We start from the raw sequence: 55,269 nt of genomic DNA, 5'->3' as shown, positions 1-55,269 counted from the left end.
AAGGCTCTTCCGGTGGTTCCGCCGCGGACCTCCAGTGCTGCCAGGTCCGTGCGCTTCAACGCCGTGCCGATCACGATGCGGGCCGTGTTGTCCGGGACCGCCTTCCACGTCGCCAGCTGGGTCTCGGTGCCCGAGTGCGAGATCGCCACCAGGACGTACTCGCCGCTGCTGCGGTCGCCCGTGTAGCTGCACGACATGTCCACCTGCGTGCCCCAGTCGAAGGCCGCCAGGCTGGCGTCCGCGCGGACCGGGAACTCGCCCAGCGCCGTCATCGCCGTGTAAGGCGGCCCGGGAGGCGGAGCCGGCGAAGGTGCCGAAGCCACCACAGCCAGCGCCACGCACGCCGAGACGGCCAGGGCCGCCGAGACGGACGTCACCGTGGTGCGCACCCGGCGGCCGCGGCGGACGCGCCTGAGCACCGTCGGGAGCAGGTCCGGCGGGGGCGGCCCGGCGTCGGGGAGCGCGGGCGGGGCGTCCACCCGGGCCAGCAGCCCCGGCAGCCCCGCCATGTCGCGCACCGAAGCCGCGCACCGGTCGCACGTCCTCAGGTGCGCCTCGAACCGCTGGCGGTCTTCGGGGGACAGCGCCCCGAGCACGTACGCCGCGTCGAACGTCGCGAACGGGTCCTCGCTCACTGGGTCACCCCCCTCTCCTCGAGCACCAGGCGGAGCGCGCGCAACGCGTAGTGCGTGCGCGACTTGACCGTTCCTTCGGCCACGCCCAGCCGCTGTGCCGCGTCCGCTACGGAATAGCCCTGGAAGTAACACAGCACGAGCACCTCGCGGTGCCGTTCCGAAAGCTCCGCCAGCGCCTCGGCGACCAGCCAGCCCTGGACCGCGCGGTCCGTGCCGTCCGCGACCGCGCGCTCCGGCGGCTGGTCGGTCACCACTTCCGAGCGGGCCGACGCCGAGCGCCAGCCGTCGATCGCGATGCGCCGCGCCACCGTGAACAGCCACGCCCGCGCCGAGCCCGTCGACTGGTCCAGCACCGCCGTCGACCGCCAGGCGCGCAGCAGCGTCTCCTGGACGACGTCCTCGGCCCGGATCCGGTCGCCCGAGGTCAGGTGGAGCGCGTACGACCACAGGGCCGCGGCGTGCTCCTCGTGGAGCGCGCGCATCAGCGCGTCTTCGGCGACTTCTCCCACGGACTCAGGCCGCGACGCGGCGCCGGTCCTTCACGAACATCAGCGCGAGACCGCCGAGGATGCACACCGACTCGGTGATCACGCCCCAGTACTCCGGCTGGCTGTTGAACTGGTCGTGGTTCCCGGCGAACCCGACGGTCGCGGCGAGCACGTACGCGCCGAGCGTCAGCACGCCGAAACCGACCGCGCCCAGCGCCGGCAGCCAGTGCCGCCAGGCCAGGACCGCGATCGCGAGGACGAGGCCGCCGATCGCGTCGAGCAGGAACAACGGCCCGACGATGCCCGGGTAGTCCTCGGTCCACAGCAAGTAGTGCACCCCCGCCGAGCCCAGCAACGCGGCCGCCACGACGATGCGCAGAACCCATCCCACCATGATCGTTCCTCCATCCACACCCACTCGGGTACATACACGGAACAGAGGCCGGTCGGGTTCACCGCGGATTGAACCGATGCGGTGTCGATCTCGTTGATAAGGGCATGACTGCCGAACTGCACTCCCGCCGCACCGTCCTGACCACGGGTGCCGCCGTCGCCGGTGCCGCCGTCGGCGCCGTCGCGCTCTCCGCCTGCTCTTCGTCCGGCTCGGGGCCGGGCACCGCGCAGGCGCCGATCGCCGCCGGAACGCCACTGGTCGCCCTCGCCGACGTCCCGGTGGGCCAGGCCAAGGCCGCCAAGGCCCCGGACGGTTCCGACGTCATCGTGTCCCGGCCGTCGGAGTCGGCCTGCGCCGCGTTCAGCGCGATCTGCACGCACCAGGGCTGCACCGTCGCCCCGAAGGGCGCCGACCTGGTCTGCCCGTGCCACGGCTCGGTGTTCAACGCGCTCACCGGCGAGGTCAAGCAGGGCCCGGCGAACAAGCCGCTGCCGAGCGTGCCGGTCAAGGTCGAGAACGGGAAGGTCGTCACCGGCTGACGAGCCGGGCGACACGATGGGCCCTTGTGGACGGTCGTCCACAAGGGCCCATCGCGTGACAGGAAGAACTCAGGCGTCCCAGCCGAACAGCCGGTCGCCCGCGGCGACGTCGCGTTCGGTGTCCAAACCGGACAGCACGTCCGCCGACGCGTCCAGCGCGACGACCGGGACGATCGCCGAGTAACCCGCCGCCGTCACCGCTTCCGGGTCCCAGCTGACGATCGGCTGGCCGGCGCGGACCTGCTCGCCCTTGACGACGTGCAGCGTGAAGCCCTCGCCCTTCTCCTTGACCGTGTCGATCCCGAGGTGCACCAGGACGGCCTTGCCGTCCTCGGTCGCGACGACGTAGGCGTGCGGGTGCAGCGTCGCGACGGTGCCGTCGACCGGGGCGACCGCGTCCGACCGCCCGCCCGCCGGCTGCACCGCGACGCCCGGACCCACCATGGCCTCCGCGAATACCGGGTCCGGGACCTCGGTGATCGGCACCACGCGCCCGGCGACCGGGCTGAGGATCTCCAGGCTCACAGCAGGTCCTCGATGTCGCTGGCGATCGTGTCCGCCTCCGGGCCGACGATGACCTGCAGGGCCGTCGACCCCATCTTGACGACGCCCATGGCGCCGGCCTTCTTCAGCGCCGCTTCGTCGACGAGGCTCATGTCCTCGACCTCGCAGCGCAGCCGCGTGATGCACCCCTCGACCTCGGTCAGATTGCCCGCGCCGCCGAGTGCCGCGAGGATCTTTTCCGGCCTGTCATCCGCCATCGCGGTCTCCTTGATCGCTGTTTGTTCCCAACCTGACGGGAACCGCGTGTCCACCTGTACTACGCCGTTCGTCGGCATGCACCCCGCCGCGGGCCACGAACGGATAACGGTGGTTGACACCCGTCCACACGGCGGAGCATCCTGCCCCATCAGATCATTGGTCTAGACCGGAACGTACCAATGTTCCGGGCCGGACGCGAGCACCGGTCCCCCGGTGCGAGAGAACGAGGAGGGTGACGCCGATGAGCGCGGCCGCGCACGTCCCGCCACCCGACCGGGTCGTCAACGGGCCCACGCCCAAGCACGCCCAGCTGCGGGAGATCCTCCGCCGCACGGTGGAACGGGAGCTCCCGCCCGGCGCGCCGATCCCGTCGGAACGCGAGCTCGCCCAGCGCTACGGCGTGTCGCGGCTCACGGTCAGATCGGCGATCGGCAAGCTGGTCGAGGAGGGCCTGCTCGCCCGGGTGCGCGGCAAGGGCACCTTCACCGCCGCCCGGCGGATGGAGCTGCAGCTCTACCTGATGTCGTTCACCGACGACATGCGGCGGCGGGGGCTGACCCCGACGACCGAGGTGGTCTCCGCGGCCACCGAGGTCCCGCCGACCGCTTCGGCGCACGCCCTCGGCCTGTCCGAGGGCGCTTCCGCACACCACCTCGTGCGGTTGCGCCACGCCGACGGCGTACCCCTGGCCGTCGAGCGCGGCTGGTACCACGCGGGCCGGGCTCCCGGCCTGCTCGAGCTCGACCTGACCCAGTCCATCTACGCGCAGCTGGCCGAGACGTACGGTGTGCGTCCCGACCGGGCGTGGCAGACGGTCTGGGCCGAAGGAGCGGACCGCGAGACGGCCCGGCTGCTCGGCATGCGCGCCGGCAGTCCCCTGCTCGTGTTCCGCCGGGTCTCCAGCGCAGGCGGCGACCCGATCGAAGACATCACGTCCTGGTACCGGGGAGATCACTACCAGGTGACCATGCAGTTGGACCGGAACACCCCGGAACCCGGTCAACCACCCCACTATGGAGGTTCCAGATGAGCACCACCACCGCGGAGGGGGCGAAGAAGGGCGGCGGCGGCCTCGCCGGTCTTCAGCGCTTCGGCCGCAGCCTCATGCTGCCGATCGCCACCCTCCCGGCCGCCGGCCTGCTCAGCCGGCTGGGCCAGCCGGACGTCCTCGGTTCGGACGGCCTGGGCTGGGACAAGGTCGCCGACGTCGTCGGCGCGGCAGGCGGCGGCCTGTTCGACTGGCTCCCGCTGCTGTTCGCGATCGGTATCGCGGTCGGCTTCGCCCGCAAGGGTGACGGCTCCACGGCGGTCGCCGCGGCCGTCGGCTGGGTCGTGTTCAACAAGGTCATCCAGGCCATCGCGCCGATCAAGAGCCAGGAAGGCTACAAGCCCGGCTGGGACCTGGCCCCGATCCACTGGCCGTACAGCGTCCTGACCGGCATCGTCTCCGGCATCGTCGCGGCGCTGCTGTGGCAGCGGTTCTACCGGATCAAGCTGCCCGCGTGGCTGGCCTTCTTCGGTGGCCGCCGGTTCGTGCCGATCATCACCGCCTTCTCGATGATCATCCTGGGTGTCGTCTTCGGCATCGTGTTCAGGTGGGTCGACGCGGGCATCCACAACATCGGCGAGGTCGTCGTCGGTTCCCCGGTGGTCGGTGGCGGCATCTACGGTTTCCTGAACCGCCTGCTCATCCCGGTCGGTCTGCACCAGCTGCTGAACGTCCCGATGTGGTTCATCTTCAACGGCGGCGACCTGACCAACTTCTTCAACCACGTGCAGGGCTCGGGCACGTTCATGACCGGGTTCTTCCCGATCTTCATGTTCGCCCTGCCCGCCGCCGCGCTCGCGATCTGGCAGACCGCCCGCCCGGCGCAGAAGAAGGTCGTCGGCGGTGTGATGATCGCGGCCGCGCTGACCTCGTTCATCACCGGTGTCACCGAGCCGATCGAGTTCTCGTTCATGTTCGTGGCGTGGCCGCTGTACATCTTCCACGCGGTCATGACCGGCCTCACGCTCGCGCTGGTGAACGCCCTGGGCATCAAGCTCGGCTTCTCGTTCTCCGGGGGCGCGATCGACTTCGCGCTCAACTCGAGCCTGGACACGGCGCACAAGGCGTGGCTGCTCATCCCGATCGGCCTCGTCCTGGCGGTGATCTACTACTTCGTGTTCCGGATCGTGATCACGAAGTGGAACCTGCGCACCCCGGGCCGCGAGGACGACTCGATCGAGGCGGACCTCGAGCGGACCTCTGCGAAGTAACATCAGCACCGACGTAACCCTGTTTGACGAGAGGACGAACATGCCGGAGAAACGCGTCGCCGTGGCGAGCAAGGTGGGTCTGCACGCCAGGCCGGCCGCGCTGGTGGCGAAGGCGGCCGCGGCGCAGCCCGTCGCGGTGCAGATCGCCAAGGCCGGCGGGAGCCCGGTGGCCGCCGGCAGCGTGCTCAACCTGATGACGCTCGCCGCCGGGTACGGCGACGAGGTCGTCATCAGCGCCGAGGGCGAGGGTGCCGAGGAGGCCGTGGAAGCGGTCGCCCAGCTCGTCGCCACCGACCTCGACGCCTGACAAACCCGCGAAGGCCTTCGCACCGGTCCCCGACACCGGTGCGAAGGCCTTCGTTTCGTAAGGTGGGGCGCATGGAGAGCGTGCGCTTGGTCGAAGACTGGCCGGTGGACAACGCCGCGACCGCGGTCGTGGCCGCCGGCGGGAGTGTCGTGGGCAGCCACGGCGACACCGCGCGGAAGTTCCGGCTGGCCTCGGTCAGCAAGCTGCTCACGGCGTACTCCGCGCTCATCGCCGTCGAAGAGGGCGTCGTCGAGCTCGACACCCCGGCCGGTCCCGACGGCTCGACCGTGCGGCACCTGCTCGCCCACACCTCCGGCCTCGCGTTCGACGCGCACAAGGCCATGGCCACGCCGGGCACCCGGCGGCTCTACTCCAACGCCGGGTTCGAAGAGCTGGCCGACGCGCTGGCCGGGCACTCCGGCATCCCGTTCGCGCAGTACCAGGCCGAGGCGCTGTTTTCGCCGCTGGGCATGACGGCCACGACCCTCGAGGGCTCGCCCGCGGCCGACATCGTGTCCACTGTGGACGACCTGGCCGCGTTCGCCGCCGAGCTGCAGGCCCCGAAGCTGCTGGACCCGGCGACCGTCGCCGAGGCGACCAACGTCGTGTTCCCCGGCCTTTCCGGCGTGCTGCCCGGGTTCGGCCACCAGAAACCCAACGACTGGGGCCTCGGCTTCGAGATCCGCGACCACAAGAGCCCGCACTGGACGGGCGCGCACAGCTCGCCGCGGACGTTCGGCCACTTCGGCCAGTCCGGCACGTTCCTCTGGGTCGACCCGGACGCCGGCGCGGCCTGCGTCGCGCTCACCGACCGCGCGTTCGGCCCGTGGGCCGCCGACGTCTGGCCGCGCTACACCGACGCCGTGCTGGCGGAATTGAGCGCGTGAAAGCCCTTCTCGCCGCGCTGCTGCTCCTGCTCGCCGCCTGCAGCGCGCCCGAGGCCGCGACCGCGCCCGAGACGCCCTCCGTGGCCGAGGCTCCCCCGGCGCTCGGCACGAACGGCGCCGCCGTGCCGGCCCTGCACTGGACGGCGTGCCGCGGCGAATTCCAGTGCGCGGCCGCGCCCGTGCCGCTGAGCTACCGCGAGCCGGCGGGCCCGTCGATCACGCTCTCGGTGATCCGCCGGCCGGCCGGCGACCCGGGACGGCGGCTCGGCTCGCTGTTCTTCAACTTCGGCGGCCCGGGCACCGACGGCGTCGGCGAACTGACGCGCTTCGCCGACCGCTACCCCGACGAGCTCAAGGCCCGGTTCGACCTGGTGAGCTTCGACCCGCGCGGGATCGGCGGGTCCGCGCCGGTCAGCTGCCCCGGCGCCGACCACGCGCCGTCGCCCGGCTCGCCGCTGCGGCAGCCGGACGCCTACTTCGCGGCCAGCGCGGCGGTGGGCAGGGCGTGCGCGGGCTCCGGCGCCCTCCTGAGCCACCTCTCGACGGCGAACGTGGCGCGGGACCTGGACCTGCTGCGCCAGGCCGTCGGCGACGCCACGCTGAACTTCTACGGCTACTCCTACGGCACCTACCTCGGCGGCACGTACGCGAACCTGTTCCCGGACAAGGTCCGGTCGATGGTCCTCGACGGCACCCTCGACCTGGTCGCGAACGCCACCGGGCGGCCCGGCCAGGAGAAGGAGCCGGTCGACGTGCGCGCCGACGTCGCCGGGGCGCAGCAGCAGGAGCTGGACCAGTTCTTCGCCGGGTGCGCCGCGGCCGGGCCGAAGTGCGCGTTCTCCGGCGGCGACCCCCGGGCGAAGTTCGCCGGGGTCTTCGCGCGGGCGTCACGCACCACCGGCGTGGGCTCGCTGATGCGGACCGTCGACAGCGCGCTGTACCAGTCCGGGCGGTGGAAGCGGCTCGCCCAGACCCTGGCCGCGATGCCCTCGGACTCCGGCGCGGCGGCGCCCGTGCTGGACCCGTACGTGCCGACGCACTCTCCCGCGTTCCTGGCCGTCCAGTGCGTCGACAGCGACAACCCGGCGTCGCCCGCCGACTATGCGGCTCTGGCGCCCCGGGAAGCCGCGCGGCAGCCGTATTTCGGCCTGGGCGCGGTGTTCTCGATGGCCCAGTGCGTCGGCTGGCCCGCGCGCGACGCCGACCGGTACACCGGCCCGTGGAACCGGCCGCGGAAGAACCCGGTCCTGGTGCTGAACAACCGGTTCGACCCGGCGACGCCGCTGCACAACGCGCAGGCGACGGCGGCCGAGCTGGGCGACGGCCGGGTCCTCGTCGTCGACGGCTACGGCCACACGTCGCTCGACGCGCCGAGCGCGTGCGCGTCGGCGGCCGTGGTGCGGTACCTGGCGGACCTGGACGCGCCCGCCGAAGGCACCACCTGCAAGCCGGACGCGGTGCCGTTCTCGTGAGTGGGAAACAGTGTTCTGACGCTGTTTCTCACTCACGACCCGGGCAGGCCCGTCGTTCAGCCGAACGGACGCCCGCGGCAGGGTCTTTGGACCCTGCCCGGCGTGCTCCGCGGGTGGTGTCATGGTTCTCGTGCGGGCCCGCCGCCGGGCCGGTGCGGGGACCTCGGGCCCCGGCGGGCCGCACGCCCCGCTACTCCATGAGCCGGATCGGCTCCCCCGCCTGGAACGCGGCGATGTCCTCGACGGCGTCGCCGTAGAAGATCTCGTAGGTCTCGCGCGCGACGAACCCGAGGTGGGGCGTCAGGACCGCGTTGTCCAGCGTCCTCAGTGGATGGTCGGCCGGGAACGGCTCGACGTCGTACACGTCCAGTGCCGCCGCGCGGATCTCCTTCCGCCGCAACGCGTCCACCAGCGCGGCCTCGTCGACGACCGGGCCGCGCGAAGTGTTCACCAGCAGCGAGGTCGGCTTCATCGCCGCCAGCTCGGCCGCGCCGACCAGGCCGCGCGTGCGGCCGCTGAGCACCAGGTGGATCGAGAGCACGTCGGAGCGGGCGAACAGGTCCTCTTTGGACACCGCGGTGACGCCGTGCGGCTCGGCCTTCTCCGGCGTCAGGTTCTGGCTCCAGGCGATGGTCTCCATGCCGAAGGCCTGCCCGATCTTCGCCGCGCCGGCCCCGAGGCGGCCGAGGCCCAGCAGGCCGAGCGTCTTGCCGTGCAGCATCGTCCCGACGGTCGTCTGCCAGCGGCCTTCGCGCATGTTGCGGAACTCCTGCGGCAGGTTCCGCGACGCGGCGAGGATGAGCGCCCAGGTGTGCTCGGCGGTCGGCTCGCCGAGGTACCCGGTCCTGGACACGACGACGCCGTTGCGCCTCGCGGCCGGGACGTCGATGGCGGCGTTGCGCGGGCCGGTGCTGACCAGCAGCTTCAGGTCCGGCAGCCGGTCGAGCACGTCGGCCGGGAACCGGGTGCGCTCGCGCATCGCGACGACGGTGTCGAAGCCCTGGAGCTGCTTGACGACGTCGGTGAGGGGCTCGGTGAAGACGGTGATGTCGGCCTTCAGCGAGTCCCAGTCGCCGAAGGTCAGGGCGACGTCCTGGTAGTCGTCGAGAATCGCGATCCGCATGCCCTCACCGTAGCGGCCACCCGGACCCCCCCGGTCTTGAACATGTTCAAAATGAGGGCTACGGTACGTCTTGAACACGTTCAAAACGAGGAGGAACCATGGACCGCGTAGTCGTGGCGTACGCCCTCTACCTGCTGATCAGCATTCCGTTGACGGTGCTCGTGGCCCGGACGCTCAGCAAGCACGGCCGCACCTTCCTGGCCGAAGTCTTCGCCGACAGCCCCGGCCTCGCCAACGCCGTCAACCAGCTCCTGGTCGTCGGCTTCTACCTGGTCAGCCTGGGCTTCGTGACGCTCTTCCTGACCAGCCACGCCGAGGTGACCACCGCGCGGGCGGTGTTCGAGCTGCTGTCGGTGAAGATCGGCGTCGTCGCGCTGATCCTCGGCGCGATGCACCTGACCAACGTGCTGGTCTTCAACGGCATCCGGCGCCGGCACCTGGCCCTGCGGCCCGAGCCGCGGCCGGTGCCCCTGCCCTACCCCGGCATGCCGCAGGCCCCGCCCTTCCCCGCGCCCTGACATGCCCGGCGCTAACGTGCTGCGCGTGCCCAAGAGCGAGGAAACGCGGTCCCTGATCGTCACGACCGCGATGCGGCTGTTCACCGAGAACGGCTACGACCGCACGACGATGCGCGCGATCGCCGCCGAAGCGGGGGTGTCCGTCGGGAACGCGTACTACTACTTCTCGTCGAAGGAACAGCTGATCCAGGGCTTCTACGACGAGATCGCCCGGCAGCACCTCGACGCGGCGCGCGCCCTGATCGACGGCGAGCCGGACTTCGCCGGGCGCCTGAAGACCGTGCTGCTGTGCTGGCTCGACATCGCCGAGCCCTACCACCGCTTCGGCACGCAGTTCTTCGTCAACGCGGCCGACCCGGAGTCGCCGCTGAGCCCGTTCAGCGACGACTCCTCGGCCGCCCGGGACGCGTCGATCGGCCTCATGCGCGAGGTCGTCGACGGCTCCGACGTCAAGCTCGACCCGGAGCTGCGCGAGCAGCTGCCCGAACTGCTGTGGCTCTACCAGATGGGCGTGGTGCTGTTCTGGGTCCACGACCGCTCGGCCGGCACGAAGCGCAGCCGGATGCTGGTGGAGCGCAGCGTCCCGCTGCTCGCCCGGCTGGCCGCGCTCTCCCGGCTCCGGGTGTTCCGCCCGGTCAGCCGGGAGATCGTCGACCTCATCCAGGACCTCGCTAGGCGGGACTGACCGCCCGGAAGTAGAGGAACCTCGGCTTCGTCCGCAGGTTCCGCGCCCACTTCGGGTCGGCTTCGTCCGCTTCGGGCACGGGCATCGGCTCCACCAGGCTGTCGACCGCGAAGCCCGCGTCACGCACCGCCTGGAACATCCAGCTCAGCGGGCGCCGGTAGAACCGGACCCGCTGCCCGGGCGGGAACTCGTCCTCCAGCAGCTCCAGCTCGAAGTAGTTCTCCTTCTCGAACCAGCGCCAGTCCTCGCCCGGGTGGTGCACCGAAAAGACCAGCGCCCCACCAGGCTCCAGGACCCGGCGGAACTCGGCCAGCATCGGTGCCCAGTCCTGCACGTAGTGCAGCACCAGGGACGCGGTGATGACGTCGATCGAGCCGTCCGGCAGGTCGAGCGGCCGGGAGACGTCCGCCTGCTCGAAGCGGGCGACGTCGCCGAACTTCCGGCGGGCCACCGCCACCATGCCCGCGCTGGCGTCGACGCCGAGGACGTCCGCGCCCCGCTCGGCCAGCAACGCGCTCAGGTGCCCGGCCGCGCAGCCGACGTCCAGCACGCGCCGGCCCGAGACGTCGCCGGCCAGCTCGAGGATCGCCGGCCGGTCGTAGAGGGCGTTGGTGACGTTCTTTTCGGCGTGCTCGGCGTAGACCTCGCTGTGGCCGTCGTACTGCTCGGCCCGCGCCCGGCCGATGATCTCCTCCACCACCGCCGACTTGGCGTCGGCGTACTGCTGGACGTACTTCCACTCCTTCGCGGCCAGCTCGCGCTTCTTCGCCGCGTAGAGGTCGCGCTCTTCCGGGTGCGAACGCAGGCGGTCGCGGAAGAGCCGGTAGCGCGACGTCTGGCCGTTGCCGGGTGAATAGACGTGCAGGTTGATGTTGGTGTCCGGGCCCTTGAAGCAGCGGTGCTTCTCCCAGTCCGGCTCGCGGATCACGAGCCGGTAGCCCGCCGCCTCCAGCGCCGGGAGGTAGGCGGCTTCGTCGTCGGAGTCGGGCACCTCGAGGAGGACGTCGACGCAGGGCTTGGCACACAGCCCCGGCACCGACGTCGAGCCGACGTGCTCGAGGACGAGCACCCGCTCCCCCAGGACGCCCCGGATCCGTTCGGCCTCACGCTCGTAGAGCGCCGGCCACTCCGGGTCGTAGTCGACGAGCAAGACCGTCGAGTTGAGCTGTGGCGCGTCGCCGCCCACCCAGCCCGACTCGATCTCGTCGTCGCTCAACGCTTCTTGGCTGGTCATTCCGGTCGACCCCCTTCGTCAAGGCAGTCGGCCAGAATATCAACGCGGCGCAAGCGGGTTCAAAAAATCGGCAACGGCAGCAGGTTCCCGGTCGCTTCGCGCAACGCGTCCCGCATCGCCGCGCGCGGCGCCGGCTGCCCGGTGAAGTGCTCGGCCTGGCCGAACGCCTGGTGCAGCAGCATGTCCAGCCCGGTCGCGAGCCGGCCGCCGCGGGCCGCGACCGCTTCGGCCAGCGGCGTCGGCCACGGGTGGTAGATGACGTCGATGACGTGCGCGACACCCGCCAGGTCGGCGGCATGCGGGGCGACCGCGTCCGGCGGCACCGTGTTCACCAGCACCGCCGCCGAGGCCAGTGCCGCGAAGTCCGTCTCGGCCCAGCGAAGGACGTCTACGTCGAGCGAAGCGCGCTTCGCCGCGTCGAGCGTTTCGCCCGCCCTCGCGGGCTCCCGCACGACCAAGCGCACCTGACGCACCCCCAGCGCCGCGAGCCCGACGACGGCCGCCGCCGCGGTGCCGCCCGCGCCGAGCACGACCGCCGTGTCGGCCGGCGACGGCTCGTAGCCGCCCGCCGCCCGCAGCGCTCCGGTGACGCCGTCGACGTCGGTGCAGTCCGCCAGCCAGCCCTTGGCCGTGCGGACGAGGGTGTTGGCCGCGCCGACCGCGGCCGCCCGCGGCGTCACCTCGTCCGCGTGGTCCAGCGCCGCGCGCTTGCCCGGCATGGTGACCGAGAGCCCGGCCCACTCCGGGCCGAGGCCGCGCACCAGGCCGGGCAGTTCCTCGGCGCCCGTCTCGATCCGGTCGTACGTCCAGCCGGTCAGACCGAGCGCGGCGAACGCGGCGCCGTGCAGGACCGGCGACAGCGAGTGCGCGACCGGTTTGCCCAGCACGGCCGCCTTGCGCGGCTCAGAAGACACCGCGTGCCTTGGCCAGGTCGACGTTCTTCCGGTGGTCGTCGAACGAGACGGCGAAGCAGGACAGGCCGTTCTTCTCGCACTTGACGAAGTAGACCCAGTCCCCCGCCGCCGGGTGGACCGCCGCCTGGATGGCCTCGGGACTCGGCACGGAGATCGGCGTCGGCGTCAGCCCGGGGATCTTGTAGGTGTTGTACGCGCCCGCCCGGTTGCGGTCGGCGTCGTTGGTCGCCAGGGTCGGCCGGTCGAGCACGTAGTTGACCGTCGAGTCCATCTGCAGCCGCATGTTGATCGCCAGCCGGTTGTAGATGACCCGCGAGAGCTTGCCGAAGTCGGCCTTCACGGCTTCGCGCTCGATGATCGACGCGATGATCAGCGTCTGGTACGGCGTCATCCCCGGCCCGGTGGACTGCGGGCTCAGCCCGGCGTTCTGGATCGCCTCGGTCGAGGAGTGCACCAGCTGCGCGATGATCTCCGGCGCGGTCGAACCCGGCTTGACGTCGTAGAGCCCGGGCGCGATCAGGCCTTCCAGCCGGCGGTCCTTGCGGTCGGCCTTGTTCGCGGCGTCGACGGCCCAGTCCGGCACGCCGAGCGTCTTCAGGTCCGCGGCGTCGACGGCCTTGCGCAGGTCGTCCGCCGTGACGCAGGTGCTCTTGCCGTCGAGCTGGGCGCACGACGCCTTCGCCATCAGGCTGTACACGCCGGGCGTGACCTTGCCGTCGGGCTGGGTGATGTCGTCGAGCTGCGTGTACGGCCGGATCTCCAGCTGCCCGACGCGCGCGGCGGGCGAGGTGATCCGGTCGACCGCGCTGGCCCCGGACATGTGCGTCTTCATCACGTAGAAGCCGCCCTGGATCTTGGCCAGCTTCGTGTTGTCCTCGCCGGCCTTGACGAACGCCTTGCCGCTCGCGACGACGCCCGCCGTGGCGAGCTTCGCGCCGATCGCCGACGTCGAGTCGCCCTGGTCGACCTGGACCAGCACGTCCCCGTCGCCGGAGCCCTCGAAGTCGTCGTAGCCGAAGATCTTGTTGAAGCCGTAGTAGGCGCCGCCGGCGAGCAGCACGATCACCACGAGCGCGGCGACCCAGCCGAGGGCGCGCTTGCCCTTCTTCTTCTTGCGCGGTGGCTCGGGCTCGTCCTCGTACTCGGCGTCGTCGTAGTCCTCGTATTCGCCTTCGTACTCGTCGTAGTCCTCGTACTCGGCGTACTCGTCCTGCTCGGCGAAGAAGCCTTCCGGCTCTTCGTGCTCGGGCTCCGGCGGGGCCTGGGCGGGGATGATGTCCGTGGGCGGGTCCTGGCGCGCCGGCGGGGGCGGCGGACGGCGGCGCCGCGGCGGCTCCTGACCGGGTTCGGGCACGCCGACAGACCGGTCACCCGGCTGGACGGACCGCCGGGCGGGCGGTTCCGGGGCGGCGCGGCGGCGCGGGGGCTCGTCGGGGTCGAGGGCGGCCCGGCGGCGGCGCGCCGCCTCCTCGTCGGGATCCGGTGCGCGACGGCGGCCGGGCGGCGGCTCGACGGGCTCGTCGGGGACCGCGCGCAAGCGGGCCGAGTCGTCCGGAGCGCCGCGGAGGCGGGCGGCCTGGGCTTCGGCCGCCTCCTCCAGGTCGAGCATCGCCTGGTGGCGGCGGGCCGCGTCGGCCTCGGCCCGCTCTTCGGGGGTCGGGCGGCGACGGCGGGGTTCCGCCATCGCCTCGGGACCCGGGCGGCGCGGTGCCTCGTCCGGCGGGGCGGCGCGGCGACGCCGCCGGGGCTCCGGGGCCTCGTCCGGCGCGCGACGGCGCGGGGCGGGTGGGTCGGCGCCGTCGTCGAGGCCGTGGCGGGCGCGGGCCGGGGCCGAGCGTTCGGCTTCCCGCGGGTCGAAGTCGTCCTCGGCCGGCGGCAGTGTGCCCGGCGGCTCGAGCCGGCGACGGCGGCCGGACGGCGGCGCGTCACGGCGCGGGTCGTAGCCCGGCTCGGCGGGCCGGGCCCGGCGCGACGGCTGCGGAAGCTCCTGGTACCCGCTGGCGTGGGGGTCGCGCGGGTCCGCGCGACGGGGTGCGGGCCGGGACGGCGGTGTGGCCGGCCCCGGTTCGCGGAGTCGCCTGCGCCCGCGCTGGGGCTCAGGTGGCTGCTCGTTCATCGGTCTCCCTCCCGGGCGCGGTGCGCTGCGGCGGCGTCGATCCAGGCCTGCAGGATCTCGACGGCGGCGGCCTGGTCGACCACCGCGCGTTGCTTGCGGCCCTTGACCCCGCGCTGGGAGAGGATGCGGGATGCGGTGACCGTGGTCAGCCGCTCGTCGCCCAGCCGGACCGGCACGGGCGCGACGCGCCCGGCCAGGTTCTCAGCGTACGCGATGGCAAGCTCGGCCGCCGGTCCCTGGCGGTTGGCGAGGGTCCTCGGCAAGCCCACGATCACCTCGACCACCTCGTGTTCGGTGACGAGGGCCGCGAGCCGGTCCAGATCGCTGTCGTCGTTCGCATCGCGGGAGAGGGTAACCAATGGCGAAGCGAGCAGGGGGGCCGGATCGCTCAGCGCCACCCCGACCCGGACGGATCCGACATCGACGCCGAGCCGCCGGCCGCGGCCGGGATCGCCCGCACCGGGACGATCCGGACCGCGGTTTCCGCGGTTAACCAATGCCGGCAATCGCCGACCGCAGGGCGGTGACCGCCTCCGCCGCGCCGGCCGGGTTCGTGCCGCCGCCCTGGGCCATGTCCGGCTTGCCGCCGCCCCGTCCGCCGATCTTCCCGGCGAACGACGGGACGAGCTTGCCCGCGGCGATGCCCTTGTCCTGCGCCGCCTTCGTCGTCGCGACGACGAAGCTCAGCTTCTCGCCGGCCGGCGAGAACAGCGCCACGACGCCGGGCCGCGAGCCGAGGCGGCCGCGGATGTCCGACGCCAGCGCGCGCAGGCCGTTGCCGTCGACGTCCGGGACCACCTCGGCGACGACCGTGACGCCGCCGACGTCCTGGGCCTTGTCGACCAGCGCGCCCGCCGAGCCCAGCACCTGCTGGGTCTTCAGCTGCTCGATCTCCTTCTCGGCGTTCTTCAACCGGGTCAGGACGTCCTCGATGCGGCCGGGCAGCTGGTCCGACGGCACCTTGAAGGTGTTCGCCAGCTGCGAGACCAGCAACTGCTCCTTGCGGACGTACTTCAGCGCGTCGCCGCCGACGAGCGCCTCGACGCGGTGCACGCCCGAGCCGATCGACGCGTCGGAGACCAGCTTGACCAGGCCGAGCTGACCGATCCGCTCGACGTGCGTACCACCGCACAGCTCGCGGGAGTACACCCCCATGTCGACCACGCGGACGTCGTTGCCGTACTTCTCGCCGAACAGCGCGACCGCGCCCAGCTCGAGGGCCTTGTCCTTGGTCGTGGTGTAGCTCTGCACCTCGACGTCGGTCTGCAGGTAGTCGTTGACCTCCTGCTCGACCTCGGTCAGCACGTCCGCCGACACCGAGCCGGGCGTGGTGAAGTCGAACCGCATGCGGCCCGGCGAGTTGAGCGAACCCGCCTGCGCCGCGCGCTTGCCGTACGCGCCGCGGACGGCCGCGTGCACCAGGTGCGTCGCGGAGTGCGAGCGCTCGATGGACAGCCGGCGGTGCGCGTCGACCGAGCCGGTGAGCTTCGAGTCGAGGCCGACCTCGCCCTCGGTGACCTCGACGCGGTGCACGTACAGCCCCGGGACGATCTTCTGGACGTCCAGGACCTTCAGCTCGACGCCGTCGCCGAGCAGCACGCCGGTGTCGGCGACCTGGCCACCGCTCTCGGCGTAGAACGGCGTCCGGTCGAGCACCAGCTCCGCCTTCTTGCCCGCGGAGACGCTGCGCACCGGCTGCCCGTCTTCGAGCAGCGCGACGACCTTCGCCTCGGCCTGCAGGTCGGTGTAGCCGAGGAACTCGGTTTCGCCGTGCTGCTCCAGGACCTTGCGGTACTCCGAGAGGTCGCCGTGGCCGGTCTTGCGGGCCGCCGCGTCCGCCTTCGCGCGGGTCCGCTGCTCGTTCATGAGCGTGCGGAAGCCCTCTTCGTCGACGGACAGGCCCTGCTCGGCCGCCATCTCCAGGGTCAGGTCGATCGGGAAGCCGTAGGTGTCGTGCAGCTGGAACGCCTTGTCGCCGGCCAGCACGTCGTCGCCGCCGCGCTTGGTCTCCTCGGCCGCGAGGTCGAAGATGCGCGAACCGCTGGTCAGCGTCGAGAGGAAGGCCTCCTCCTCGATCCGGACGACCTCGCTGATCCGGTCGAAGCCGTCGACCAGCTCCGGGTAGGTCGGGCCCATGGTGTCGCGGACGACCTTCGCGAACTCCTGCAGCACCGGCTCGTGCACGCCCAGCAGGCGCGTGGAGCGGACGATGCGGCGCAGCAGCCGGCGCAGCACGTAGCCGCGGCCGTCGTTGCCCGGCGTGACGCCGTCGCCGATCAGCAGCACGCCGGTGCGCGCGTGGTCGGCGATGACGCGGAAGCGGACGTCGTCGGCGTGGTTGCTGCCGTAGCGGCGGCCCGAGAACTCCTCGGCGCGGCCGATGACCGGGCGGACGAGGTCCGTCTCGTAGACGTTCTCGACGCCCTGCAGGATCGTCGCGACGCGCTCGACGCCCATGCCGGTGTCGATGTTCTTCGCGGGCAGCTCACCGAGGATCGGGAAGTCCTTCTTGCCGCTGCCCTCGCCCCGGATGTTCTGCATGAACACCAGGTTCCAGATCTCGATGTAGCGGTCCTCGTCGACGACCGGGCCGCCCTCGCGGCCGTACTCCGGGCCGCGGTCGTAGTAGATCTCCGAGCACGGGCCGCACGGGCCGGGGATGCCCATCGACCAGAAGTTGTCGACCATGTCGCGGGCCTGGATGCGCTCGCCGGGCAGGCCGGTGAGCTTGCGCCACAGCCCGGCCGCCTCGGCGTCGTCCTCGTAGACGGTCGCCCACAGGCGGTCCGGGTCGAGGCCGTAGCCGCCTTCGCTCTGGGGCTTGGTGATCAGCTCCCAGGCGTACTCGATGGCGCCTTCCTTGAAGTAGTCGCCGAAGGAGAAGTTGCCGGCCATCTGGAAGAACGTGTTGTGCCGGGTGGTCTTGCCGACCTCGTCGATGTCCGGGGTGCGCACGCACTTCTGCACGGAGGTCGCGCGCGGGTACGGCGGCGGCGCCTCACCGAGGAAGTACGGCTTGAACTGCACCATGCCGGCGTTGACGAACAGCAGGTTCGGGTCGTCGAGGATCAGCGGCGCGCTGGGCACGCGCGTGTGGCCCTTGCCCTCGAAATGGCGCAGGAAACGGTCGGTGATTTCGTGTGTGTCCACGGGTCAGTCCTCGTAGCGGGGTGGTTCGGAACAGGTCGGCGTCGACGGCGGAAGGGGTTCCGGGCAGGCCCGGATCAGCCCTCCGCCCGGCGAGCTCGCCGGACCGGGCGCCGCGCGGCAGCCGCGTGCCGCCCCTCGGCGCGGGGCGCGGTCACGCCCGTCCGCTCCTCGACCATGTCGTGCAACTCCTGCTCCCGCTCGTTCATGCCCGCGCGCACCTCGGCGCCGAACGAACCCACGGCACCCGCCAGCTCGCGCACGGCGTCCCCCAGGTTCGATGCTAACCCGGCCGGGGTGGCCTGACGAGCCGTTTCGGCGGCCTTGCGGGACAGCGCGACCCCGGCGACGACCCCGACGCCGAGCCAGAACAGCCGCTTCATTTGCCCGCCTTCTTCGCCGCCTTCGCGGCGCTCTTCTTCTTGCGCGCGCGGATTGCCTTGCTGATCCCGTAGGACAGGGCCGCGGTCTTGACCAGCGGGCCGCCCAGCGTCGCGGTGAACACCGACGTCAGCGCGGAGACGTTCCCGGTGACGGCCTGGGCGTTCGAGGTGATCCCGTCGACCCGCTCCAGCTGGGTGTTGACGTGGGTGATCGTCTCGTTCGCGCCGATCAGCAGCGGGTCGGTGTTGTTGTTCGTGCGCTCGATCGCCTCGGTGGCCGCGTCCAGCGTCTTGCCGAGCTTGCGCAGCACGACCGCCAGCAGCACGACCAGCACGACGAATGCTCCTGCGGCGATCAGCGCGGCGATCTGCCCTGCCGACACGGGCCCTCCTCGGATAAGCGGTCTTGGGTGCTGGTGAGGTTACCGCCTGGCCGGGTCCCCGACCGTGTCACCCCGCGCGGGGTGGGAAACAGCTCGCTCCCGGCCACGCCGGGGCGGTGCACCCGGGCGGTGGGACACGACGACGGACCCGGCCGGCGGGTCCTTTCCGGACCGGGCGGGCCGGGCCGGGCGTCCCGCGCCGGTCCCGCGAAGACCGGTTCGCCGCGCCGGGCGGGCCGCTCGACTAACGCTCCTTCAGCACCGCGCGGTAGAGCACCGCCATGTCCTCGTCGCCGTGGCCCGCTTCGACCGCCGCCTCCAGGTGGGCCAGCACCGCACGGGCGCCCGCCACGTCGACGTCGTCGCCCGCGGCCGCCACCACCAGGCGCGCGTCCTTCGCCGCCAGGCCGGCCGGGAACGCCGCCGGGAACTCGCCGGACAGCATCGCGCCGCCCTTGACGTGCGCGTAGCCGACGTCGAGGCCGCCGCCCTTGATCGTCTCCAGGAACAACGCGGGGTCGATGCCCAGCGCGCGGGCGAGGCCGAGGCTTTCCGCCGTGCCGTTGGTCAGCGCCAGCACCCACGCGTTCAGCACGAGCTTCAAGCGGCTGCCCTGCCCGGCCGGGCCGAGCCACTGCGTCTTGACGGCGACCGCGTCGAACACCGGCGTGGCCTTCGGGCGGGCTTCCTCCGGGCCGGACGCGAGCACCTGGAGCTGCGCCTGTTCGGCGGGCTGGCGGGTGCCGAGCACGGGCGCGTCGACGAACACCGTGCCCGCCTTCTCGGCGGCCGCGGCGAGGCGGTCGGTCCAGTCGAGGCCGACCGTGCTCATCTGCAGCCACAACGTGCCCGAAGCGGGCGAAGCGGCTTCGAACGCTTCCGCCACGGCAGGACCGTCCGCGAGCATCGTCACCAGGACGTCCGCGCCGTCGGCCGCTTCCGCGGCCGAGTCCGCGACCGTCGCGACGTCCGCCAGGGGCTCGGCTTTGGCGCGGGTCCGGTTCCAGACCCGGACGTCCAGGCCCGCCTTCGCGATGTTGGCCGCCATCGGGGCGCCCATGATTCCGGTTCCGAGAAACGCGATGCTCATGGTCCCAGCGTGCCCGCAAACCGCGGTCAGTAATCGCCGAGCAAGCAGAACGGGTGACCGGCCGGGTCGGCGTAGACGCGCCAGCCGCGCCCGCCGAGGTCGGGGTCGAGCAGCCGGCCGCCGTTCTGCAGGACGACCTGGTGCGACTCGCGGAAGTCGTCGACCTCGAAGTCGAGGTGGAACTGCTGCGGGAACGCCGGGTCCGGCCAGTGCGGCGGCCGGTGGTCCGGGGCCCGCTGGAACCCGAGGACCAGCCCGTTCACGTGCAGCGTGGACCAGTCCCAGTCGACGCGCCAGCGCGGGTCGGGCCGGTCCACCTCGCCGCCGAGCAGGGCCTGGTAGAAGCGGGCGAGCACCGCCGGTTCCGGACAGTCCAGGACGATGCACTGCAGCGTCGCGGGCACGGATACGCCTCCTGCCGTCACCGGGAACCATCACCGGCTCCCTGGGAGCGAGAAGTTTACGAAACCCGATGATCTTGGCGGGCGCGCCCCGATCTCGTCACTGCCCGCGGATCGTGCGGCGCAGCTTCGGGACGCGCTCGGCGAGCGTGCGCTCGGCGCCGCGTTGCGTGGGCTCGTAGTAGTCGCGGCCGACGAGCTCGTCCGGCGGGTACTGCTGGGCCAGCACGCCTTCCGGGACGTTGTGCGGGTACCGGTAGCCCTGCGCGTTGCCGAGCTTCTTCGCCCCCGCGTAGTGCCCGTCGCGCAGCGGCGGCGGCACCGCGCCCGCCAGCCCGGCGCGGACGTCGGCCAGCGCCGCGTCGATGCTCGTGACCACCGCGTTCGACTTCGGCGCGGTGGCCAGGTGGATCGTCGCCTGGGCGAGCGCCAGCCGGCCTTCCGGCATGCCGATGAACTGCACCGCGTGCGCGGCCGCGACCGCCGCCTGCAGGGCCGTCGGGTCCGCGAGCCCGACGTCCTCGCTGGCGTGCACGACCAGCCGGCGCGCCAGGAACCGCGGGTCCTCCCCCGCTTCGATCATCCGCGCCAGGTAGTGCAGCGCGGCGTCCACATCGGACCCGCGGATCGACTTGATGAACGCGCTGATGACGTCGTAGTGCTGGTCGCCGTCGCGGTCGTAGCGCACCGCCGCCTTGTCCACAGTGGACTCGACGATGGCCAGGTCGATCGTCTTCGCCTCGGTGGCCGACGCCGCGTCCGCCGCCGCCTCCAGCGCCGTGAGCGCGCGTCGCGCGTCGCCGCCCGCGAGCCGGACCAGGTGGGCGCGCGCGTCCTCGGTGAGCGTCAGCTCGCCGCCGAGACCGCGCTCGTCGGCCAGCGCGCGCTCGATCAGCTCGGTGATGTCTTCGTCGGTCAGCGGGCGCAGCTGCAGGACCAGCGACCGCGACAGCAGCGGGGAGACCACCGAGAACGACGGGTTCTCGGTGGTCGCCGCGACCAGCAGCACCGTGCGGTCCTCGACCGCGCCGAGCAGGGCGTCCTGCTGGGTCTTGGAGAACCGGTGCACCTCGTCGATGAACAGCACGGTGTTCTCGGCGTTGTACTGCCGCCGGCGCCGCGCTTCCTCGATGACGCCGCGCACCTCCTTGACCCCCGCGGAGAGCGCCGACATCGCGACGAACCGGCGGCCGGTGGCGATCGAGACCAGGTTGGCCAGCGTCGTCTTGCCCGTGCCGGGCGGGCCGTAGAGCAGCACCGACGCCGGCGCGGCGCCTTCGACCAGCCGCCGCAGCGGGGCGCCTTCGCGCAGCAGGTGCTGCTGGCCGACGACCTCGTCGAGCGCGCGCGGCCGCATCCGCACGGCCAGCGGGGAGCTGGCCGGGTCCGCCTGGGTTTCGCTCGCGTTCGACGTGGTGGGCTCCGGCGGGGGCGCCACGTCGACGTTCACGGTGAAGAGCTCGTCCTGTGCCACGACCATGACGTTAACGGAAGGCACCGACAGAACCCCTTGCCCCGGTCCCGCGAACGGCGCTACCGTCGTGGTGACTGGTTGACCGAAAGCGCGAATCCGGTCAACACGTCAAACCTCACCGGAACCGCAGGTGGAAACGCATGAGTCATCCGAACCGCGAGCGCGCGGACCGCATCCTGGACGCGGCGGGCGAGCTGCTGCTGCGCATGGGCTACCGGAAGGTGGCGGTCGACGACGTCGCGCGCGCGGTCGGCATCGGCAAGGGCACCGTCTACCTGCACTGGCGCACCAAGGAGCTGCTGTTCCAGGCGCTGATGATGCGCGAGTCGGCGGACCTCACCGACGAGGTCCTGGCCGGGATCAAGGCCGACCCGGCGGAGATCCTGCCGCACCGGATGATCTCGGCGTCGTTCCTCGTCACCCACCGGCGGCCGCTGGTGATGGCGATGCTGCGCGGCAACGCCGACATGTTCGGCTCGCTCGGCGACCTCGCCCTGCGCAAGCAGCAGGACGAGCTGCGCACGCAGTTCGAGGAAGCGATGCTGCGGCACGGGCTGATCCGGTCGGACGTGCCGAACCTCACCTACGCGCTCAACGCCGCGACCCTCGGCTTCTACCTGGGCGACACGCTTTCCGACGAGTTCGAGGGCATTCCCGTCGACGAGAAGGCGGCCGTGCTCGCCCACCTGATCCGCACCGCGTTCGAGCCGCCCGGTGAGCCCGACCCCGCGGCGGTCGCGGAGGTGGCGGCGGAGCTCGGATCGGCGCTCGAGGAGCTCGTTTCGGGCTACCGGAAAGGGATCTACGCACACGATCCCGCCAAGGGCCCCGGCTGATCCCGGGGCCGCACAGGGGAAAGAAGGGGGCGGAAATGACCACCACACAAGCGGACGCCTGGGGACTGCACGAATCCCAGTTCTGGCTGCGGGGGAAGCAGCCGGCGGAGCGGGTCTCGCACGCGCCCGAGCTCGGCTTCTGGAACGTCTACGGCCACCCGGAGGCCGAAGAGGTCCTCCGCGACCCGGCGACGTTCTCCTCGGACACCACCCGGCTGGTGCCGAAGGAGATGATGCCGGAGGCCGACCTCGAAGAGATGTCGGCGGGCAACCTGCTGCAGCTGGACCCGCCGCTGCACCACAAGATGCGCAAGCTCGTCAGCCGCGCGTTCACCCCGAAGGTCGTCGCGGACCTCGAGCCGCGCATCGCCGCGGTGACGAACGAGCTGCTCGACGCGGCGGGCGGCGACGGCCGGCTGGAGCTGGTCGCCGACCTGGCCTACCCGCTGCCGGTGATCGTGATCGCGGAGCTCCTGGGGGTCCCCGCGAGCGACCGGCACCTGTTCAAGGGCTGGGTGGACAAGATGTTCGACTCGGCCGAGCAGTTCTCGCTGAAGGAGCAGAGCGAGAAGCAGCAGGAAAACGTGAAGAAGTCCCTCGAGGGCCAGAAAGCGCTCACCGACTACCTCGCCGTGCACGTCGAGGAGCGGCGGGGGCGGCCCCGCGAGGACCTGCTGACCAAGCTCGTCGAAGCCGAGGTCGACGGCGAGAAGCTGACGAAGTACGAGGTCGTCAACTTCGCGAACGTCCTGCTCCTGGCCGGGCACATCACCACCACGATGCTGCTGGGCAACGCGGTGCTGTGCCTGGACACCCACCCGGAGTGGGACGAGCGCGTGCGCGCCGACCGCTCGCTCGTGCCGCCGGCGATCGAGGAGTCGCTGCGGTACCTGTCGCCGTTCGCGGCGGTCGCCCGCGCGACCACGCGCGAGGTCGAGCTCGGCGGCACGACCGTGCCCCCGGACCGGATGCTGATGGTCTGGGTCGCGGCCGCCAACCGCGACGAGCGGGTGTTCGCCGAGCCGGACGCGTTCGACCCGCGGCGCGACCCCAACCCGCACCTCGCGTTCGGCCGCGGGATCCACTTCTGCATCGGGGCGCCGCTCGCGCGGCTCGAAGGCCGGGTGGCGCTGAACACCCTGTTCGACCGCTACCCCGCGCTGCGCACGATCCCGGGTGAGCCGCCGAAGTTCCAGGTGAACCCGAACATGACGGGCGTGCGGGAGCTGCCGCTCACCACGGCGTGAACCGGTTGCGCCCTGGGCGAAATCCCTCGCCCGGGGCGTTGCCGTGTCCCAAGGTGGGGCGATGAAGGTGGCGGTGCTGGCGGACATCCACGGCGTGCTCCCGGCGCTGGAGGCGGTGCTGGCCGAGCCGGACGTCGTCGCCGCGGAGAAGATCGTGCTGCTCGGCGACATGCTGGCCGGCCCGATGCCGGTGCAGACCCTGGATCGGCTCCTTTCGCTGGGCTCCCGGGCGGTCTGGGTGCGCGGCAACGCCGACCGCGAGCTGGCGGCGTCGGCGCGCGGGACCGGGACGTTCGTGCCGGACCCGGTCTTCCCGTGGGCGGCGCGGCAGCTGCGTCCCGCGGACCTGCCGGTCCTGGACGCGCTGCCGCTGACGGTGTCGCTCGACGGCGTGCTGTACTGCCACGCGACCCCGCGCGACGACACGGAAATCGTGCTCGTCGACAGCCCGCTCGAGCGCTGGGCGGAAGTCCTCGACGGCGTCACCGAGCCGGTGGTCGCGTGCGGGCACACGCACATGCCGTTCACCCGCCTCGCCGACCGCCGGCTGGTCGTCAACCCCGGCAGCGTCGGGATGCCTTACGGCGCCCGGGGTGCGCACTGGGCGTTGCTCGGTGACGGCGTCGAGCTGCGGCGAACGGCCTACGACGTCGAGGCCGCGTGCCGGGAGCTGACCGCGCGGTCGGGCTATCCCGGTATCGAGGAGTGGGTGGACTTCTTCGTCCGCGCCCCGGCGTCGGACGCGGAGGCGCTGCGCGTGTTCAGCGGGCGCGGAACGAGTTCCACATGATGACCGCGGCGTAGGGCAGGAACTCGCGGCCGCGGCGCCACAGCCACGGGATGCCCTTGAGCACCAGCCACCCCACGTGGCCGGCGGCGCTCGGCTCGACCCCGCCGCTGCAGGTGAGGCTCACCGGCTCCGGCACGTCGAAGCCGGCTTCGGCGAGCAGGGCCGTGAAGCCCTCCGCGAGCATGCGGTGCCCGAGCTCCGAAGGGTGCAGCCGGTCGACGCTCCACGCCGTCAGGTCGTAGGCGCCGGGGAGGGTGTCGAGGTCGAGGCAGGGCACGCCTTCGCGGGCGACGACCTCGTCGATGGCCGCGTTCAGCTCGGCGACGCGGGCGCTGAGGGCGCGCTTCAGCGACGGCGGCAGCCGGAACACCTTGCTGTGGTCGTGGAACCGGACAGGGATCACCGTGGTGCCGGTTTCGCGCAGCCGGTGGACGACTTCGGTGAGGTCGGCGGCGATGCGGGCCGCGTCGAAGTCCGGGCGCAGGGTGTCGTTCATGCCGGCCACCAGCAGCGCCACGTCGGGCCGGTGCGCGACGGCCGCGGGCACCTGGTCGGTGAGCACGCAGCGCATCCGCGCGCCGGTGAAGGACGGGTTGAGGTAGCCACCGGCCTCGACCCCGAGCGCGGCCGCGACGAGCGGGCCGACACCTCGCCACCCACCACGCCGGGGCAGCGGATCACCGAGCCCGACGGCGGTGGAGTCACCGAGCACGACGAGGCTCCGCGCCTGCCTGAGCGACGGCACGGCCGCGAGCGCGGGCCGCGGCGCCGGCGAGGGCCGCGAGGGTTGCGACGGTTCGGGGAAGGGGGTGACTTCGACGCTGATCACGGTCACGCCCATGACCATCGGCCACGCAAACTCACCCCCGGTGAGGACGAGGTAACACGCCCGCGACAGCGCGCCTAATTCTTGACGCTCACCACACAGACGCCGGAAATGTCCTGTTCGCGGGGCTGGGTCAGCGGAAGGCGGGGTAGAACGCCAAGTCGGCGTGCGGGCCCAGGCGGGCCGCCAGCGCCGCCGCCACCCGGGCCGCGAACTCCGACACCGCCGTCATCCGGACGTACCCGGCGTGCCGGGCCAGGTCGCGCCACCAGGTCACCAGCGCCGCCTCGCGGCTGACCGGGGCCGCGTGGTGGGAGAGGTCCAGCGAGCCCAGCTCCTCCCCCGTGATCAGCCAGACCCGCAGCAGCTCGCTGGTCGTCAGGTGGGCCGCCAGGGCCTCGTCGTCGGCGAAGGCCGGCCAGACGCCCACGACCTCCGCGCGCCACGCCGCGATCATCGCCTCGCTCATGCCCGCCGGCAGGGCCAGCGCGTCCGGCCAGCTCGCGAACGGCAGCCGCAGGTGGGCCGCGTCGACCAGGGCCGAGCGGACGCAGCCGTACTCGAAGTCCAGGAAGCGCACGCCCTCGCCCGTCACGAGGTTGTTGTCCGGGCTCAGCTCGACCGGGCTGAACGCCCGGAAGCCCGCCGAACGCGACTGCTCCAAGGCCGTCTCGACCTGCGTGCACACCGCGTCCGGCACCGGGATGCCCAGGCGCTCCTGGATCACCGCGGGCACCCGCGCGCACGCCTCGCCGACGTCGCCGGAGTCGTTCTTCGCCGGCCCGCCGAGGCGGCGCAGCAGCGCGTTGAAGTCGGCTTCGCGCCCTGCGGTGTTCGCGTGCAGCCGGCCCAGCGACCGGGCCCACGACAGCAGCGCGCGTTCCGCCGCGCGCGAGTCGCGGGCGTAGAGCTTGTCCTCCAGGGTCGGCGTGCGGCCGAGGTCCTCCAGCACGAGCACGCGGTCGCGGCCGTCGTGGGCGAGCAGCTCGGGACACATCCGCTCGTCCGGCGCCAGCGCGGTGAACAGCTGGTAGCTGACCGCCTCCTGGGCGAACGGGTCGGCGTACCCGGCCTCCGGGCGATCCGGGTAGTGCTTGATCACCAAGGTGCGCGGCAGTGCGAAGGACGACGACACCACCCTGGCCCGGACGACCGTGGCCGGCCCGCTCCCCGCGAGGTCCTCGGGGGCGACCAGGGTGATCGCGCTGCCGAAGCGGCGTGAAAGAACGGACTCGCCCGCCGCGACCGCCGCGGCGACGGCGAGGTGCTCGGCTCCTGCCCCGACCCCAGCGTCGCCGGCGGAGGAGGTGTCGACTGTCATTGTCACCGACCCTACTCGTGACTGAGCAACCCTGACTACTGACATCCGGACAACAAGAAGCCACGCCCGGCGGGGGGCGCCCCCTGAGAAAGCGACGCACCCCCTTCGGGGAACGTTGCCCATTCCGGGCCACGATCAACACAATGGCCGCTGCTGCAACGATTCCGAGAGGTTCGAACGGCGGTATCGGCAGCGGCCCGCGACCACCGGGCACGAAAACGCACGACGCGCCGAGGCCGCTCACCCGGGCGGGCGAGCAGCCTCGGCGCGAGGCGTCAGCTCTGCGGCGGGGCGGCCGGCTTCGCGTCGATGCCGGCTTCCTTGCGCTGCTGGGCGGTGATCGGCGCGGGCGCCGCCGTCAGCGGGTCGTAGCCGCCGCCGGTCTTCGGGAACGCGATCACGTCCCGCAGCGAGTCGGCCTTGGCCAGCAGCATGACGATGCGGTCCCAGCCGAACGCGATGCCGCCGTGCGGCGGCGGGCCGAACTGGAAGGCGTCGAGCAGGAAGCCGAACTTCTCCTGCGCCTCTTCCTCACCCAGGCCCATCAGGCTGAACACGCGCTTCTGGACGTCGCCGCGGTGGATACGGATCGACCCGCCGCCGATCTCGTTGCCGTTGCAGACGATGTCGTAGGCGTAGGCCAGCGCGTTGCCCGGGTCCTGCTCGAACTTGTCGATCCACTCCGGGGTCGGCGAGGTGAACGCGTGGTGCACGGCCGTCCACTTGCCGGAGCCGACCGCGACGTCGTCGCCGATGTCCTCGACCGGCGCGAACAGCGGCGCGTCGACGACCCACACGAACGACCAGGCGTCCTCGTCGATCAGGCCGAGCCGCTTGCCGATCTCGTCGCGCGCGGCACCGAGCAGCGGCTGCGTGCTCGACGCCTTGCCGGCGGAGAAGAAGATGCAGTCGCCCGGCTTCGCGCCCGCCGCGGCGACGACGTTTTCGCGCTCGGTCTCGGACAGGTTCTTCGCGACCGGGCCGCCGAGCGTGCCGTCCTCGTTCACCAGGATGTAGGCGAGGCCGCGCGCGCCGCGCTGCTTCGCCCACTCCTGCCACGCGTCGAGCTGGCGGCGCGGCTGGTCGGCGCCGCCGGCCATCACGACCGCGCCGACGTAGGGCGCCTGGAACACGCGGAACGGCGTGTCGGCGAAGAACTCCGTCATGTCGGTGATCTCGAGGTCGAAGCGCAGGTCCGGCTTGTCCGAGCCGTACTTGGCCATCGCCTCGTGGTAGGTGATGCGCGGGATGGGCCGCGGGATCTCGTGCCCGACCAGCTTCCACAGCGCGGAGACGATCTGCTCGCCGATGTCGATGACGTCGTCCTGCTCGACGAAGCTCATCTCGATGTCGAGCTGGGTGAACTCCGGCTGGCGGTCGGCGCGGAAGTCCTCGTCCCGGTAGCAGCGCGCGATCTGGTAGTACCGCTCCATGCCGCCGACCATGAGCAGCTGCTTGAACAGCTGCGGCGACTGCGGCAGCGCGTACCAGGAGCCGGGCTTGAGCCGCGCCGGCACCAGGAAGTCGCGGGCGCCTTCCGGGGTGGAACGGGTCATCGTCGGCGTCTCGATCTCGACGAAGTCCTGGGCGTGCAGCACCTCGCGCGCGGCGCGGCTGACCTCGCTGCGCAGCCGCATGGCCGCGGCCGGGCCGCTGCGGCGCAGGTCGAGGTAGCGGTGCTTGAGGCGGACCTCTTCGCCGACGTCGACGCGGTCGTCGATCGGGAACGGCAGCGGCGCGGACTCCGACAGCACCTCGAGCCCGGTCGCGAGGACCTCGATCTCGCCGGTCGGGATCTCGGTGTTCGCGTTGCCCTCGGGGCGCTTCGAAACCTCGCCGACGATCTTGACGCAGAACTCGGAGCGGAGCGCGTGCGCGCGCTCGGCCATCTCGCCCTCGCGGAAGACGACCTGGGCGACCCCGCTGGCGTCGCGGAGGTCGATGAAGATGACGCCGCCGTGATCTCGCCGCCGGGCCACCCATCCGGTGAGGGTGACGGTCTGTCCGGCCTGCTCGGCACGCAGGGTGCCGGCTCGGTGAGTGCGGAGCACTGCGACTGCTCTCCTTCGAGATGGGCGTCTACGGCGGGTTTCGCCGTGAAGAGGCTAACGAACCACCCAGCCTACGACGTCGGCAGGCTCGCCCGGCGCGGGGTCAGAGCACGAACCGGGGCCGCGTCTCCAGGGCCGCCACCAGCCGGTGGGCCTGGGCCAGGTAGGCGGCGACCCGGTAGATGCGCCCGCCGGGGTGCGTGACGACCCAGTTCGCGGCCGCCGAGGCCGAGGCGAAGAACGGCTGGCCCGCGCACGCCATCGCGTCGGCGTGCTCGAGCCCGAACCCCAGGTCGACCGCGGCGACGACGGCCGCGGGCGGGTCGGCCTGCAGGATCGCGTCCGGGGTCAGGTCGATGCGGATGTGCGTGCCGGTGACCGGGCAGGTCGCGGCCGCGTGCACGTGCTCGCCGGTGGCGATGGCCAGCAGGAACATGTCGACGGTGCCGTCGGGGCCCGCGCCGAGGGTGCCTTCGGCCGGCTGGAGGCGGTGGTGGGCGCCGCGCGGGGCGGGCCCCGTGGAGACGAGGTCGCGGTGCAGGGTGAACCCGATCAGCTCGACGAGCCGGCGTGCTTCGGCGGAGGTGACGCCGACGGTCGCGGCGAGCCGGTCGACGCTCACCGGGTGCCGGCCGGCCCGGGTCAGCTTCAGGGCGGCCCAGGCGAGCCGCGCGGCCGCGACCCGGTCGGTCTGCGAGGTCGTCATCGCCGCACTCCCTTCCGCATCGATCCCTTCGACGTTAGGCGTCGGCGAGGCAGGCCGACAACGACACGATCGGACATTTTTCCGCAAGCCCCGGACACGCGGCCGGAAGGCAACGGCCGCTACGGCGAACGGCGTAGCCCGGTACCACCCGGCGGCGCCCGGCGGTGACGCGTTCACCCGGCCGCCCGGGCGGCGGATGTTTCACGGACAGCCCGACGTCTGTCCACAGTGGACGCATGCCGGGCGGTGTGGCTGACCTGCCGGGCCGTCAGAGCAGCCGCAGCTGTTCCGCGGCCGGCTCCGCCACGCGGGGCTCGGGGACCGGCTCCGGGCTGCGCGCGTCGTACCCCGTCTTCGGGGCCAGGCCGTGCCGGCGCAGCAGCGGCGCCACCCGCTCCCCCAGCCGCTCGCGGTAGGCCTTCTGCACGTAGCTGCCCCGCGCGTACAGCTCCCGGTACCGCGGCACGAGCGCCGGGTACGAGCCCGCCAGCCAGCGGCCGAACCACTCGCGGGCGCCCGGGCGCAGGTGCAGCGGGATCACCGTGACGCTCGACGCGCCCGCCTCGGCCAGCCGGCCGAACAGCGCGTCCAGGGCCTCGGCGGAGTCGGTCAGCCACGGCAGCACCGGCGCCACCAGCACCGAGCACGGCAGCCCGGCGTCGCGGGCCTTGCGGATCAGCTCCAGCCGGGCCCGCGGGCTCGGCGTGCCCGGTTCGAGGCGGTGCTGCAGCTCGCCGTCCAGCAGGGCGAGCGAGACCGCGAGCGACACCGGCACGTCCTTCGCGACGTCCTGCAGCAGCGGCAGGTCGCGCGCCAGCACGGTGCCCTTCGTCAGCACCGACAGCGGCGTGCCGGAGCGGGCCAGTGCCGTGATGATCCCCGGCATCAGCCGGTAACGGCCCTCCGCGCGCTGGTACGGGTCCGTGTTGGTGCCCATCGCCACGTGCTCGCGCCGCCACGACGGCCGTTTCAGCTGCGCCGCCAGCACTTCGGGCGCGTTGACCTTCACGACCACCTGGGTGTCGAAGTCGTGCCCGGCGTCGAAGTCGAGGTACGTGTGGGTGTTCCGGGCGAAGCAGTTGTGGGACACCATGCCGTCGGCGATGAAGTCGCCGGTGCCGGTGGTGATGTCGAACAGCGGGAGCTGCAGGCCCAGCGCCTCGATCGCCTCGACGCGGCGGCGGCTCGCGCCGATCACCGCGCCGTCCAGCGACCGCTTCCACGCCACCGCGGGGTTGCTCACGTGCAGGAAGCGCAGCACCTCGGCGGTCCCGCCGAGCAGCCGGACCTCCTGCCGGGCCGGGAACTTCGGCACCTCGTCGAGCTGGTGGGCGAAGCCGAAGCGGGTGAGCGCGGCGGCGAAGGCCTCGGCGATCTCGGGCTCGTCGTGCGCGACGGCCAGGACACCGCGGCCGTAGTCGCCCGCGAGGTCGAAGACGCCGGCGAGGAAGCCGCGCTGCCAGTGCGCGTCCGGGTCCGGGGGAACCTGGAGGAACCCGACGGACGCCCCGAAGTCCGGCAGGTAGCCGAGGGCGCGCGAGGCCGCGTCCGGCTCCGCGGCGAACCCGCCCGAGCGCAGCATCCCGCAGAGGTAGCCGGCGCGGTACCCCAGCGTCTCGTCGGGCGTCGGCGCGAACCGGCCGACGCCGATCAGCTCGGTACCGGGCGCGAGGTGCGGCCGCTGCGCGACCCCGAACTTGCTGCCGGTGACGTGCTTCCAGCCCTTGCTCGTCAGGAACCGGTGGTCGCCGCCCGCGACGAGCCGGGTGCCGTCTTCGAGGGTCACCCGGTAGGCGGCGCGCAGGGTCGTCCAGTGCGCCTCGACCCGCGTGGGCACGAGCCGCCGGGACGCGCCGTGGCCGCGGGTGCCGTAGATCTCGTCACCGACGGCCAGTTCGGACAACGCCCGCGTGCGCCCGTCCGCCATGAGGATCTGCGTGCCGCCTTCGAGGCAGTAGGTGCAGGCGTGCGAGCAGCCGCGGTACGGGTTGACGGTCCAGTCGAACGGCACGCCGGAGCCGCCGGGCACCTTGTTCAGCACCGAGCGCGCGTGCACCTCGTGAAAGGTGACGCCCTCGAATTCCGGTGACCGCACGGAACGCACCAGGCCCTCCAGCCCGGGCAGTGCCGGCTCACCTTCCCCTGCTCGCTGCCGATCCCATCGCACAGCGCCAGTCGAACATATGTTCTAGTCGAGTGTCAAACGGGTTCGCTCAGGACGTGAAGCGGTCCAGCGCCCGGATCTTGTTGGTCGCGTCCAGCGCGGCCACCTTGTACGCCTCCGAGAGCGTCGGGTAGTTGAAGACCGCGTCGACGAGGTAGTCGACCGTGCCGCCGCAGCCCATCACCGCCTGTCCGATGTGGACCAGGTCGGTCGCGCCCGTGCCGAACACGTGGACGCCCAGCAGCTTCCGGTCCGTCGTGGACACCAGGAGCTTCAGCATCCCGTAGCTGTCGCCGGTGATCTGGCCGCGCGCCAGCTCGCGGTACCGCGAAATGCCGACCTCGTAAGGCACCGAGGACGACGTCAGCTGGGCCTCGGTCGAGCCGACGTAGGAAATCTCCGGGATCGTGTAGATGCCGATCGGCTGCAGCGCGCCCAGGCCGTTGGCCGGTTCGCCGAAGGCGTGGTACGCCGCGAGCCGGCCCTGGTCCATCGACGTCGCCGCCAGCGCCGGGAAGCCGATCACGTCGCCGACCGCGTAGATGTGCGGGACCTCGGTGCGGTAGTTCTCGTCGACCACGAGCCGGCCGCGTTCGTCCGCCTCGAGGCCGGCCGCGGCCAGTTCAAGCGCGCCCGTCATGCCCTGGCGGCCCGCGCTGTACATGACGCCGTCGGCCGGGATGCGCTTGCCGCTGACCAGCGTGGTCACCGTGGCGTCGTCGGACACCGCCACGTTCGCCACCTTCTCGCCGAAGCGGAACGTGACGCCGAGGTCGCGCAGCTGGAACTTCAGCGACTCCACGATCTCCGGGTCGCAGAAGTCGAGCATCTGGTCGCGCTGCTCGACGACCGTCACCCGCGAGCCGAGCGCGGCGAACATCGACGCGTACTCGATGCCGATCACGCCGGCGCCGACCACGACCAGCGACGACGGGATCCGCTCGAGCCGCAGGATCTCGTCGGAGTCGAGGACGCGCGCGGCGTCGAAGTCGACGTTCGCGGGCCGCGCCGGGCGGGTGCCGGTGGCGATCACGACGTAGTCGGCGCTCAGCATCCGGCGGTCGCCGGGGTGGCGGCCTTCGACGACCACGGTGTGCGGGTCGGCGAACGAGCCGGTGCCGACCACCAGGTCGACGTGGTTGCGCAGCAGCTGCGCGCGCACCACCTGGACCTCGCGCCCGACGACGTGCTGGGTGCGCGCCAGCAGGTCGGCGATCGTGATGTCCTGCTTGACGCGGTAGCTCGCGCCGTACAGTTCGCGCTGGTTCATGCCGGTCAGGTAGAGCACCGCTTCGCGCAACGTCTTGGACGGGATCGTGCCGGTGTTGACGCACACCCCGCCGACCATGTCATGCCGGTCGACGACCGCCACCCGCTTGCCCAGCTTCGCCGCGGCGATCGCGGCCTTCTGGCCCCCAGGACCCGAACCGATGACGATGAGGTCGTACTCGTGCTCGCTCACGTGTCGAGCGTGCGCACCCGCGGGCCCCGGCGCAACCCCTCACCGGTGAAGATCCGCCCGCGAGCGCGGTTTCGGGGCTAGCGTGACCGGGTGCTGCGCGTTTCGCTGCTGGGCGAGCAGGTGATCGCGGACGAGGAGACCGGCACCGTGCTGACGCGGTCGCCGCGCTCGGTCGCGCTCGTGGCCCACCTCGTCGTGCACGCCGGCCTGGCGCAGCCCCGGCGCCGGATCGCCGGGCTGTTCTGGCCGGACTCCACCGACGCGCAGGCGCTGACCAACCTGCGCCGCGAGCTGCACCAGCTGCGCCGCGTGCTGGGCGACCCGCCGTCCCTGGACGTGACCGGGCGCGACCTGTGCTGGCGCGACACCCCGTCGAGCCGGGTCGACGTCCGCGAGTTCGACGCCGCCCGCCGCGCCGCGCTGGCCGCCGAGGACCCGGGCGAGGTGCTCGGCCACGCGCGGGCGGCGCTCGCGCTCTACCGCGGGGAGCTGCTGCCGGGCCTGGCCGACGACTGGGTCCTGGCCGCCCGCGCCGAGCTCGACCGCCAGTGCGTCGAGCTGTGCGACCTGATCTGCGCCACGCCTTCGGGTGACCCGGCCGCCGCGCTCGCCGCCGCCCGCCGCCGGATCCGGCTGCGGCCCCTCGAAGAGACCGGCTACCGGACGTTGATGGGGCTGCAGGCCGACGCCGGCGACCGCGCGGGCGCGGTGAGCACGTACCACCAGTGCGCGTCGGTCCTCGAACGCGAGCTCGGCGTGGTCCCGTCCGAGCCGACCCGGGCGGCGCTGCGGCGGCTGCTCGCGCGGCCGGAGCCCGAACCCCGGCGGGCGGCGGTGCTCGGCCTCGTGGGCCGGGCGGCCGAGCTGGCGCGGCTGGGCGAGCTGTGGCGCGCGGCCGCGGCGGGCCGCAGCGGGATGGTCCTCGTGCGCGGCGACGCCGGCGTCGGCAAGACCCGGCTCGTCGGCGAGCTCGCCGCGCTGGCCCGTGCGGAAGGCGCGGTCGTCGCCGCCGGACGCTGCTTCGGGACGCCGGGGCGGCTCGCGCTGGCGCCGGTGGCCGACTGGCTGCGCACGCCCGCGGTGCAACGCGCGGCGGCGTCCCTGGACCCGGTGTGGCGTGCCGAAGTCGACCGGCTGCTGCCGGCCACGCCGCCGGTCGCGGGCGGGCACCCGACCGTCGACGCGTGGCAGCGCCTGCGGTTCTTCGAAGGGCTGGCCCGGGCGCTCACCGCCGGCGGCCGGCCGGTGCTGCTGGTCCTCGACAACGCGCAGTGGTGCGACGAGGAGACGAGCGCGTTCGTCACCTTCTGCCTCGGCCTGCTGCCGAAGGCGCCCCTGCTGGTCGCGGGGACGCTGCGCGACGGCGACCTCGACGCCCGCGTCGAGTCCTGGACCGCCCAGCTGCGCGACGACGGCAGGCTCGCCGAGCTGCCGCTGCGCCCGTTCGACGCCGACGGCACCGCGCACCTCGGCGAGGCGGTCGCCGGGCGGCCGCTGTCGGAGTCGGACCGGACGGTGCTGTACGCGGCCACCGGCGGGTTCCCGCTGTACGTCGTGGAAGCGTTGCGCACCAGCGCTTCCCCGCCGTCCGGGCGGCTGGCCGGCGTGCTGCGGGCCCGGCTCGAGCAGCCGGGCGCGGCCGCCCGCGAGGTCGCCGGGCTCGCCGCCGCGGCCGGCCGGGACTTCACCCTCGAGCTGCTCACCGAGGCCAGCGACCTCGACGCGGACACCGTCGTCGACGCCGTCGACGAGCTGTGGCGGCGCCGGATCGTGCGTGAGTTCGGCGGCAGCTACGACTTCACGCACGACCTGCTGCGCGAGGCCGCCTACCAGCAGGTCAGCCCGCCGCGGCGGTGGCTGCTGCACCGGCGGCTGGCCCAGGGCCTGGAGCTGCTGCACGCCGAGGACACCGACGCCGTGGCGGCGCAGCTGGCCGAGCAGTACGCGCGCGGCGGCCGTCCCGACCGCGCCGTCGCGCACTACCGCCAGGCCGCTTCGGTCGCCGCGCGCACCTTCGCCCACGCCGAGGCGATCCGGTTGCTGAACGAGGCGTTGGCGCTCGTCCGCGCGCGCCCGGCGAGCGGCAACCGCGACCGCGACGAGCTCGCCGTCCTCGAGGCGCTCGCCGGGCCGCTCAACGCCCACCAGGGCTACTCGTCCCCCGAGCTGCAGCGCGTCCTGGAGCGTTCGCTCGCGCTCGCGGAGTCCTTGGGCAGCAAGGAGTCCGCGCTCACGGCGCTGCTGGAGCTGTGGTCATCCCGGTTCGTGCAAGGCAAGACGGTGCAGGCGCACGAAGCGGCCGAACGGTCGCTCACCCTGATCGCGCCCGGGACGAGCGCGGAGCAGAGCGGCTCGGCGCACTTCATCGTCGCGGGCTCGTCGTTGAGCCTCGGGCACCCGGGCGAGGCGCTGCGGCACTTCGAGCTGGGCGCCGAACGCACCCGCGGCGCGTCGACCTGGCCGATCGGCACCCGGCCGGACATCCACGGGCCGGCCTGGGCGGCGCACGCGCACTGGCTCCTCGGCCACGACGACGAAGCCGTCGCGAGCAGCGACCGGGCCATCGCGCTCGCCCGCCGGATCGACCACCCGTACAGCCTGACGATCGCGCTGGCGTACGCGGGGATCACCCACCAGATGCGCCGGGACCGGCGGGCGCTGTGGGCGGCCGTTTCCGAACTGCACGCGCTGTGCGACCGCTTCGGTTTCGCCTACTACCGGGAGTGGGCGCTGGTGCTCGGCGGCTGGTCCCGCGGGGGTGCGGCCGGGCTGGCCGCGGCCCAGGAGGGCGTCGCGAACCTGAAGGCCGCGGGGTCGTTCGCCCGGATGCCGTACTGGCTGACGCTCGTCGCCGACCTGTCCGCGCCCGAGGCCGCCCGCGCGACGCTGGACGCCGCGCTCGCTGCCGCCGAAGCCCGGGACGACCGCTGGTGGCTGCCCGAGGTCCTGCGGCTGCGCGCCGCGTTCGACGCCGACCGGGTGCCGCGGCTGCGGGCCGCCGCCGGCCTGGCGCGTGCCCAGGGCAGCGTCGCCCTGCTGTGGCGGGCGGAGGCGGACCTCGGCGTTCGGCCCGCCGCCGGCGGGCGCTGAACGGACCGAACGCTGCGCGAACGCCGCGTGCCTACGTTCTCGTCGGGAACCGGAAGTCCGAGAGGGGCACGCATGACCACCACCGCTTTGCCACACGAAGAACTGGCCGCCGCGCTGCGCGGCGACCTGGTCACCCCGGCCGATGCCGGCTACGACGACGCCCGCGCCGTGTACAACGCCATGATCGACAAGCGGCCCGCCGCGATCGCCTACTGCCGCGACGCCGCCGACGTCGTCACCTGCGTCCGCTACGGGCGCGCCCAGGGCCTCGACATCGCCGTGCGCGGCGGCGGCCACAACGCGGGCGGCCTGGGCGTCGCCGACGACGCCCTGGTCATCGACCTGTCCGGGCTGCGCAGCACGACCGTCGACCCGGTGAACCACACGGTCCGCGCCGACGCCGGCTGCACGTGGGGCGACGTCGACCACGCGACGGTCGCGTTCGGCATGGCGACGCCGTCGGGCATCGTCGGGTCCACCGGCGTCGCGGGCCTGACGCTCGGCGGCGGCATCGGCTACCTGGCGCGGCGGTTCGGCCTGACGGTCGACAACCTGCTGAGCGCGGACGTCGTGCTCGCGGACGGCTCGTTCGTGCACGCTTCGGAGTCTTCGCACCCCGACCTGTTCTGGGCGCTGCGCGGCGGCGGCGGCAACTTCGGCGTCGTCACGTCGTTCACCTTCCGCTGCCACGACATCGGCGAGCACGGCACGGTGATCGGCGGCCCGGTGCTGTACGACCTGGCCGACACCCCGGACGTGCTGCGCTGGTACCGCGAACTGCTGCCGTCGCTGCCGGAGGAGCTCAACGGCTGGTTCGGCCTGCTGACCATCCCGCCCGCGCCGCCGTTCCCGGAGGAGCTGTGGGGCCGCAAGGCGTGCGGGATCGTCTGGTGCTACACGGGTGCGCACGACAAGGCGGACGAGGTGCTGGCGCCGGTCCGCTCGTTCGGCTCGCCGCTGCTGGCCGGCTTGCAGCAGATGCCGTACACGGCGCTGCAGGGCGCGTTCGACGCGCTGTACCCGGCGGGCCTGCAGTGGTACTGGCGCGCGGACGTGTTCCACGAGATCTCGGACGCGGCGATCGACATCCACCTCAAGCACGGCGAAGGGCTGCCGACGATGCACTCGTCGATGCACCTGTACCCGATCGACGGCGCGGCGAGCCGGGTGGCCCCGGACGCGACGGCGTTCCCGCACCGCTCCGGCGGCTGGTCGGGCGTGATCGTCGGGGTGGACCCGTCGCCGGACCAGGCGTCGGCGATCGCCGGGTGGACGCGGGACTACTGGGAAGAGCTGCACCCGACGTCGGCGGGCGGCGCGTACGTCAACTTCATGATGGAGGAGGGGCAGGAGCGGGTGCAGGCGTCCTACGGCGGGAACTACGCCCGGCTGGCGGCCGTCAAACGCCGGTACGACCCGGAGAACGTCTTCCACGTCAACCAGAACATCCGCCCCGCGTGAGCTCCCGGGGCTGACGGCCGGAGGGGGGTCGTCAGCCCCGGCCGAGGTATTCGTCGGCGTCGATGCGGAGGCCGCCGTCGTAGCGGATGACGGTGAGCACGTGCCGTTCGACCTGCGTCCCGGTCCCGGCCCGGGGGTGCAGCGCAAGGCGCACGGTCACCTGCCGGTCCCGCACCGACGGCGGCTCCAGCACGTCCACGCCGGTGTAGCCGCCCCAGAACCGGTCGTAGCCGGCCCGCCCGCGCTGCCGCAGGTCCGGGCCGACCAGCGCCCAGCCGGCGTTCGTGTCGGGCAGGAGGTGGTAGTAGCCGGTGACGAACCCGGCGAGATCTTCGGTTTCCGACGGCGTGGCGTGATTCGTGACCGGCGACGCGAAGGCCGCGGAGGTGCCACCGCCGGCCGGGTGCGCCTCCGCGAACGGCCACCAGTGCACGGACGCGGCGGCGCCCAGGTAGCCGAGCACCAGGGCCAGCACCGCGGCGACGGCACTGATCTTGGTGTAGGGCCCTTCTTTCGGCAACGTGACTCCCGGTGGCGTGTGTGCCGCGGAAGTCGCCTGGGCAGGGGTTGTCGTTACCGCCGCGCGTGGTGCGCGAATCACCGTCAGCGCGGAGCGAGGCCCCGGACCTGCTCGAACGGATCGCCGCCCGTGGGCAGCAAGGCGATGATCGGCGTCGTCAGGCCGTTGTCCACATAGGACTGCACCTGCTCGCGGCACGACTCTACGCTGCCGTGGATCACCAGCTCGTCGACCACCGCGTCCGGGATGACCTGGTTGGCCTTCTGCCGGTCGCCCGCCGCCCAGGCTTCGTGCATGGGCGCCAGCGCCTCGCCGCGGCCGAGCCAGTCGTGGAAGGCCGCGTACACCGGGACCGTCAGGTAGCTCGAGATCAGCATGCGGCCCAAACCGCGCGCCGCCTCGGCGTCCTCCGTCGGGCAGACGAAGATGCGGGCCGCCAGCTCGACGTGCGGGCCGATCTCGGCACGCACGCGCGGCACGTCCGAGGCCGCCAGCCAGTTCGTGATCGCGCCGTCCGCCTCGCGGGCCGCCAGGCGGAGCATGCCCGGGCGCAGGGCCGCCAGCATGATCGACGGCGGCGGGTCGGCCGGGCGCTCCAGGCGGAACTTCGACACCGCGAACGTGTCGTACTTCTCGCTGACCTTCTCCCCCGCCAGCGCCGACCGCAGGAACCGCAGCGTGTCCCGGGACCGCGCGAAGGGCTCCTCGAACGGCGCCGCGTTCCAGTTCGAGACGATCACCGGCGACGACGCGCCGATGCCGAGCACGAACCGGCCGGGCGCCAGCTCCGCGACCGTCGCCGCCTGCATCGCCAGCAGGCCGGGGCCGCGCGTGTAAACCGGGACGATCGCCGTGCCCAGCCGCAGCTGCGGGGCCCACTGCGACGCCAGCACCAGCGGCGTGAACGCGTCGGTGCCCGCGGTTTCGGCCGTCCACGCGTCGGTGTAGCCCAGGTCCGGCAGCTGTTCGACCAGCTCGCGGTGCGCCGTCAGGGGCACCCCCGTCAACGGAATCGTGAGGCCCCAGCGGCTCATGCGTTCTCCTTGTCCACGGCCGACAGTGCACGCAGCAGCCAGTCGACCTGCGTGCGCATCAGGTTCTCCGCGACCTCTTCGGCCTGCGGCGTCATGTGGGTGGCGCCCGCCAGCGGCAGGAAGACGTGCGGGCGTCCCTTCGCCAGCAGGGCCGACGAAAGCCGCAGCGAGTGCGCGACGAACACGTTGTCGTCGGCCAGCCCGTGCACGATCAGCAGCGCGCGGCTCAGCTCGGCGGCGCTCTCGATCAGCGAGTTGTGCGCGTAGCTTTCCGGCTCGTCCTGGGGCCTGCCCAGGTACCGCTCGGTGTAGTGCGTGTCGTACAGCGACCAGTCGGTGACCGGCGCGCCCGCGACCGCCGCGTGGAAGACGTCCGGCCGGCGCAGCACCGCCAGCGCCGACAGGTAGCCGCCGTACGACCAGCCGCGGATCGCGACCCGCTCGAGATCCAGCTCGGGAAACGCCACCGCCGCCGCCTGCAGCGCGTCCACCTGGTCCTGCAGCGTGACGTCGGCGAGGCGCCCGTGGATCTCGCGCTCCCAGACCGTGCCGCGGCCCGGCGTGCCGCGGCCGTCCGCGACGAGCACCGCGAAACCCTGGTCCGCCAGCCACTGCGAGGTCAGGAACGCGTTGCGGCTCTGCAGGACGCGCTGGGCGTGCGGGCCGCCGTACGGGTCCAGCAGCACCGGCAGCTTGCCTTCGCCCGGCTCGTAACCGCGCGGCAGGAGCAGCGCCGCGCGCAGGCCGCGCTCCCCCAGCGTCAGCCAGGTCAGGTTGGGCACGATGTCCGGGTCCACGGTGGGCGCCTCGATCGACGCCACCGGCGCACCGTCGCGCAGCACCGAGACGCGCGGGCCGCTGTGCTCCAGGCTCCACGACGAAAGCACGGTGACCGCCGCGGATCCGGCCCCGTGGTGCACGCCGTCCACAGTGGACAGACGACGCACCGACGAGCCTTCCGTCCGGAAGACGTGGATCTGCGTCGGGTCGTCTTCGGAGGCGCTGAAGAGGATTTCGTCGCCGACGTCGAGCACCGCGCGCAGCTGCAGCCCGGCCGGCGTGACGGCCTCGCCGCCGACGAACAGCCGGTGGTCGCCGTCGACCATGCCCTCGACCACCAGCCGCCCGTCCGGCGTCCAGGCCGGGACGCCGCCGACGATGTCGATCCAGTGCTGGTCGGACGCCGTGTGCACCACCGACGTCGAGCCGTCGGAGACGTCGACGGCGAGGACGTCCATCCGCTTCTGGTCGCGGGGCTCCACGGCGAGCAGCGGCGCGCCCCCGGCCGACCAGTGCACCGACGCCAGGTACTCCCACTCCCCCGGCTCGACGTCGACGCGGGAGCCGTCCAGCCCCAGCACCGACAACGACACCAGCGCGTTCGTGGTGCCCGCCGCCGGGTAGGCGACGACGTCGGCCGCGTTCTGCGGGTTGGCCGGGTCGGCGATGGTCCAGCGCGGCACCGGGCCGCGGTCCGACCGCTCGGCCAGGACGCTCCGGCCGTCCGGCGACCACCAGTAGCCGCGGGTGCGGTCCATCTCCTCGGCCGCGATGAACTCGGCGAGGCCCCAGGCGATGTCCTCGCCGTCCTCCTCGACGAGCACGCGGTCTTCGCCGGTGGCCAGGTCCATCACGTGCAGCCGCCGGTTCTGCACGTAGGCGACGTGCGTGCCGGCCGGGTTCGGCCGCGGGTCGATCACCGAACCGTCGACGCGCAGCGTCACCTCGCCCGAGGCGAGATCCAGGGTGTAGAGCTTGCCCGAGAGCGAGAACGCGGCGACGGTGAAACCCGCGTCGACGCTGTAGTGCACGACCCCGCCACCGGTCTCGCGGGCACGCTCCCGGCGCGCCCGCTCCTCGGCCGGCAGCTCTTCCTCTCCCGGCAGCAGCTCGACGGCGTCGACGAGCTTGGTCTCGGCGCCGGTCGCCAGGTCGGCCGACCAGAGGCTGTGCCGGGGGTCGGTGCCCGACTCCGCGCGCAGGAACAGCACGCGCGAGGCGTCCGGGGAGACCCGGAACTCCTTCGGCGCGCCGAGGGTGAAGCGCTGGGTGCGGGCCTGCTTGCGGAGGAACGGGAGGTCGTCGACATCGGTCACGCCCGCACTCTTTCAGACGATCACGCGGGGACGCCAACACCCTTCAGCTTCGCCAGCTCCTCGGCGACGTCGAAGCCCGGCTCGGGGAACTCCGGCTTGAGCTCGGTGAGGGTCTCGATGAGCAGTTCGGCGACGGCCCAGTTCCGGTACCACTTGTGGTCGGCGGGCACGACGTGCCACGGCGCGTGGCCGGTCGAGGTCTTCTTGAAGATGTCGGCGTAGGCCTCCTGGTACGCCGGCCAGTGCGAGCGCGCCTCGAGGTCGCCCGGGTTGTACTTCCAGTGCTTCTCGGGCGTCTCCAGCCGGGCCTTCAGCCGCTTGAGCTGCTCCTCCGGCGAGATGTGCAGGAACACCTTGACGACGGTCGTGCCCGCGTCGGCCAGCTCCTTCTCGAAGGCGTTGATCTCGGCGTAGCGGCGGCGGCGCTCGGTCGCCGTGAGCAGCCCGGTCACGCGCGGGACCAGGATGTCCTCGTAGTGCGAGCGGTCGAACACGCCGATCTGGCCCGGGACGGGCAGCTGCTTGCGGATGCGCCAGAGGTAGTGGTGCCGGCGCTCGGCGGGCGTCGGCGCCTTGAACCCCGCGTAGCGGACACCCATCGGGTTGACCAGGCCGAGCACGTGCGAGACCGTGCCGCCCTTGCCGGAGGTGTCCATGCCCTGCAGCACCAGCAGCAGGCTGCGGGAGCCGCCGCCGACGCCCTCGGCGTAGAGCGCCTCCTGCAGCCGGGACAGCCGCGCGCCGGCGTCGTCCAGCTTGGCGAGGGCCTTGGGCTTCTTGCCGGGGCCGATCGGGGCCGACCCCGGGTCCGGCAGCTCCGCGCCGACGCGCAGCGCGGTCCGGACCCGGCTTCCCGTCGTTTCCTTTTTGGCCATCCGGAGACGATAACGACTCAGGCGGCGGCTTTCTCGGCGAACAGTTTCAGCAGCCCGCCGTGTCCTCCGTCGGTGGAGACGCCGTCGCGGACCTTCCGCGCCGTGGCACCGTGCCGTTCGAAGGCCCGGTGCTCCAGTTCGACGCGCGTCGCTCCCGGGCCCTCTTCGACGAACCGGACCTCGATCTCGCTCGCGTGCGCGGGGTCCGGGTCGACCTTCCAGTCGCCGTCGATCCGCCACGACAGGACCACCCGGGCGGGTGGCTCCCAGACGAGCACCTCGCCCCACTGGCACTCGGCGCCGTCGACGGTCTTTTCGTACCAGCGGCCGCCCTGCTTCGGCTCCATGACGGCTTCGGCGAGGTCGGCGTCGCCCAGGTGGTGTTCGCGCGGCCACCAGCTGTCGAAGGCCTCCGTGTAGGTCTTGAACGCGTGCTCGCGCGAGCACGCGACGGTGATCGTCTTGCGGATCGGTTCGAGGGTCATGGCTGCTCCTCTTCGGTGGATTCGGCTAGTTCGGCGAAGGAGCGAAGCGCGTCCGACCACATCCGGTCGAGGTAGGCGCGCACCGCGGCGATGCCGTCGGGCTCGAGGCGGTAAAGCCGCTTCGTGCCCTCGGCCCGGTCCGCGACCAGGCCGGCCTCCTTGAGCACCTTGAGGTGCTGGGAGACGGCCGGGCGGCTGATCGGCAGGTGCGCGGCCAGCTCCCCGACCGCGCGCGGCCCGTCGCGGAGCGCTTCGACGATCGCGCGCCGCGACGGGTCGGCCAGCGCGGCCAGCTGGTCGCTTCCGTAAGTCGCCACGAACCGTAAGTTACGACTTACCAATAAGCTCGTCAACAGCCGTGCATCGTTTCGGGGGTATCGGCCGGGTATTGCGCAACGAACGACGGGTGAAAGCAACGATTCCCGGCTGAACTCTGCGTCTTCTGCCTTTAACCTGAACGCATGACGACGTTCGCCGGCCGGGAGGCCGCCGCCCCGACCGCCGCGAGCTTCATCGAGCTCGACGAGCGGTGGAGCACGCACAACTACCACCCGCTGCCCGTCGTGATCGCCGAAGCGTCCGGCGCTTCCGTGACCGACGTCGAAGGCCGGTCCTACCTGGACTTCCTGTCCGGCTACTCGGCGCTGAACTTCGGCCACCGCCACCCGGACCTGGTCGCCGCCGCGGTCGAGCAGCTCGGCCGCGTCACGCTGACGTCGCGGGCGTTCCACCACGACCAGCTGGGCCTGTTCTGCCGGGAGCTGGCCGAGCTGACCGGCACCGAGCTGGTGCTGCCGATGAACTCGGGCGCCGAGGCCGTCGAATCGGCCGTCAAGGTCGCGCGCAAGTGGGCCCACCAGGTCAAGGGCGTCCCGGACGGCACCGCCGAGATCATCGTCGCCGGCTCCAACTTCCACGGCCGGACCACGACCATCGTGTCGTTCTCGACCGACGAGACCGCGCGCGCCGACTTCGGCCCCTTCACGCCGGGCTTCGTCACGGTCAAGTACGGCGACGCGGCCGCGCTGCGCGACGCGATCACCCCGCGCACGGCCGCCGTGCTGCTGGAGCCGGTGCAGGGCGAGGCCGGCGTCATCGTGCCGCCGGAGGGCTACTTCGCCGACGTCCGCGCGGCCTGCGACTCCCACGGCGTGCTGCTGATCGCCGACGAGATCCAGTCCGGGCTGGCCCGCACCGGCACCGTGCTGGCGCTGGACCACGAAGGCGTCCGCGCCGACGTCTACACCCTCGGCAAGGCCCTCGGCGGCGGCATCCTGCCGGTGTCCGCGGTGGTCGGCCGCCGCGACGTGCTGGGCGTGCTGAAGCCGGGTGAGCACGGCTCGACGTTCGGCGGCAACCCGCTGGCCTGCGCGGTCGGGCGCGCCGTGATCCGCCTGCTGGCCACCGGCGAGTTCCAGCGGCGCTCGACGGAGCTGGGCGCCCACCTGCGGACGCGGCTGGAGTCGCTGATCGGCGGCGGCCTGTCCGAGGTCCGCGGCCGCGGGCTCTGGGCCGGCATCGACATCGCGCCGGGCGGGCCGTCGGGCCGCGAGGCGTCGGAGGCGCTGGCCGCACGGGGCGTGCTGTGCAAGGAGACGCACGAGCGCACGCTGCGCGTCGCGCCGCCGCTGGTGATCACGCGCGAGGAGCTGGACCGCGGCATCGACGCGATCGCCGAGGTCATCCGCCCCTGAGACGTCCGGATGCCGCCGGGTGAGCCTCCCGCCCCGGCGGCATCCGGAGCACAACGGGAGCAGAACGTCCCCTTCGGACGTTGTGCCCGGTATGGGATCAGGGGAGCGCCCGCTCGTGGGCACCGACAGCGTCACCCCGGCCGAGCTGTACGAGCGGGGGAAGCGGCTGCGGGAGAAGACGCCGCTCACGGCGCACGACCACGAGGCCGCCGCCGAAGACCGGCCGAGCGCGAAGCAGTACTTCGAGGCCTCCAACCGAGGACGGCTCCCGGACCTGGTCGCACTGCGCCGGGAGCGGATGCTCGCGTCGCCGTTCACGTTCTTCCGCGGTGCCGCCGGGCTGATGGGCGCCGACCTCGCCGGTACTCCGTCGTCCGGGCTGACCGCGCAGCTCTGCGGCGACGCGCACGCCGCCAACTTCGGGCTCTACGGCACGCCCGAAGGCAAGATCGTGATGGACATCAACGACTTCGACGAGACCGTGCCGGGCCCGTGGGAGTGGGACCTCAAGCGGCTCGCCGCCAGCCTCGTGCTCGCCGGCCGCGAGGGCGGCATCGGCCAGTCCGGGTGCCGCGAAGCCGCCGAAGACGCCGTGAAGTCCTACCGGCGGACCATCCGCGCGCTGGCCGACCTGCCGTTCCTGCGCTCGTGGAACGCCCTGCCGGACTCCTCGGTGCTGTCGAAGGCCCGCGCGGACGAGCTGATCGACGACTTCGCCGACGCCGCCGAGAAGGCCCGCAAGAACACCAGCGCGAAGGTCGCCGCGAAGTGGACCGAGCGCGTCGACGACCACGAGACCGGCCTGGAGCGGCACCGGTTCGTCGAGGACCCGCCGGTGCTGACGCACGTCGGCGAGCGGACCGCCGACGCCGTCGCCGCCGGGCTGGTGTCCTATGTGGACACCCTGCGGGAGTCGCGGCGGACGCTGCTCGGCCGGTACCGGCTCGCCGACGTCGCCTTCCGGGTGGTCGGCACGGGCAGCGTCGGGCTGCGCAGCTACGTCGTCCTGCTGCACGGCAACGACGACGAAGACCTCGTGCTGCAGGTGAAACAGGCCCAGCGGCCCGCCCTCGCGCCCTACCTGGACCTCGAACCGGCCGGGCACGAAGGGCGGCGGATCGTCGACGGCGCCCGGCTCGTCCAGGCCGAGACCGACATCCTGCTCGGCTGGACGACCATCGACGGCGTCCCGTTCATCGTCCGCCAGTTCCGGAACCTCAAGGGCGACATCGACCCGGCGGAGCTGGAGAAGGACCACCTCGACGACTACGGCAGGCTCGCGGGCGCGCTGCTCGCCCGCGCCCACACGCGGTCGCTGCACCCGAAGCTGCTCGCCGGCTACTTCGCCGACGACGAAGACCTCGACGAATCCATGGGCGCGTACGCCGTGCGGTACGCCGACCGGACGGAAGCCGACCACGCCGCCTTCTCGGCGAACTGACCGGACCGGAACCGGGCCGAGCCCGGAGGAGGCAGCGGGCCGGGGACGCGAACTACCCGAAGCAGCGGGGAATCACGGAACTCATCCGGCCGTGAGCAGGTCGACGACGTCGGCCGCGCAGCCCCAGGCCAAGGTGATCCCCGAACCCCCGTGGCCGTAGCAGTGCACGACGTCGCCCGCCCGCTCCAGCCGCACGATCGGGCGGAACGGCCGCAGGCCCACCACCGACCGCAGGACCTCCGCCCCCGCCAACGCCGGCACCAGCTCGCGGCACCGGCGCACGATGTCCTTCGTCACGCCCGGGTTCGGCTCGACGTCGGCGCGGCCCGGCTCCTCCGTGCCGCCGCAGACCACGTGGCCGCCGTGCGGGATGACGTACGTGACGCCCGGGCCCGTCTCGTCGACCACGAACTCCGTCAGGCCCGGGTCGGTCAGGTGCACGACCTGGCCGCCGATCGGGACCATCGAGCCGTCGCCCGCCAGGCGGCCCGCGCCGAGGCCCGCCGCGTTGACCACGACGCCGAGGCCCGACAACGTCGTCAGCGGCCGGTACTCGACGCGCACGCCGAGCGCGATCACCTGCGTGAGCAACCACTCCAGGTACACCGGCGTGTCGACCAGGGCCGTCGTGAACACCAGGTCGCCGCCGTCGCGGACCGGGTCGACCATCGCCGGCAGCCACTGCGGCTCCGGCTCCCCCGAAGCCAGCAGGACCCGGCCGCGGCGGAAGCGCACGCCCGGCGCCTCCTGCTCCCGCAGCACCTTCAGGGTCTCGGCGGTCCAGCGGACGATCCGCTTGTCCGGGCGGCGCACCGGCGGGTACAGCACCCCGCCCGCCACCGCCGACGTCGACTCCCCCGGACCGGCCTCCGCGACGACCGTCACGTCGTGTCCCGCACCGGCCAGCCGGTACGCGCAGCTCAGGCCGATGATCCCGGCCCCCGCCACCGTGATGCGCATCTGTTCCTCCTCCCTTCGCATCGTCGCAGACGGCCGCTTCGCACCGGCCCGGCTACCCTCGCGCGGGTGAGGACGATCCGGGTGCCGGCCGCGGTCTGCGGGCTGCTCGCGCTGCTGCTGGGGCTGCCGTTCGCGGGCGGGAGCACGCCCGGGGCGCTCGACGCCGTCGTCGCCGGGTGGACGGCGCACCTGGGCCCGGGTGTCCTGACCGCGCTGGTCTTCCCGACCGAGCCGTACGTCGTGGCCGCGCTGGCCCTCCTGGCCGTCGTCCTGTGCCTGCGCGCGGGGCGGCGGGTCGACGCCGTGCTGGCGCTCGCCGCGCCGCTGCTGGCGATCGCGCTGACCGGCTGGGTGCTGAAGCCGCTCTACGACCGCTGGAAGAACGACACGCTCGTCTACCCGAGCGGGCACACGGTGAGCCTGGTCGCCGTGCTGACGGTCCTCGTGCTCGTGACGCGCCGGGTGGTCGTCGTCGTGCTCGCCGCACTGGCCCTGGTGGCCGCGACGACCGGGCTGGTCGGCCTCGGCTACCACTACCTCACCGACGTCGCCGGCGGGACGCTCTTCGCGGTCGCCGTCGTGCTGCTCACGTGGTCGGTGCCGCGTCCCGAGCCAGCGCGGTCAGCCGGCTGACCGCGCGCAGGTACTTCTTGCGGTAGCCGCCGTTCACCATCTCCTCGGTGAACAGCGACGGCAGCGGCTCGCCCGAGACGACGACCGGGATCGCGCGGTCGTAGAGCCGGTCGGCGAACGCGACCAGCCGCAGCGCCACGTTCTGGTCCGGTGCCGGGTGGACGCCGCGCAGGTGCACGCGGGTGACGCCGTCGAGCAGCCGCCCGTAGCGCGAAGGGTGCAGTTCGGCCAGGTGCGCGCACAGCGCGTCGAAGTCGTCCACAGTGGACCCTTCGTGTGCGGCGGCCGACGCCTCCAGCGCCTCGGGCGTGACCGGCGGCGGCGCGTCCGGCAGGCCGCGGTGGCGGTAGTCGGGGCCGTCGACGCGCACCACGCCGAACCGCGCCGACAGGGACTGGATCTCGCGCAGGAAGTCCTCGGCGGCGAACCGGCCCTCGCCGAGCTTCTCCGGCAGCGTGTTCGACGTCGCCGCGACGTACACGCCCGCGTCCATCAGCTCCTGCAGCAGCCGCGTGACCAGCGTCGTGTCGCCCGGGTCGTCCAGCTCGAACTCGTCGATGGCGAGGATCCGGTGCTCCGACAGCCGCCGGACGGCCTCGGCGAAGCCCAGCGCGCCGACCAGGTGGGTCAGCTCGACGAAGGTGCCGTACGCCTTGGGCGAGGGCGCCGCGTGCCACGTCGAGGCGAGCAGGTGGGTCTTGCCGACGCCGAACCCGCCGTCGAGGTAGAGGCCCATCGGCCCGGCCGGCTCCGGCGACCCGCCGAAGAGCTTGAAGCGCTTCTTCTCCTTGCGCGGGCCCACCTTGGCCGCGAACGCCGAGCACGCCTCGACCGCGGCGGCCTGGCTCGGCTCGTCTGGGTTCGGGAGGTAGGTCCCGAACCGGACCGCGTCGAAGCGCGGCGGCGGCACCAGCGCGCCGATCAGCTCGTCGGCGGACAGCTCGGGACGGCGGTCGGTGAGGTGCGCGGGCATGGTCGCAGAGCCTAACGGCGCGGCTCGCCCCGTCGGGTGGCGATGTCCCCCGGTCGAGACGCACTTCACGCCCGTGCTGGGATTGTCGCGTGCGGAGTGTGTGGCCCTCTTCGACGGGCGAGCTGACCGGGGAAGACCTCGAAGGGATCTACGCCTACCCGGCGGATCTCGACCGGCCGTGGGTGCAGGTCAACTTCGTCGCTTCCGCCGACGGCGCCGTCGAGGTCGACACCACCTCGGCGGGCCTGTCCCACGCCGCCGACCGCCGGGTGTTCCTGCTCGGGCGCGACCTCGCCGACGTCATCCTGGTCGGTGCCGGGACCGCTCGCGCCGAGGACTACCGCGGGGTGCTCGCGGGCCCGAAACGCCTCGAGCGCCGTCGCCGGCTGGGGTTCGCCGGCGTGCCGCCGATCGCCGTCGTGACCCGCACCGCCGACCTCGACCCGGCGTCGCGGCTGTTCACCGAAACCGTCGTGCCCCCGATCGTGGTCACCACGGAGACCGCGGCGACCGGGCACCTCGAAGCCGCGGGCGCGGAGATCCTGCGGGCCGGGGACACCGAGGTCGACGTCCGCCGCGCGCTGGACCTGCTGGCCGCCCGCGGCCTGCGCCGGGTCGCCTGCGAAGGCGGGGCGCGGCTGTTCGGCCAGCTGATCGCCGCCGACCTCGTCGACCAGCTGTGCCTCACCGTCGCGCCGCTGCTCGTGGCCGGGCCGGCGTCGCGCGTCGCCGTGGGGCCCGGCGCCGTGCCGCGGCGGCTCGCACTGGCGTCGATCCTGGTCGAGGACGGCTTCACCCTGCTGCGCTACCGCCGGGGCGCCGGGTGACCGAGGACGCCGAACTGGTCACGCGCGCCGCGGCCGGGGACGACGCCGCGTTCGGCGCGCTGGTGCGCCGGCACACCCCGCGGATGTACCGCGTCGCGCTGCGGATCACCGGCAGCGCGGCCGAAGCCGAGGACGTGGTCCAGGATTCGTGGCTCGCCGCGTGGCGCGCGCTCGGCGCGTTCCGGCAGGAGTCCGCGGTGTCGACCTGGCTCTACCGCGTGGTCACCAACAGCGCGCTGGCGCTGCTGCGGCGGCGACGGCCCACGGTCTCCCTCGACGAGCCGGCCGACCGGTCCACTGTGGACACCGCACTGCTCGCCGCGGCGGTCCCCGGCCCCGAAGGCCGGGTCGTGCGGGCCGAGGAGGTCGACGCCGTGCTGCGCGCGATCGGCCGCCTGGAGGTGTCCCAGCGGGTGCCGCTGGTGCTGCGCGAACTGGAGGGTTTGAGCTACGAAGAGGTCGCGGAAGTGCTCGACGTGAACGTCGGCGCCTTGCGCTCCCGGCTGCACCGCGCCAGGGTGGCCCTGTTCGCCGAGTTGAGGGAGCGGTGATGGCACCGGAACAGGACCCGGAGCGGGACCCCCGCTGGGACGCCGTGCGCGCGGCCGCCCGCCGCCGGGTGCCGACGCCGCCCGGCCTGGTCGAACGCGTGCTGCGGGCCGTCGCGCGCGGCCGCCGGACGGCGGTCGAGGTGCCCGGCGGGGAAGGCCGCCTGAGCGTGACCGAAAACGTCGTCGTGCGGCTCGCGTCGGCGATCGCCGCCGAGCGGGCACCCGACGGGGTGCGGGTTTCGGCCGTCGCCCTCGAGGACGACGCCGTGCAGGTGCTGGTGTCGGTCCGGTTCGGCGTCGCCGCCGACGCGGCCGCCGAGGGGCTGCGGCGGGAGATCACCGGCGAGCTGTCCCGTCAACTCGGGACAGCAACGACGGTGAACGTGCACGTCGTCGACGTCCACCCCGGCTGACCACTCCCCCGATCGGGTGAGGTTGCGTGAGGGTTCCGTCCTCCCGGGCATCGTAAGGGCGAGAGACCCCGCGAGAGGAGCCCGCACGCATGCACCCGGAACGGACCGAGAGCCCCGGCACCGTGACCCCGCTCAACGAGGAAGGCGCCGCCGGCCGCACCACGATCTCGTCGCTGGTCGTGCAGAAGGTGGCCGGCCTGGCCACCCGCGAGGTCGCCGGCGTGCACGCGCTGGGCGGCGGCGGGGTGTCCCGCGCGATCGGCGCGCTGCGCGAGCGGATCCCCGGCTCCGGCACGGTCAGCACCACCGGCGTGGCGGTGGAGGTCGGCGAGAAGCAGACCGCGATCGACCTCGACGTGATCGTCGAGTACGGCGCCCGCATCGCCGATGTCGCCCGCGCGGTGCGGCGCAACGTGATCACCGCGGTCGAGCAGATCACCGGCCTCGAGGTGATCGAGGTCAACATCGCCGTGAACGACATCCACCTGCCGGGCGAGGAGGAACCGGAATCGACGCGGGTGGAGTGACCGGGCGCGACGACCCGGAAGGCCGCGCGGCCTTCCGGGCGTTCGTGCGCGCGCACCACCCGGACGTCGGCGGCGACCCGGACGTGTTCGCCGAAGGTGTGGCCCGGTTCCGCGCCGGGTCCGATGGGGACTCCCGCTTCGACGCTCCGATCACCTTCGTCGCCCGCCGGCGGCGCCGCCGCTTCTTCGCCCGCTTCCGCCGCCGCGCACCCCGGGTGCGGTGACCGCACCTTTCCGTACCGTCCAAGGAGGACATGTGAACGCAACGCAGACCGGGCTCCTGGCCGGGCTGATCCTCGGCCTGGCCGCGACCCAGGGGTTCACCGCGTTCCTGGTGACCCTGGCCGTCGGCATCATCGGCCTGGTCGCCGGCCGGGTCCTCGACGGCGAGCTCGACCTCGGCGAGCTCTTCGGCAAGGGCCGCGACAAGTGAGCCGCGTCCTGGACGTGCCGCGCGAGCTCGCCGAACCGGCCGAGCGCGGCACGCTCACCGTCGGGCACGCGGTGGTGCGCAAGGTCGCGCAGCACGCCGCCGACCAGGTCCCGGGCACCTCGCACGCCGCCAAGAAGGGCGCGAAGGCGAAGGTCGGCGGCGTCGACAACGACGTCGACCTCGCGCTGGACCTGGCCCTGCAGTACCCCGTGCCGGTGCGCACCGTCGTCGGCGTCGTGCGGGAGAAGGTCACCGAAGAAGTCGAGCAGCTCACGGGCTACCACGTGCGCACCCTGGCCGTGACGGTGTCCGCGCTGCTGCCGGACGTGCCGCCGAGGGTGCGGTAGCCGTGCGCCTCTTCGTCCGCCTCCTGGCCACCCTGCTGGCCCTGGCTTTCGCGGCCGCCGGGGCGGTGCTCGCCCTCGAAGTCGGCTGGCACTGGTGGCGCCCGGGCTCGGGGCCGCTGCTGGTGCCGTGGCCGCGCTGGCAGGCCGAACTCGCGTCACTGGGCTGGGACGCCTACGCGGTGCGCGTCGGCGCCGGGGTGCTCGCCGCCGCGGGCCTGGTGCTGCTGCTGTGCGCGCTCACCGCCGGGAACCGCGCCATCCGGCTCACCGACCCGGCCGCCGAAGTGAGCGTCTCGACGTCGCCGCGGTCGCTGGCCCGGCTGGTCGGGCTCACCGTCCGCGCGCAGGACAACGTCGCCGGCGCGACGGTCACCGCGAGCGCCCGCAAGATCCGCGTCCGCGCCAAGAGCACCCTCGAGACCGAGGGCGAGCTGCGGCCGCGGCTGCTCGAAACGGTGTCGGCGCTGCTCGACGACGTCCCGCTGGTGCGGCGGCCGAAGGTCTCGGTCGTCGTCGACTCCCCCAAGGACCGCCGATGAGCAGGACCGTCGCCGCGAAGGCGCTTTCCCGGTCGTACGCGGGCGAACGCACGCTGACGTTCCTCGTCGGGCTGCTCGCCCTGCTCGGCGGGGCCATGGCCCTGGTGGTCGGCTTCGGCGTGCTCGGCGAGTTCCGCGGCCGCCGTCCGCTGCTCGACCCGCTGGCCGTCGAGTGGCTCGGCGCGCACGCCACGCCCGCGCGGATCGCCGCGATCGTGCTCGGTGTCCTGCTGCTCGTGCTCGGCCTGCGGGGCACGGTCCGCGCGCTGCGCCCGGAACCGCGGCCCGACCTGGACCTCGACCGCGAAGAGGGCGCCGAGCTGGTCGTCACCGCCGCCGCGATCTCGGGCGCGGTCCAGGCCGACGCGGAGCAGCTCGCCGGCGTCAGCCGGGCCCGGGTGCGCGCGGTCGGCTCGCAGACGTCTCCCGCCTTGCGCATCACGCTGTGGCTGCACGAGGGCACCGACCTCAAGAGCGTCTGGGCGGACCTCGACGGCCGCGTGCTGACCAGGGCCCGCGAGGCGCTCGGCCTGGACGTCCTGCCCACCGCCGTCCGCCTCGAGCTCGACACGACCCGGCCGAAACGCGTGCGCTGAGCGGCCGTGTTCCGCAGAATGCGGGCATGCCCCTACCGCTGCAGCCGCCGCTGAAGCCGATGCTCGCCAAGCCCGCGAAGGCCATCCCGGACTCCGGCGGCCTGCTGTTCGAGCCGAAGTGGGACGGCTTCCGCTGCATCGTCTTCCGCGACGGCGACGAGCTGTACCTGCAGTCCCGCGCGGAAAAGCCGCTCAACCGGTACTTCCCCGAGGCCGTCTCCCGGCTGCTGGAGACGCTGCCGCCGCGGGTCGTGCTGGACGGCGAGCTCGTCGTCGCGCGCGGCGGCCGGCTCGACTTCGACGCGCTCACCGAGCGGATCCACCCCGCCGAAAGCCGCATCACGCTGCTGGCCGCCGAACAGCCCGCCGAGTTCGTCGCCTTCGACCTGCTGGCCCTCGGCGACGAGTCGGTGCTCGACCTGCCGACGACGGTGCGCCGCGAGCGGCTCGCCGAACTGGCCGGCGACCGCTTCGCGCTGACCCCGGCCACCACCGAACCGGACACCGCGCGGCACTGGTTCGAGCTGTTCGAGGGCGCTGGCCTCGACGGCGTCATCGGCAAGCCCCTCGACGAGCCGTACACGCCCGGCAAGCGCGTGATGCTCAAGTACAAGCACGTCCGCACGGCCGACTGCGTGCTGGCCGGGCTGCGCTGGCACGTCGACGGCGGCCCGGGCGACCTCGTCGGCTCGTTCCTGCTCGGCCTGCATGACGAGGACGGCGTGCTGCACCACGTCGGGACCGTCGGATCGTTCCCGAAGGAGCGCCGCCGCGAGCTCGCCGAAGAGCTGGCGCCGCTCATCACCGACGGCGAGGACCACCCGTGGGGCGGCCTCGCGAAGGGCGAGGGCCAGCGCATCCCGGGCGGCATCACGCGCTGGCGCGCCACGGAGCACGAATGGGTGCCGCTGCGGCCCGAGCGCGTCGTCGAAGTGGCCTACGAGAACACCGAAGGCGGGATGCCGTCGCGGTTCCGGCACAACGCGCGGTTCAAGCGCTGGCGGCCCGACCGCGAGCCCGCGTCGTGCGACTACAGCCAGCTCGACGAGCCGGCCCGCTACGACCTCGACGCCGTGTTCCGCGGCCAGGTGGTGCGGACCCGCTAACCCGCGTCCCACACCGGCCGTGCGAAGCTCGACCGTGCTGCTGCCCTTGATCGACGTGAGGACCTCGCCCGTGCGCCGCCGCCGTACCCGTCTCCTGGTCGCGCTGCTCGCCCTGGCCTCCGCCGCGGGCTGCGCCGCGGGGCCGTCGGTCCGGCCGGCCCTGGTCGAGAACGACGGCAAGTCGACGGCCGCCACCCCGACCGGAACGCCGTCGGTGCCGCTGCCGCCGCTGGGCGAACCGCAGTCGCCGTCGCTGAAGTGGGCCGACTGCGACGACGACACCCGGCAGCGCATCGGCACCCCCGGCGTCCCGGACACCCTGCACTTCACCTGCGCCCGGGTCACCGCGGCGCTCGACGCGCCCGGCGAGGCCCGCCGGTCGGTGGTGCGGCTGCTGGCGGTGAAGGTCGGGACCGGGCCGGTGCCGCTGGTCGTGGTCAACGACGTCGACGGCGAACCGGGCACGGTCTACGCCGCGCGGCTGGCCGCCACGCTGCCGCCGGCGTTCCTGGAGAAGTTCTCGCTGATCGGCCTCGACCGGCGGGGCACCGGGCTCTCGGGCGCCGTGCAGTGCGTGCCCCCCGAGATCCGGCCGGACCTGATCGAAGCCGACCCGGCGCAGGGCGACCTGCAGGGCGTCCTCGACGCGGCGCGCAAGGCCGGTCAGCAGTGCGCGATCGAGCTGGACGACTCCCAGACCGCGCTCGACAGCTGGCGGACCGCGGGCGACCTCGACGAGCTGCGCAAGGCACTGGGCATGGAGAAGCTCGACGCGCTCGGCCGCGGCGACGGCTCGAAGGTGCTCTCCGAGTACGCCGTCCGCTTCCCCGGCCAGGTCGGCCGGCTGGTCCTCGACGGCGTCCCCGACCCGGGCGCCGACACCGCGGCGGTGCTCGACGCGGTCGCCGCCGGCGCGCAGTCCACGTTGGACGCCTTCGGCTCCGACTGCGCGGCCCGCGGCTGCGCCCTCGGCGACCCGAAGGCGGCCCTGGCGGCGCTCGCCGACCGGCTGCGGAGCACGCCGCCGACGACCGACGACGGCGTCGTGTTCGGCCCGGGCGTCGCGATGTTCGCCGTCTACTCGGGACTCACGCAGCGTTCGCGCTGGCCGGAGCTGGCGGACGCGATCGCGGCGGCCCGGTCGGGGGACATCGCGCCGCTGGCCGCGTTCGCCGCGCCGGTGCTGCACGACACGCGCGCCCAGCCGTCACGGCTCGACGCCGCCATCGCGACCCGCTGCAACGACAGCCAGACGCGGCTCTCGGCCGACCAGCTCGACCAGGTCGCGGCCGGGATGCGGGCGAAGTACCCCCAGTTCGGCGCGGTCGTCGCGCAGCAGCTGGCGTGGTGCGGGCCGTGGCCGGTGCGGACCGAGCCGCTGCCGGCGCCGGGCGTGCAGGGCGTCCCGCCGATCCTGGTCGCGGCCACCGCGACCGACCCGGTGACCCCGCAGGTCGGCAGCACCCGCGCGGCCGACCAGATGCCCTCGGCCGTCACGATCACGTGGCAGGGCGCAGGCCACGGCGCAGTCGGCACGTCACCCTGCGTCACCGACGCGGCCCGCGCCTTCCTGATCGACGGCAAAATCCCCGCCGACGGCACCCTCTGCCCCGCCTGAAGGGGCATCGCACGTGATCAGAGAGGCATCACACGTGCTTGAGGAGGCATCACGTGTGTGGAGTTGCCCCGGTGAGGCGGACACGGGGTTTTCAGGCAGCTGAGGCTTGAGCGTAGTGGTTGATGCGGGTTTCGGTGGGGGTGTTGTGACCGACGGTGGAGTGCAGCCTCGTGTGGTTGTAGTAGTGCAGCCAGGTGAACACGTCCTGGCGGGCTGCGGCGCGGGTGGGCCAGATTGTGGTGCCGATTTCGGTCTTCAACGTGGCGAAGAAGGCTTCGGCGACGGCGTTGTCGTAGCAGGACCCGACCCGCCCGACCGAGGGCCGGATCTTGTGTTGGGCAAGAGCGGCCCGGAACTGGCTCGAGGTGTATTGGACCCCGCGGTCGGAGTGGAAGACCGCGTCATCGTTGATGAGGCCGCGGGCGGTGGCGAGGTC

Annotated in this window: 58 protein-coding genes (1 of these 58 only partly in view); 27 read left to right on the top strand and 31 right to left on the bottom strand. The window is 72.9% G+C overall.

Annotated features, from left to right (window positions below; all coding sequences use genetic code 11):
* The 3 genes in view from ACWEN0_RS20230 to ACWEN0_RS20220 are tightly spaced (at most 4 nt apart) and all read right to left on the bottom strand, a layout consistent with a single transcriptional unit that may run on beyond the window.
* Positions 1-635 carry the 5' portion of an anti-sigma factor family protein gene (locus tag ACWEN0_RS20230; protein WP_451975381.1) on the bottom strand. It extends 19 nt beyond the left edge of the window, so 635 of the gene's 654 nt are visible here — the first part of the coding sequence; it begins with the start codon at positions 633-635; its stop codon lies off the left edge, out of view.
* Complete coding sequence (locus ACWEN0_RS20225) at positions 632-1,144, bottom strand: sigma-70 family RNA polymerase sigma factor (protein WP_451975378.1); 513 nt, start codon at positions 1,142-1,144, stop codon at positions 632-634. The genes ACWEN0_RS20230 and ACWEN0_RS20225 overlap by 4 nt, the downstream gene beginning before the upstream one ends.
* A gap of 4 nt (positions 1,145-1,148) precedes the next feature.
* A complete protein-coding gene (locus tag ACWEN0_RS20220) occupies positions 1,149-1,517 on the bottom strand; it encodes a hypothetical protein (protein WP_451975376.1) in 369 nt (122 codons plus the stop codon).
* A gap of 104 nt (positions 1,518-1,621) precedes the next feature.
* Between ACWEN0_RS20220 and ACWEN0_RS20215 the strand changes: the two genes are divergently transcribed.
* On the top strand, positions 1,622-2,056 hold the full coding sequence (locus tag ACWEN0_RS20215; protein ID WP_451975373.1) for a QcrA and Rieske domain-containing protein: 435 nt from the start codon (positions 1,622-1,624) through the stop codon (positions 2,054-2,056).
* A 69-nt stretch (positions 2,057-2,125) separates the two neighbouring features.
* Here the strand turns inward: ACWEN0_RS20215 and ACWEN0_RS20210 are convergent, their stop codons facing one another.
* Together ACWEN0_RS20210 and ACWEN0_RS20205 are read right to left on the bottom strand one after the other, a co-directional pair.
* Entirely contained in the window at positions 2,126-2,581 is a 456-nt protein-coding gene (locus ACWEN0_RS20210; protein ID WP_451975370.1) for a PTS sugar transporter subunit IIA, read from the bottom strand.
* On the bottom strand, positions 2,578-2,895 hold the full coding sequence (locus ACWEN0_RS20205; protein ID WP_451975367.1) for a glucose PTS transporter subunit EIIB: 318 nt from the start codon (positions 2,893-2,895) through the stop codon (positions 2,578-2,580). The genes ACWEN0_RS20210 and ACWEN0_RS20205 overlap by 4 nt, the downstream gene beginning before the upstream one ends.
* A gap of 164 nt (positions 2,896-3,059) precedes the next feature.
* Between ACWEN0_RS20205 and ACWEN0_RS20200 the strand changes: the two genes are divergently transcribed.
* From ACWEN0_RS20200 to ACWEN0_RS20180, 5 genes are all read left to right on the top strand, one after another.
* Positions 3,060-3,848 (top strand): GntR family transcriptional regulator, encoded by a 789-nt coding sequence (locus tag ACWEN0_RS20200; protein ID WP_451975364.1) that lies wholly within the window; start codon positions 3,060-3,062, stop codon positions 3,846-3,848.
* Positions 3,845-5,077, top strand: a complete 1,233-nt coding sequence (locus ACWEN0_RS20195) for a PTS transporter subunit EIIC (protein ID WP_451975361.1) — start codon at positions 3,845-3,847, stop codon at positions 5,075-5,077. The genes ACWEN0_RS20200 and ACWEN0_RS20195 overlap by 4 nt, the downstream gene beginning before the upstream one ends.
* Before the next feature lie 40 nt (positions 5,078-5,117).
* Entirely contained in the window at positions 5,118-5,384 is a 267-nt protein-coding gene (locus ACWEN0_RS20190; RefSeq protein WP_013224593.1) for an HPr family phosphocarrier protein, read from the top strand.
* A gap of 71 nt (positions 5,385-5,455) precedes the next feature.
* Entirely contained in the window at positions 5,456-6,271 is an 816-nt protein-coding gene (locus ACWEN0_RS20185) for a serine hydrolase domain-containing protein (RefSeq protein ID WP_451975359.1), read from the top strand.
* A complete protein-coding gene (locus ACWEN0_RS20180) occupies positions 6,268-7,743 on the top strand; it encodes an alpha/beta hydrolase (protein WP_451975356.1) in 1,476 nt (491 codons plus the stop codon). The genes ACWEN0_RS20185 and ACWEN0_RS20180 overlap by 4 nt, the downstream gene beginning before the upstream one ends.
* A gap of 190 nt (positions 7,744-7,933) precedes the next feature.
* On the opposite strand, the gene ACWEN0_RS20175 is transcribed toward ACWEN0_RS20180, so the two are convergent.
* A complete protein-coding gene (locus ACWEN0_RS20175) occupies positions 7,934-8,866 on the bottom strand; it encodes a D-2-hydroxyacid dehydrogenase family protein (RefSeq protein WP_451975353.1) in 933 nt (310 codons plus the stop codon).
* 98 nt (positions 8,867-8,964) lie between these two features.
* Here ACWEN0_RS20175 and ACWEN0_RS20170 point away from each other — a divergent pair, with 98 nt between their 5' ends.
* Positions 8,965-9,384 carry a hypothetical protein gene (locus ACWEN0_RS20170; RefSeq protein ID WP_451975350.1) on the top strand — a complete coding sequence of 140 codons (420 nt, stop codon included), beginning with the start codon at positions 8,965-8,967 and terminating at the stop codon, positions 9,382-9,384.
* Between the two features lie 25 nt (positions 9,385-9,409).
* Entirely contained in the window at positions 9,410-10,069 is a 660-nt protein-coding gene (locus tag ACWEN0_RS20165; protein ID WP_451975347.1) for a TetR family transcriptional regulator, read from the top strand.
* Here ACWEN0_RS20165 and ACWEN0_RS20160 read toward each other — a convergent pair.
* The 10 genes from ACWEN0_RS20160 to ACWEN0_RS20115 form a co-directional block, all read right to left on the bottom strand.
* Entirely contained in the window at positions 10,056-11,303 is a 1,248-nt protein-coding gene (locus ACWEN0_RS20160) for a GrpB family protein (RefSeq protein ID WP_451975344.1), read from the bottom strand. The genes ACWEN0_RS20165 and ACWEN0_RS20160 overlap by 14 nt on opposite strands.
* Before the next feature lie 59 nt (positions 11,304-11,362).
* The gene (locus tag ACWEN0_RS20155) at positions 11,363-12,190 is read right to left on the bottom strand and encodes a shikimate dehydrogenase (protein WP_451976162.1); all 828 of its coding nucleotides are present in this window, start codon (positions 12,188-12,190) and stop codon (positions 11,363-11,365) included.
* 16 nt (positions 12,191-12,206) lie between these two features.
* Positions 12,207-14,333, bottom strand: coding sequence for an endolytic transglycosylase MltG (gene mltG / locus ACWEN0_RS20150; protein ID WP_451975341.1), 2,127 nt, complete (start codon positions 14,331-14,333; stop codon positions 12,207-12,209).
* The gene (ruvX, locus tag ACWEN0_RS20145; protein ID WP_451976159.1) at positions 14,330-14,830 is read right to left on the bottom strand and encodes a Holliday junction resolvase RuvX; all 501 of its coding nucleotides are present in this window, start codon (positions 14,828-14,830) and stop codon (positions 14,330-14,332) included. Before ruvX ends, mltG begins: the two co-directional genes overlap by 4 nt.
* A complete protein-coding gene (gene alaS / locus ACWEN0_RS20140; protein WP_451975338.1) occupies positions 14,823-17,483 on the bottom strand; it encodes an alanine--tRNA ligase in 2,661 nt (886 codons plus the stop codon). The genes ruvX and alaS overlap by 8 nt, the downstream gene beginning before the upstream one ends.
* A 74-nt stretch (positions 17,484-17,557) precedes the next feature.
* On the bottom strand, positions 17,558-17,863 hold the full coding sequence (locus ACWEN0_RS20135; RefSeq protein WP_257927329.1) for a hypothetical protein: 306 nt from the start codon (positions 17,861-17,863) through the stop codon (positions 17,558-17,560).
* Positions 17,860-18,246, bottom strand: a complete 387-nt coding sequence (locus ACWEN0_RS20130; RefSeq protein WP_451975335.1) for a DUF948 domain-containing protein — start codon at positions 18,244-18,246, stop codon at positions 17,860-17,862. Before ACWEN0_RS20130 ends, ACWEN0_RS20135 begins: the two co-directional genes overlap by 4 nt.
* A 244-nt stretch (positions 18,247-18,490) precedes the next feature.
* Positions 18,491-19,336 (bottom strand): NAD(P)-dependent oxidoreductase, encoded by an 846-nt coding sequence (locus ACWEN0_RS20125; RefSeq protein WP_451975332.1) that lies wholly within the window; start codon positions 19,334-19,336, stop codon positions 18,491-18,493.
* A 26-nt stretch (positions 19,337-19,362) separates the two neighbouring features.
* Positions 19,363-19,740, bottom strand: a complete 378-nt coding sequence (locus ACWEN0_RS20120) for a VOC family protein (RefSeq protein WP_451975329.1) — start codon at positions 19,738-19,740, stop codon at positions 19,363-19,365.
* Between the two features lie 97 nt (positions 19,741-19,837).
* Entirely contained in the window at positions 19,838-21,211 is a 1,374-nt protein-coding gene (locus tag ACWEN0_RS20115; protein ID WP_451975327.1) for a replication-associated recombination protein A, read from the bottom strand.
* Positions 21,212-21,351: 140 nt separating this feature from the next.
* Between ACWEN0_RS20115 and ACWEN0_RS20110 the strand changes: the two genes are divergently transcribed.
* From ACWEN0_RS20110 to ACWEN0_RS20100, 3 genes are all read left to right on the top strand, one after another.
* Complete coding sequence (locus ACWEN0_RS20110) at positions 21,352-22,047, top strand: TetR/AcrR family transcriptional regulator (protein WP_451975324.1); 696 nt, start codon at positions 21,352-21,354, stop codon at positions 22,045-22,047.
* A 35-nt stretch (positions 22,048-22,082) separates the two neighbouring features.
* On the top strand, positions 22,083-23,294 hold the full coding sequence (locus ACWEN0_RS20105) for a cytochrome P450 (RefSeq protein ID WP_451975321.1): 1,212 nt from the start codon (positions 22,083-22,085) through the stop codon (positions 23,292-23,294).
* 61 nt (positions 23,295-23,355) lie between these two features.
* Positions 23,356-24,084 (top strand): metallophosphoesterase family protein, encoded by a 729-nt coding sequence (locus ACWEN0_RS20100; RefSeq protein WP_451975319.1) that lies wholly within the window; start codon positions 23,356-23,358, stop codon positions 24,082-24,084.
* Here ACWEN0_RS20100 and ACWEN0_RS20095 read toward each other — a convergent pair.
* From ACWEN0_RS20095 to sthA, 6 genes are all read right to left on the bottom strand, one after another.
* Positions 24,056-24,931, bottom strand: a complete 876-nt coding sequence (locus tag ACWEN0_RS20095) for an SGNH/GDSL hydrolase family protein (RefSeq protein WP_451975316.1) — start codon at positions 24,929-24,931, stop codon at positions 24,056-24,058. The two genes, ACWEN0_RS20100 and ACWEN0_RS20095, sit on opposite strands and share 29 nt — an antisense overlap.
* Before the next feature lie 112 nt (positions 24,932-25,043).
* Entirely contained in the window at positions 25,044-26,231 is a 1,188-nt protein-coding gene (locus ACWEN0_RS20090) for a phosphotransferase (RefSeq protein WP_451975313.1), read from the bottom strand.
* Between the two features lie 275 nt (positions 26,232-26,506).
* Positions 26,507-28,282, bottom strand: a complete 1,776-nt coding sequence (aspS, locus tag ACWEN0_RS20085; RefSeq protein ID WP_451975310.1) for an aspartate--tRNA ligase — start codon at positions 28,280-28,282, stop codon at positions 26,507-26,509.
* Between the two features lie 103 nt (positions 28,283-28,385).
* Complete coding sequence (gene merB / locus ACWEN0_RS20080; protein WP_451975307.1) at positions 28,386-28,988, bottom strand: organomercurial lyase; 603 nt, start codon at positions 28,986-28,988, stop codon at positions 28,386-28,388.
* Positions 28,989-29,256: 268 nt separating this feature from the next.
* Positions 29,257-31,155, bottom strand: coding sequence for an intein-containing Rv2578c family radical SAM protein (locus ACWEN0_RS20075; protein WP_451975304.1), 1,899 nt, complete (start codon positions 31,153-31,155; stop codon positions 29,257-29,259).
* A 46-nt stretch (positions 31,156-31,201) separates the two neighbouring features.
* Positions 31,202-32,614 (bottom strand): Si-specific NAD(P)(+) transhydrogenase, encoded by a 1,413-nt coding sequence (sthA, locus tag ACWEN0_RS20070; RefSeq protein WP_451975301.1) that lies wholly within the window; start codon positions 32,612-32,614, stop codon positions 31,202-31,204.
* 90 nt (positions 32,615-32,704) lie between these two features.
* Between sthA and ACWEN0_RS20065 the strand changes: the two genes are divergently transcribed.
* Complete coding sequence (locus ACWEN0_RS20065) at positions 32,705-35,704, top strand: ATP-binding protein (RefSeq protein ID WP_451975299.1); 3,000 nt, start codon at positions 32,705-32,707, stop codon at positions 35,702-35,704.
* A gap of 72 nt (positions 35,705-35,776) precedes the next feature.
* Entirely contained in the window at positions 35,777-37,165 is a 1,389-nt protein-coding gene (locus ACWEN0_RS20060) for an FAD-binding oxidoreductase (protein ID WP_451975296.1), read from the top strand.
* Positions 37,166-37,196: 31 nt separating this feature from the next.
* Here ACWEN0_RS20060 and ACWEN0_RS20055 read toward each other — a convergent pair whose 3' ends face one another.
* The 6 genes from ACWEN0_RS20055 to ACWEN0_RS20030 form a co-directional block, all read right to left on the bottom strand.
* Positions 37,197-37,685 (bottom strand): hypothetical protein, encoded by a 489-nt coding sequence (locus ACWEN0_RS20055; RefSeq protein WP_451975293.1) that lies wholly within the window; start codon positions 37,683-37,685, stop codon positions 37,197-37,199.
* An 83-nt stretch (positions 37,686-37,768) separates the two neighbouring features.
* Complete coding sequence (locus tag ACWEN0_RS20050) at positions 37,769-38,719, bottom strand: LLM class F420-dependent oxidoreductase (RefSeq protein WP_451975290.1); 951 nt, start codon at positions 38,717-38,719, stop codon at positions 37,769-37,771.
* Positions 38,716-40,815 carry a prolyl oligopeptidase family serine peptidase gene (locus ACWEN0_RS20045; RefSeq protein WP_451975287.1) on the bottom strand — a complete coding sequence of 700 codons (2,100 nt, stop codon included), beginning with the start codon at positions 40,813-40,815 and terminating at the stop codon, positions 38,716-38,718. The genes ACWEN0_RS20050 and ACWEN0_RS20045 overlap by 4 nt, the downstream gene beginning before the upstream one ends.
* 20 nt (positions 40,816-40,835) lie before the next feature.
* Positions 40,836-41,690 (bottom strand): PPK2 family polyphosphate kinase, encoded by an 855-nt coding sequence (locus ACWEN0_RS20040; protein ID WP_451975285.1) that lies wholly within the window; start codon positions 41,688-41,690, stop codon positions 40,836-40,838.
* A gap of 17 nt (positions 41,691-41,707) precedes the next feature.
* Positions 41,708-42,175: an SRPBCC family protein gene (locus ACWEN0_RS20035; protein WP_451975282.1), complete on the bottom strand. Its 468-nt coding sequence runs from the start codon at positions 42,173-42,175 to the stop codon at positions 41,708-41,710.
* Positions 42,172-42,492 (bottom strand): ArsR/SmtB family transcription factor, encoded by a 321-nt coding sequence (locus ACWEN0_RS20030; protein WP_451975279.1) that lies wholly within the window; start codon positions 42,490-42,492, stop codon positions 42,172-42,174. The genes ACWEN0_RS20035 and ACWEN0_RS20030 overlap by 4 nt, the downstream gene beginning before the upstream one ends.
* Before the next feature lie 144 nt (positions 42,493-42,636).
* Here ACWEN0_RS20030 and rocD point away from each other — a divergent pair, with 144 nt between their 5' ends.
* The gene (gene rocD / locus ACWEN0_RS20025) at positions 42,637-43,869 is read left to right on the top strand and encodes an ornithine--oxo-acid transaminase (protein WP_451975276.1); all 1,233 of its coding nucleotides are present in this window, start codon (positions 42,637-42,639) and stop codon (positions 43,867-43,869) included.
* A 91-nt stretch (positions 43,870-43,960) separates the two neighbouring features.
* On the top strand, positions 43,961-45,310 hold the full coding sequence (locus ACWEN0_RS20020) for a DUF2252 domain-containing protein (protein WP_451975273.1): 1,350 nt from the start codon (positions 43,961-43,963) through the stop codon (positions 45,308-45,310).
* Between the two features lie 81 nt (positions 45,311-45,391).
* On the opposite strand, the gene ACWEN0_RS20015 is transcribed toward ACWEN0_RS20020, so the two are convergent.
* The gene (locus ACWEN0_RS20015; RefSeq protein ID WP_451975270.1) at positions 45,392-46,270 is read right to left on the bottom strand and encodes an FAD-dependent oxidoreductase; all 879 of its coding nucleotides are present in this window, start codon (positions 46,268-46,270) and stop codon (positions 45,392-45,394) included.
* 81 nt (positions 46,271-46,351) lie between these two features.
* On the opposite strand from ACWEN0_RS20015, the gene ACWEN0_RS20010 reads away from it, so the two are divergent.
* On the top strand, positions 46,352-46,903 hold the full coding sequence (locus tag ACWEN0_RS20010; RefSeq protein WP_451976156.1) for a phosphatase PAP2 family protein: 552 nt from the start codon (positions 46,352-46,354) through the stop codon (positions 46,901-46,903).
* Here ACWEN0_RS20010 and zapE read toward each other — a convergent pair.
* Positions 46,857-47,876 carry a cell division protein ZapE gene (gene zapE / locus ACWEN0_RS20005; protein WP_451975267.1) on the bottom strand — a complete coding sequence of 340 codons (1,020 nt, stop codon included), beginning with the start codon at positions 47,874-47,876 and terminating at the stop codon, positions 46,857-46,859. The two genes, ACWEN0_RS20010 and zapE, sit on opposite strands and share 47 nt — an antisense overlap.
* Before the next feature lie 89 nt (positions 47,877-47,965).
* On the opposite strand from zapE, the gene ACWEN0_RS20000 reads away from it, so the two are divergent.
* The 11 genes from ACWEN0_RS20000 (at position 47,966) to ACWEN0_RS19950 (ending at position 54,833) form a co-directional block, all read left to right on the top strand.
* Positions 47,966-48,703, top strand: coding sequence for a pyrimidine reductase family protein (locus ACWEN0_RS20000; RefSeq protein ID WP_451975264.1), 738 nt, complete (start codon positions 47,966-47,968; stop codon positions 48,701-48,703).
* Positions 48,700-49,254: an RNA polymerase sigma factor gene (locus tag ACWEN0_RS19995; protein WP_451975261.1), complete on the top strand. Its 555-nt coding sequence runs from the start codon at positions 48,700-48,702 to the stop codon at positions 49,252-49,254. The genes ACWEN0_RS20000 and ACWEN0_RS19995 overlap by 4 nt, the downstream gene beginning before the upstream one ends.
* Positions 49,254-49,667: a hypothetical protein gene (locus ACWEN0_RS19990; protein ID WP_451975258.1), complete on the top strand. Its 414-nt coding sequence runs from the start codon at positions 49,254-49,256 to the stop codon at positions 49,665-49,667. The genes ACWEN0_RS19995 and ACWEN0_RS19990 overlap by 1 nt, the downstream gene beginning before the upstream one ends.
* Positions 49,668-49,756: 89 nt before the next feature.
* Entirely contained in the window at positions 49,757-50,194 is a 438-nt protein-coding gene (locus ACWEN0_RS19985; protein ID WP_451975255.1) for an Asp23/Gls24 family envelope stress response protein, read from the top strand.
* Complete coding sequence (locus ACWEN0_RS19980) at positions 50,191-50,418, top strand: hypothetical protein (RefSeq protein ID WP_451975252.1); 228 nt, start codon at positions 50,191-50,193, stop codon at positions 50,416-50,418. The genes ACWEN0_RS19985 and ACWEN0_RS19980 overlap by 4 nt, the downstream gene beginning before the upstream one ends.
* Before the next feature lie 32 nt (positions 50,419-50,450).
* The gene (locus tag ACWEN0_RS19975) at positions 50,451-50,627 is read left to right on the top strand and encodes a hypothetical protein (protein ID WP_013224542.1); all 177 of its coding nucleotides are present in this window, start codon (positions 50,451-50,453) and stop codon (positions 50,625-50,627) included.
* Entirely contained in the window at positions 50,624-50,974 is a 351-nt protein-coding gene (locus tag ACWEN0_RS19970; RefSeq protein ID WP_451975250.1) for an Asp23/Gls24 family envelope stress response protein, read from the top strand. Before ACWEN0_RS19975 ends, ACWEN0_RS19970 begins: the two co-directional genes overlap by 4 nt.
* A gap of 2 nt (positions 50,975-50,976) precedes the next feature.
* On the top strand, positions 50,977-51,513 hold the full coding sequence (locus tag ACWEN0_RS19965; protein WP_451975247.1) for a DUF6286 domain-containing protein: 537 nt from the start codon (positions 50,977-50,979) through the stop codon (positions 51,511-51,513).
* Positions 51,510-52,109 carry an alkaline shock response membrane anchor protein AmaP gene (locus ACWEN0_RS19960; RefSeq protein ID WP_451975244.1) on the top strand — a complete coding sequence of 200 codons (600 nt, stop codon included), beginning with the start codon at positions 51,510-51,512 and terminating at the stop codon, positions 52,107-52,109. Before ACWEN0_RS19965 ends, ACWEN0_RS19960 begins: the two co-directional genes overlap by 4 nt.
* A 26-nt stretch (positions 52,110-52,135) precedes the next feature.
* Positions 52,136-53,215 carry an ATP-dependent DNA ligase gene (locus ACWEN0_RS19955; protein WP_451975241.1) on the top strand — a complete coding sequence of 360 codons (1,080 nt, stop codon included), beginning with the start codon at positions 52,136-52,138 and terminating at the stop codon, positions 53,213-53,215.
* A 70-nt stretch (positions 53,216-53,285) separates the two neighbouring features.
* Entirely contained in the window at positions 53,286-54,833 is a 1,548-nt protein-coding gene (locus tag ACWEN0_RS19950) for an alpha/beta hydrolase (protein WP_451975238.1), read from the top strand.
* A 91-nt stretch (positions 54,834-54,924) separates the two neighbouring features.
* Here the strand turns inward: ACWEN0_RS19950 and ACWEN0_RS19945 are convergent.
* A partial coding sequence (locus ACWEN0_RS19945) for an integrase core domain-containing protein (RefSeq protein ID WP_451975235.1) occupies positions 54,925-55,269 on the bottom strand: 345 nt, incomplete at its 5' end.

This window comes from Amycolatopsis sp. NPDC004378 (assembly GCF_053602455.1).
This window is presented reverse-complemented; position numbering and strand designations above follow the sequence as displayed.

What these genes read in the sequence shown, in the direction of transcription:
- ACWEN0_RS20220 (WP_451975376.1), bottom strand. Translation starts at nt 1,517, where the DNA reads ATGGTGGGATGGGTTCTGCGCATCGTCGTGGCGGCCGCGTTGCTGGGC.
- ACWEN0_RS20215 (WP_451975373.1), top strand. Translation starts at nt 1,622, where the DNA reads ATGACTGCCGAACTGCACTCCCGCCGCACCGTCCTGACCACGGGTGCC.
- ACWEN0_RS20205 (WP_451975367.1), bottom strand. Translation starts at nt 2,895, where the DNA reads ATGCCGACGAACGGCGTAGTACAGGTGGACACGCGGTTCCCGTCAGGT.
- ACWEN0_RS20200 (WP_451975364.1), top strand. Translation starts at nt 3,060, where the DNA reads ATGAGCGCGGCCGCGCACGTCCCGCCACCCGACCGGGTCGTCAACGGG.
- ACWEN0_RS20195 (WP_451975361.1), top strand. Translation starts at nt 3,845, where the DNA reads ATGAGCACCACCACCGCGGAGGGGGCGAAGAAGGGCGGCGGCGGCCTC.
- ACWEN0_RS20190 (WP_013224593.1), top strand. Translation starts at nt 5,118, where the DNA reads ATGCCGGAGAAACGCGTCGCCGTGGCGAGCAAGGTGGGTCTGCACGCC.
- ACWEN0_RS20185 (WP_451975359.1), top strand. Translation starts at nt 5,456, where the DNA reads ATGGAGAGCGTGCGCTTGGTCGAAGACTGGCCGGTGGACAACGCCGCG.
- ACWEN0_RS20175 (WP_451975353.1), bottom strand. Translation starts at nt 8,866, where the DNA reads ATGCGGATCGCGATTCTCGACGACTACCAGGACGTCGCCCTGACCTTC.
- ACWEN0_RS20170 (WP_451975350.1), top strand. Translation starts at nt 8,965, where the DNA reads ATGGACCGCGTAGTCGTGGCGTACGCCCTCTACCTGCTGATCAGCATT.
- ACWEN0_RS20160 (WP_451975344.1), bottom strand. Translation starts at nt 11,303, where the DNA reads ATGACCAGCCAAGAAGCGTTGAGCGACGACGAGATCGAGTCGGGCTGG.
- mltG (WP_451975341.1), bottom strand. Translation starts at nt 14,333, where the DNA reads ATGAACGAGCAGCCACCTGAGCCCCAGCGCGGGCGCAGGCGACTCCGC.
- ACWEN0_RS20135 (WP_257927329.1), bottom strand. Translation starts at nt 17,863, where the DNA reads ATGAAGCGGCTGTTCTGGCTCGGCGTCGGGGTCGTCGCCGGGGTCGCG.
- ACWEN0_RS20125 (WP_451975332.1), bottom strand. Translation starts at nt 19,336, where the DNA reads ATGAGCATCGCGTTTCTCGGAACCGGAATCATGGGCGCCCCGATGGCG.
- ACWEN0_RS20110 (WP_451975324.1), top strand. Translation starts at nt 21,352, where the DNA reads ATGAGTCATCCGAACCGCGAGCGCGCGGACCGCATCCTGGACGCGGCG.
- ACWEN0_RS20105 (WP_451975321.1), top strand. Translation starts at nt 22,083, where the DNA reads ATGACCACCACACAAGCGGACGCCTGGGGACTGCACGAATCCCAGTTC.
- ACWEN0_RS20100 (WP_451975319.1), top strand. Translation starts at nt 23,356, where the DNA reads ATGAAGGTGGCGGTGCTGGCGGACATCCACGGCGTGCTCCCGGCGCTG.
- ACWEN0_RS20095 (WP_451975316.1), bottom strand. Translation starts at nt 24,931, where the DNA reads ATGGTCATGGGCGTGACCGTGATCAGCGTCGAAGTCACCCCCTTCCCC.
- ACWEN0_RS20090 (WP_451975313.1), bottom strand. Translation starts at nt 26,231, where the DNA reads ATGACAGTCGACACCTCCTCCGCCGGCGACGCTGGGGTCGGGGCAGGA.
- merB (WP_451975307.1), bottom strand. Translation starts at nt 28,988, where the DNA reads ATGACGACCTCGCAGACCGACCGGGTCGCGGCCGCGCGGCTCGCCTGG.
- ACWEN0_RS20060 (WP_451975296.1), top strand. Translation starts at nt 35,777, where the DNA reads ATGACCACCACCGCTTTGCCACACGAAGAACTGGCCGCCGCGCTGCGC.
- ACWEN0_RS20050 (WP_451975290.1), bottom strand. Translation starts at nt 38,719, where the DNA reads ATGAGCCGCTGGGGCCTCACGATTCCGTTGACGGGGGTGCCCCTGACG.
- ACWEN0_RS20040 (WP_451975285.1), bottom strand. Translation starts at nt 41,690, where the DNA reads ATGGCCAAAAAGGAAACGACGGGAAGCCGGGTCCGGACCGCGCTGCGC.
- ACWEN0_RS20035 (WP_451975282.1), bottom strand. Translation starts at nt 42,175, where the DNA reads ATGACCCTCGAACCGATCCGCAAGACGATCACCGTCGCGTGCTCGCGC.
- rocD (WP_451975276.1), top strand. Translation starts at nt 42,637, where the DNA reads ATGACGACGTTCGCCGGCCGGGAGGCCGCCGCCCCGACCGCCGCGAGC.
- ACWEN0_RS20020 (WP_451975273.1), top strand. Translation starts at nt 43,961, where the DNA reads ATGGGATCAGGGGAGCGCCCGCTCGTGGGCACCGACAGCGTCACCCCG.
- ACWEN0_RS20015 (WP_451975270.1), bottom strand. Translation starts at nt 46,270, where the DNA reads ATGCGCATCACGGTGGCGGGGGCCGGGATCATCGGCCTGAGCTGCGCG.
- zapE (WP_451975267.1), bottom strand. Translation starts at nt 47,876, where the DNA reads ATGCCCGCGCACCTCACCGACCGCCGTCCCGAGCTGTCCGCCGACGAG.
- ACWEN0_RS19990 (WP_451975258.1), top strand. Translation starts at nt 49,254, where the DNA reads ATGGCACCGGAACAGGACCCGGAGCGGGACCCCCGCTGGGACGCCGTG.
- ACWEN0_RS19985 (WP_451975255.1), top strand. Translation starts at nt 49,757, where the DNA reads ATGCACCCGGAACGGACCGAGAGCCCCGGCACCGTGACCCCGCTCAAC.
- ACWEN0_RS19960 (WP_451975244.1), top strand. Translation starts at nt 51,510, where the DNA reads ATGAGCAGGACCGTCGCCGCGAAGGCGCTTTCCCGGTCGTACGCGGGC.
- ACWEN0_RS19955 (WP_451975241.1), top strand. Translation starts at nt 52,136, where the DNA reads ATGCCCCTACCGCTGCAGCCGCCGCTGAAGCCGATGCTCGCCAAGCCC.